General features: G+C 39.9%; 53 protein-coding genes, 1 pseudogene and 3 riboswitches. Of the genes and pseudogenes, 46 read left to right on the forward strand and 8 right to left on the reverse strand.

The window, feature by feature from the left end:
- Positions 1 to 135 precede the first annotated feature (135 nt).
- The 27 genes and pseudogenes from BIV60_RS30955 to thiE all read left to right on the forward strand — a co-directional run bounded on the left by BIV60_RS30955 (position 136) and on the right by thiE (position 24,367).
- On the forward strand, positions 136 to 300 hold the full coding sequence (locus tag BIV60_RS30955; protein ID WP_371261529.1) for a catalase: 165 nt from the start codon (positions 136 to 138) through the stop codon (positions 298 to 300).
- A 4-nt stretch (positions 301 to 304) separates the two neighbouring features.
- Positions 305 to 1,078, forward strand: a pseudogene (locus BIV60_RS12245) (catalase); the annotation flags it as partial.
- Between the two features lie 180 nt (positions 1,079 to 1,258).
- Entirely contained in the window at positions 1,259 to 1,723 is a 465-nt protein-coding gene (locus BIV60_RS12250; RefSeq protein ID WP_071356021.1) for a GyrI-like domain-containing protein, read from the forward strand.
- A 105-nt stretch (positions 1,724 to 1,828) separates the two neighbouring features.
- A riboswitch (FMN riboswitch) is annotated at positions 1,829 to 1,974 on the forward strand.
- A 125-nt stretch (positions 1,975 to 2,099) separates the two neighbouring features.
- A complete protein-coding gene (gene ribD, locus BIV60_RS12255; protein WP_071356022.1) occupies positions 2,100 to 3,182 on the forward strand; it encodes a bifunctional diaminohydroxyphosphoribosylaminopyrimidine deaminase/5-amino-6-(5-phosphoribosylamino)uracil reductase RibD in 1,083 nt (360 codons plus the stop codon).
- Positions 3,183 to 3,193: 11 nt separating this feature from the next.
- Positions 3,194 to 3,853 carry a riboflavin synthase gene (gene ribE, locus BIV60_RS12260; RefSeq protein WP_071356023.1) on the forward strand — a complete coding sequence of 220 codons (660 nt, stop codon included), beginning with the start codon at positions 3,194 to 3,196 and terminating at the stop codon, positions 3,851 to 3,853.
- A gap of 23 nt (positions 3,854 to 3,876) precedes the next feature.
- Positions 3,877 to 5,070, forward strand: coding sequence for a bifunctional 3,4-dihydroxy-2-butanone-4-phosphate synthase/GTP cyclohydrolase II (locus tag BIV60_RS12265; RefSeq protein WP_071356024.1), 1,194 nt, complete (start codon positions 3,877 to 3,879; stop codon positions 5,068 to 5,070).
- A gap of 39 nt (positions 5,071 to 5,109) precedes the next feature.
- Positions 5,110 to 5,577, forward strand: coding sequence for a 6,7-dimethyl-8-ribityllumazine synthase (gene ribH, locus BIV60_RS12270; RefSeq protein WP_071356025.1), 468 nt, complete (start codon positions 5,110 to 5,112; stop codon positions 5,575 to 5,577).
- A 112-nt stretch (positions 5,578 to 5,689) separates the two neighbouring features.
- Positions 5,690 to 5,881: riboswitch (cobalamin riboswitch) on the forward strand.
- Positions 5,882 to 6,054: 173 nt separating this feature from the next.
- Entirely contained in the window at positions 6,055 to 7,017 is a 963-nt protein-coding gene (locus BIV60_RS12275; protein WP_071356026.1) for an ABC transporter substrate-binding protein, read from the forward strand.
- Positions 6,983 to 8,044 (forward strand): FecCD family ABC transporter permease, encoded by a 1,062-nt coding sequence (locus BIV60_RS12280; protein WP_071356027.1) that lies wholly within the window; start codon positions 6,983 to 6,985, stop codon positions 8,042 to 8,044. Before BIV60_RS12275 ends, BIV60_RS12280 begins: the two co-directional genes overlap by 35 nt.
- A gap of 3 nt (positions 8,045 to 8,047) precedes the next feature.
- Positions 8,048 to 9,514 (forward strand): adenosylcobinamide amidohydrolase, encoded by a 1,467-nt coding sequence (locus BIV60_RS12285; RefSeq protein ID WP_071356028.1) that lies wholly within the window; start codon positions 8,048 to 8,050, stop codon positions 9,512 to 9,514.
- Positions 9,511 to 10,476 (forward strand): adenosylcobinamide-phosphate synthase CbiB, encoded by a 966-nt coding sequence (gene cbiB, locus BIV60_RS12290; protein ID WP_071356029.1) that lies wholly within the window; start codon positions 9,511 to 9,513, stop codon positions 10,474 to 10,476. The genes BIV60_RS12285 and cbiB overlap by 4 nt, the downstream gene beginning before the upstream one ends.
- Complete coding sequence (gene cobD, locus BIV60_RS12295) at positions 10,451 to 11,539, forward strand: threonine-phosphate decarboxylase CobD (RefSeq protein WP_071356030.1); 1,089 nt, start codon at positions 10,451 to 10,453, stop codon at positions 11,537 to 11,539. The genes cbiB and cobD overlap by 26 nt, the downstream gene beginning before the upstream one ends.
- A complete protein-coding gene (locus tag BIV60_RS12300; protein ID WP_071356031.1) occupies positions 11,509 to 12,084 on the forward strand; it encodes a bifunctional adenosylcobinamide kinase/adenosylcobinamide-phosphate guanylyltransferase in 576 nt (191 codons plus the stop codon). The genes cobD and BIV60_RS12300 overlap by 31 nt, the downstream gene beginning before the upstream one ends.
- Positions 12,081 to 13,589 carry a cobyric acid synthase gene (locus BIV60_RS12305; protein WP_071356032.1) on the forward strand — a complete coding sequence of 503 codons (1,509 nt, stop codon included), beginning with the start codon at positions 12,081 to 12,083 and terminating at the stop codon, positions 13,587 to 13,589. The genes BIV60_RS12300 and BIV60_RS12305 overlap by 4 nt, the downstream gene beginning before the upstream one ends.
- Positions 13,586 to 14,365, forward strand: a complete 780-nt coding sequence (cobS, locus tag BIV60_RS12310; RefSeq protein ID WP_071356033.1) for an adenosylcobinamide-GDP ribazoletransferase — start codon at positions 13,586 to 13,588, stop codon at positions 14,363 to 14,365. Before BIV60_RS12305 ends, cobS begins: the two co-directional genes overlap by 4 nt.
- Positions 14,323 to 14,934 (forward strand): histidine phosphatase family protein, encoded by a 612-nt coding sequence (locus BIV60_RS12315; RefSeq protein ID WP_071356034.1) that lies wholly within the window; start codon positions 14,323 to 14,325, stop codon positions 14,932 to 14,934. Before cobS ends, BIV60_RS12315 begins: the two co-directional genes overlap by 43 nt.
- Positions 14,886 to 15,338 (forward strand): bifunctional adenosylcobinamide kinase/adenosylcobinamide-phosphate guanylyltransferase, encoded by a 453-nt coding sequence (locus tag BIV60_RS12320; protein ID WP_071356035.1) that lies wholly within the window; start codon positions 14,886 to 14,888, stop codon positions 15,336 to 15,338. The genes BIV60_RS12315 and BIV60_RS12320 overlap by 49 nt, the downstream gene beginning before the upstream one ends.
- Positions 15,335 to 15,919 carry a cob(I)yrinic acid a,c-diamide adenosyltransferase gene (locus tag BIV60_RS12325; RefSeq protein WP_071356036.1) on the forward strand — a complete coding sequence of 195 codons (585 nt, stop codon included), beginning with the start codon at positions 15,335 to 15,337 and terminating at the stop codon, positions 15,917 to 15,919. The genes BIV60_RS12320 and BIV60_RS12325 overlap by 4 nt, the downstream gene beginning before the upstream one ends.
- A complete protein-coding gene (locus BIV60_RS12330) occupies positions 15,909 to 16,412 on the forward strand; it encodes an ECF transporter S component (RefSeq protein WP_083402231.1) in 504 nt (167 codons plus the stop codon). The genes BIV60_RS12325 and BIV60_RS12330 overlap by 11 nt, the downstream gene beginning before the upstream one ends.
- A complete protein-coding gene (locus tag BIV60_RS12335) occupies positions 16,409 to 17,125 on the forward strand; it encodes an ATP-binding protein (protein WP_071356037.1) in 717 nt (238 codons plus the stop codon). Before BIV60_RS12330 ends, BIV60_RS12335 begins: the two co-directional genes overlap by 4 nt.
- A gap of 53 nt (positions 17,126 to 17,178) precedes the next feature.
- A riboswitch (TPP riboswitch) is annotated at positions 17,179 to 17,289 on the forward strand.
- Positions 17,290 to 17,370: 81 nt separating this feature from the next.
- Positions 17,371 to 18,705, forward strand: coding sequence for a solute carrier family 23 protein (locus BIV60_RS12340; RefSeq protein WP_083402232.1), 1,335 nt, complete (start codon positions 17,371 to 17,373; stop codon positions 18,703 to 18,705).
- The gene (locus tag BIV60_RS12345; RefSeq protein WP_071356038.1) at positions 18,674 to 19,792 is read left to right on the forward strand and encodes a LuxE/PaaK family acyltransferase; all 1,119 of its coding nucleotides are present in this window, start codon (positions 18,674 to 18,676) and stop codon (positions 19,790 to 19,792) included. Before BIV60_RS12340 ends, BIV60_RS12345 begins: the two co-directional genes overlap by 32 nt.
- Positions 19,755 to 21,269: an acyl-CoA reductase gene (locus BIV60_RS12350; RefSeq protein WP_256218403.1), complete on the forward strand. Its 1,515-nt coding sequence runs from the start codon at positions 19,755 to 19,757 to the stop codon at positions 21,267 to 21,269. Before BIV60_RS12345 ends, BIV60_RS12350 begins: the two co-directional genes overlap by 38 nt.
- Positions 21,270 to 21,284: 15 nt before the next feature.
- A complete protein-coding gene (locus BIV60_RS12355; RefSeq protein ID WP_071356039.1) occupies positions 21,285 to 22,052 on the forward strand; it encodes a 3-oxoacyl-ACP reductase in 768 nt (255 codons plus the stop codon).
- A 21-nt stretch (positions 22,053 to 22,073) separates the two neighbouring features.
- Positions 22,074 to 22,880, forward strand: coding sequence for a hydroxyethylthiazole kinase (gene thiM, locus BIV60_RS12360; RefSeq protein ID WP_071356040.1), 807 nt, complete (start codon positions 22,074 to 22,076; stop codon positions 22,878 to 22,880).
- Between the two features lie 13 nt (positions 22,881 to 22,893).
- The gene (gene thiD, locus BIV60_RS12365) at positions 22,894 to 23,718 is read left to right on the forward strand and encodes a bifunctional hydroxymethylpyrimidine kinase/phosphomethylpyrimidine kinase (RefSeq protein ID WP_071356041.1); all 825 of its coding nucleotides are present in this window, start codon (positions 22,894 to 22,896) and stop codon (positions 23,716 to 23,718) included.
- Positions 23,702 to 24,367: a thiamine phosphate synthase gene (thiE, locus tag BIV60_RS12370; RefSeq protein ID WP_083402234.1), complete on the forward strand. Its 666-nt coding sequence runs from the start codon at positions 23,702 to 23,704 to the stop codon at positions 24,365 to 24,367. The genes thiD and thiE overlap by 17 nt, the downstream gene beginning before the upstream one ends.
- An 86-nt stretch (positions 24,368 to 24,453) precedes the next feature.
- On the opposite strand, the gene BIV60_RS12375 is transcribed toward thiE, so the two are convergent.
- The gene (locus tag BIV60_RS12375; protein ID WP_071356042.1) at positions 24,454 to 26,556 is read right to left on the reverse strand and encodes a transglycosylase domain-containing protein; all 2,103 of its coding nucleotides are present in this window, start codon (positions 26,554 to 26,556) and stop codon (positions 24,454 to 24,456) included.
- A gap of 176 nt (positions 26,557 to 26,732) precedes the next feature.
- On the opposite strand from BIV60_RS12375, the gene BIV60_RS12380 reads away from it, so the two are divergent.
- The 4 genes from BIV60_RS12380 (at position 26,733) to BIV60_RS29135 (ending at position 29,475) form a co-directional block, all read left to right on the forward strand.
- On the forward strand, positions 26,733 to 27,422 hold the full coding sequence (locus tag BIV60_RS12380) for an ABC transporter ATP-binding protein (RefSeq protein WP_071356043.1): 690 nt from the start codon (positions 26,733 to 26,735) through the stop codon (positions 27,420 to 27,422).
- On the forward strand, positions 27,419 to 28,771 hold the full coding sequence (locus BIV60_RS12385; protein WP_071356044.1) for an ABC transporter permease: 1,353 nt from the start codon (positions 27,419 to 27,421) through the stop codon (positions 28,769 to 28,771). The genes BIV60_RS12380 and BIV60_RS12385 overlap by 4 nt, the downstream gene beginning before the upstream one ends.
- A gap of 109 nt (positions 28,772 to 28,880) precedes the next feature.
- The gene (locus tag BIV60_RS12390; RefSeq protein ID WP_071356045.1) at positions 28,881 to 29,147 is read left to right on the forward strand and encodes a phage holin; all 267 of its coding nucleotides are present in this window, start codon (positions 28,881 to 28,883) and stop codon (positions 29,145 to 29,147) included.
- 139 nt (positions 29,148 to 29,286) lie between these two features.
- On the forward strand, positions 29,287 to 29,475 hold the full coding sequence (locus tag BIV60_RS29135) for a hypothetical protein (RefSeq protein WP_141770458.1): 189 nt from the start codon (positions 29,287 to 29,289) through the stop codon (positions 29,473 to 29,475).
- A gap of 14 nt (positions 29,476 to 29,489) precedes the next feature.
- On the opposite strand, the gene BIV60_RS12395 is transcribed toward BIV60_RS29135, so the two are convergent.
- A complete protein-coding gene (locus BIV60_RS12395) occupies positions 29,490 to 29,726 on the reverse strand; it encodes a YczF family membrane protein (RefSeq protein ID WP_071356046.1) in 237 nt (78 codons plus the stop codon).
- Between the two features lie 190 nt (positions 29,727 to 29,916).
- On the opposite strand from BIV60_RS12395, the gene BIV60_RS12400 reads away from it, so the two are divergent.
- The 3 genes from BIV60_RS12400 to BIV60_RS12410 are packed head-to-tail and all read left to right on the forward strand — an operon-like array spanning position 29,917 to position 33,823.
- Positions 29,917 to 31,479 carry a spore germination protein gene (locus BIV60_RS12400; RefSeq protein ID WP_071356070.1) on the forward strand — a complete coding sequence of 521 codons (1,563 nt, stop codon included), beginning with the start codon at positions 29,917 to 29,919 and terminating at the stop codon, positions 31,477 to 31,479.
- Positions 31,479 to 32,684, forward strand: coding sequence for a Ger(x)C family spore germination protein (locus BIV60_RS12405; RefSeq protein WP_071356047.1), 1,206 nt, complete (start codon positions 31,479 to 31,481; stop codon positions 32,682 to 32,684). Before BIV60_RS12400 ends, BIV60_RS12405 begins: the two co-directional genes overlap by 1 nt.
- 26 nt (positions 32,685 to 32,710) lie before the next feature.
- Entirely contained in the window at positions 32,711 to 33,823 is a 1,113-nt protein-coding gene (locus BIV60_RS12410; protein WP_071356048.1) for a GerAB/ArcD/ProY family transporter, read from the forward strand.
- A 205-nt stretch (positions 33,824 to 34,028) separates the two neighbouring features.
- Here the strand turns inward: BIV60_RS12410 and BIV60_RS12415 are convergent, their stop codons facing one another.
- Positions 34,029 to 35,699, reverse strand: coding sequence for a PAS domain-containing sensor histidine kinase (locus BIV60_RS12415; RefSeq protein WP_071356049.1), 1,671 nt, complete (start codon positions 35,697 to 35,699; stop codon positions 34,029 to 34,031).
- A gap of 319 nt (positions 35,700 to 36,018) precedes the next feature.
- On the opposite strand from BIV60_RS12415, the gene BIV60_RS12420 reads away from it, so the two are divergent.
- From BIV60_RS12420 to BIV60_RS12435, 4 genes are all read left to right on the forward strand, one after another.
- Positions 36,019 to 36,546 (forward strand): RNA polymerase sigma factor SigX, encoded by a 528-nt coding sequence (locus BIV60_RS12420; RefSeq protein WP_071356050.1) that lies wholly within the window; start codon positions 36,019 to 36,021, stop codon positions 36,544 to 36,546.
- Positions 36,547 to 36,691: 145 nt separating this feature from the next.
- On the forward strand, positions 36,692 to 37,396 hold the full coding sequence (locus BIV60_RS12425; protein WP_071356051.1) for a response regulator transcription factor: 705 nt from the start codon (positions 36,692 to 36,694) through the stop codon (positions 37,394 to 37,396).
- On the forward strand, positions 37,393 to 38,772 hold the full coding sequence (locus tag BIV60_RS12430; protein ID WP_071356052.1) for a HAMP domain-containing sensor histidine kinase: 1,380 nt from the start codon (positions 37,393 to 37,395) through the stop codon (positions 38,770 to 38,772). Before BIV60_RS12425 ends, BIV60_RS12430 begins: the two co-directional genes overlap by 4 nt.
- 17 nt (positions 38,773 to 38,789) lie before the next feature.
- A complete protein-coding gene (locus tag BIV60_RS12435) occupies positions 38,790 to 40,496 on the forward strand; it encodes a DL-endopeptidase inhibitor IseA family protein (protein ID WP_071356053.1) in 1,707 nt (568 codons plus the stop codon).
- Positions 40,497 to 40,681: 185 nt separating this feature from the next.
- On the opposite strand, the gene BIV60_RS12440 is transcribed toward BIV60_RS12435, so the two are convergent.
- The 4 genes from BIV60_RS12440 to BIV60_RS12455 form a co-directional block, all read right to left on the reverse strand.
- Positions 40,682 to 41,173: a C40 family peptidase gene (locus BIV60_RS12440; RefSeq protein WP_256218404.1), complete on the reverse strand. Its 492-nt coding sequence runs from the start codon at positions 41,171 to 41,173 to the stop codon at positions 40,682 to 40,684.
- Between the two features lie 385 nt (positions 41,174 to 41,558).
- Complete coding sequence (locus tag BIV60_RS30960) at positions 41,559 to 41,675, reverse strand: DUF2533 family protein (protein WP_177177288.1); 117 nt, start codon at positions 41,673 to 41,675, stop codon at positions 41,559 to 41,561.
- 1 nt (position 41,676) lies between these two features.
- On the reverse strand, positions 41,677 to 43,014 hold the full coding sequence (locus BIV60_RS12450; protein WP_071356055.1) for an APC family permease: 1,338 nt from the start codon (positions 43,012 to 43,014) through the stop codon (positions 41,677 to 41,679).
- Between the two features lie 370 nt (positions 43,015 to 43,384).
- Complete coding sequence (locus BIV60_RS12455; protein WP_071356056.1) at positions 43,385 to 44,737, reverse strand: APC family permease; 1,353 nt, start codon at positions 44,735 to 44,737, stop codon at positions 43,385 to 43,387.
- Positions 44,738 to 45,307: 570 nt separating this feature from the next.
- Here BIV60_RS12455 and BIV60_RS12460 point away from each other — a divergent pair.
- From BIV60_RS12460 to BIV60_RS12500, 8 genes are all read left to right on the forward strand, one after another.
- Positions 45,308 to 46,486, forward strand: coding sequence for an acyl-CoA dehydrogenase family protein (locus BIV60_RS12460; RefSeq protein WP_071356057.1), 1,179 nt, complete (start codon positions 45,308 to 45,310; stop codon positions 46,484 to 46,486).
- Between the two features lie 81 nt (positions 46,487 to 46,567).
- Positions 46,568 to 47,332: a beta-ketoacyl-ACP reductase gene (locus BIV60_RS12465; protein ID WP_071356058.1), complete on the forward strand. Its 765-nt coding sequence runs from the start codon at positions 46,568 to 46,570 to the stop codon at positions 47,330 to 47,332.
- Between the two features lie 20 nt (positions 47,333 to 47,352).
- Positions 47,353 to 47,802, forward strand: coding sequence for a MaoC family dehydratase N-terminal domain-containing protein (locus BIV60_RS12470; protein ID WP_071356059.1), 450 nt, complete (start codon positions 47,353 to 47,355; stop codon positions 47,800 to 47,802).
- Positions 47,799 to 48,197 carry a MaoC/PaaZ C-terminal domain-containing protein gene (locus tag BIV60_RS12475; RefSeq protein WP_071356060.1) on the forward strand — a complete coding sequence of 133 codons (399 nt, stop codon included), beginning with the start codon at positions 47,799 to 47,801 and terminating at the stop codon, positions 48,195 to 48,197. The genes BIV60_RS12470 and BIV60_RS12475 overlap by 4 nt, the downstream gene beginning before the upstream one ends.
- 264 nt (positions 48,198 to 48,461) lie before the next feature.
- Entirely contained in the window at positions 48,462 to 49,982 is a 1,521-nt protein-coding gene (locus BIV60_RS12480) for a class I adenylate-forming enzyme family protein (protein ID WP_071356061.1), read from the forward strand.
- A 14-nt stretch (positions 49,983 to 49,996) separates the two neighbouring features.
- Complete coding sequence (locus BIV60_RS12485) at positions 49,997 to 50,890, forward strand: R2-like ligand-binding oxidase (RefSeq protein WP_071356062.1); 894 nt, start codon at positions 49,997 to 49,999, stop codon at positions 50,888 to 50,890.
- Between the two features lie 30 nt (positions 50,891 to 50,920).
- Complete coding sequence (locus BIV60_RS12490; protein WP_071356063.1) at positions 50,921 to 52,129, forward strand: iron-containing alcohol dehydrogenase; 1,209 nt, start codon at positions 50,921 to 50,923, stop codon at positions 52,127 to 52,129.
- 349 nt (positions 52,130 to 52,478) lie between these two features.
- Complete coding sequence (locus tag BIV60_RS12500) at positions 52,479 to 53,417, forward strand: manganese-dependent inorganic pyrophosphatase (protein WP_071356065.1); 939 nt, start codon at positions 52,479 to 52,481, stop codon at positions 53,415 to 53,417.
- Positions 53,418 to 53,477: 60 nt separating this feature from the next.
- Here the strand turns inward: BIV60_RS12500 and BIV60_RS28430 are convergent.
- A partial coding sequence (locus BIV60_RS28430; RefSeq protein ID WP_141770460.1) for an IS3 family transposase occupies positions 53,478 to 53,645 on the reverse strand: 168 nt, incomplete at its 5' end.

Consider the following 53,645-nt stretch of genomic DNA (forward strand, 5'->3'; position numbering starts at 1 on the left):
TTTAATAATGGGCCAAATTGTTTTAACACTAAAATAAATATTATATTAAAATAATTATAAAAAGCTATTAATTCTAAAAAGATTTATATTATAATTTAAGTAAAGTTGTAAACAAATAGCTTATGAGGTGATGGAATGAATAATGAAAACAAGCCGTTAACTACTGGTTCAGGGGCACCAGTAGGGGATAATCAAAATTCGATGACAGCAGGGAATCGCGGCCCTACATTAATCCAAGATTTTCATTTAATCGAAAAATTGGCCTATTTTAACCGCGAACGCGTGCCAGAGTATGTCTAATGAGCTAGCGGCAAAACTAGCCGGGGAAAATCCGGATTATCATACTGAAGATTTATTTAATGCAATTGAAAAAGGGGATTTCCCGGTTTGGAAATTATATGTGCAAATTATGCCGCTTGAGGATGCAGATAATTATCGCTATGATCCGTTTGATGTTACCAAGGTTTGGTCACATAAAGATTACCCATTGATTGAAGTGGGGCGAATGGTGTTAAATCGTAATCCTGAAAACTACTTTGCTGAAGTCGAGCAGGCTGCTTTCTCTCCAGGTAACATGGTCCCGGGTGTCGAAGCTTCACCTGATAAAATGCTTCATGGAAGAATTTTCGCGTATTCTGATGCCCACCGCTATCTTGTAGATCCAAACCATAATTTACTTCCAATTAATCGTCCAAGGGTAGAAGCATCTAATTATCAGCGTGACGGAGCGATACGCTTTGATGGCAATGGCGGTGGATCCGTGTATTATGAACCAAATAGTTTTGGAGGTCCGAAAGAAGTTCCGGAAGCCCGCCAAACTGTATTCTCGGTATCCGGCAATGCAGAAAGTGTCGCTTATGACCATGATGATCACTACTCACAGGCAGGTGACTTGTTCCGCTTGCTGGATGAAGAAGAACAGACGAGGCTGGTTGAAAATATCGTTGCGGCTATGAAACCAGTTGAAAGAGACGATATCAAACTTCGCGCCATCCAGAATTTTTACAAAGCAGACGCTGAGTATGGTGAAAGGATTGCTAAAGGGCTAAATCTTGCTAATCCACATGGTGTTAAGTAACCTAGTAAATTAGTAATTCATTTGTGGAAAATAAACCTTGTTTATTATTCTTCGGTTACAAAAATATTTTACAAAAGTATCCATTTTTAATTTGGATGCTTTTTTGTTTGTTTTTAGCAGGAATTTTGGTGCTAAATTTAGAAATATAGAAATAGGATGTTTGTAAAAGGGGGAGTTAACTTGGAAGTAAAAGTGGTAGAAAAAGAGGAATTGAAGGTTGTAGGTATTGCATGGAACGGTAATTATTCAGAAATAATGAAAATTCCAAGTCTTTTTAACGTCATGGAAGATCGACTCTGTGAAGTGCAAAATAAAACAAATGAACCAGTTCTAATCGCGCCATTTCATAGCAGAGAAACGGAGTTCACGTATTTTGTCACGGCACCCGTGGAAGAAATAAAAGAGGTGCCTGATGGTATGGTTGGTTTTACGATTCCGCGAAAAAACTATGTGTTTACAACTCATAAAGGTAGGGCAGAAGAGATTGAAAATACATACAAGAAAATTTTTGCATGGATGAAAGACTATGGTTATGAGCAAGATCATCAGGCATTAAGCTTAGAAGTTTATAATGGTGAACATAAAGAGAATAATGCTGCGGGGAATTTGATTTTTGATATCTATCTTCCAGTAAGAAAATATTAGAAAAGTTATGCTAAAAAAGGAATTCGAAAATTTCTCGAAAAATTACGAACAAATTATTTCCCTTTCTCGATTGAATTCGTTATACTGACAATATTATCAAATTTAATATTCCTTCGGGGTCAGGTGAAATTCCTAACCGGCGGTGATGAAGCCAATGCTTCTTAGTCCGTGACCCGGTTAACATTTGTTAAACGGTGGATCTGGTGAAACTCCAGGGCCGACAGTTAAAGTCTGGATGGGAGAAGGAAAAAATAGCAGGATTGGAAATTGGGTGAAAAAAACCTATTTCTAAGCCTTAGTTTGCTATTGTCTTTATTAGGACCCTGAAGAATAATTTCAGGGTCTTTTTATGTTGTATAAAAGGAGAGTCACCAAAATGAACGATAAAGATTATATGGGCTTAGCCATTAAACTTGCTAAAAGCACAATTGGTCAGACTGCACCCAATCCTGTTGTTGGAGCAGTGTTAGTGAAAGATCATCAAATCATCGGGATGGGTGCTCACCTAAAAGCAGGTGAGCCACATGCAGAAGTCCATGCCATTCAAATGGCGGGTGAAAAAGCAAGGGATGCAACCATTTATGTAACCCTTGAGCCTTGCAGCCATTTTGGCAAAACACCTCCTTGTTCGGACTTGATTATCCGTACAGGTCTAAAGAAAGTATTTGTAGCAACCACCGACCCAAATCCACAGGTAGCGGGCAAAGGGATTGAAAGACTAAAGAATGCTGGAATTGAAGTAGAAGTAGGCCTTATGCAGGAAGAAGCACGCGATCTTAATAAAGTTTTCTTTTATAATATCAGCACGGGTCTTCCGTATGTAACTTTAAAATCTGCGATTAGCTTGGACGGGAAGATTGCAACCGCCACCGGCGAAAGTAAATGGATTACAGGTGAAGAGGCTAGGGAAGATGTCCATGTATTCCGCCACCAGCATGATGCGATATTAGTCGGAGTCAATACCGTCATTAAAGATAATCCAACATTAACAACAAGACTGCCATCTGGCGGGAAAAATCCAATCCGGATTATTCTTGATACTCATCTTAGAACACCCATTAATGCAAGCATCGTTACGGATGGACAGGCACCGACATGGATTCTTTCTGGATCGGGTGTTAATCCGATTAGGGAAAAAGAATTCCTGGACCTAGGGGTTAAGCTGATAAAAATGCCGATGGAGCAAATAAACATTCGAGAAATGTTAAAAATAATAGGAGAAATGGGAATTACTTCATTATTCGTAGAAGGCGGTGCCGGTGTGCATGGAAGCTTTTTAAAAGAAAAAGCTTTCCAACAAGTGATTACCTATATTGCGCCTAAACTGATTGGCGGGAAATTGGCTCCGGCCTCTTATGGCGGCGTGGGATTTGAAACAATGGAAGAGGTCGTTTCTTTAAAAATAAAAGAAGTGGACCGCGTCGGCAATGATATCCGCATTATTGCAGAACCTAAGTGAGGGAGTACAGTATGTTTACCGGAATAATTGAAGAAATTGGTTTGGTTTCAAATATACAACGAACAGGAGAATCCTTCGTTCTAACCATCGAAGCGAAAAAAATTCTAGGGGATGTCCACCTTGGTGACAGTATTGCGGTTAATGGAGTATGCCTCACTGTTACATCCTTTACCGGAAAAAAGTTTACGGTAGATGTTATGCCGGAAACCGTAAAAGCCTCCAGTTTAAATGACGTAAAACGTGGTTCTAAAGTAAATCTGGAAAGAGCGATGGCGGCTGGTGGAAGATTTGGCGGACATTTTGTTTCCGGTCATATTGATGGAACCGGGGTAATTAAAAGTAAAAAAGCTTTTGAAAATGCTGTCTACTATGAAATTGAAGCAAACCAAGAAATCTTGCATTACATTATTTTAAAAGGGTCGATTACCATTGATGGGACAAGCCTGACTGTTTTTGGAAAAACAGAAGATACCTTTACGATTTCCCTTATTCCTCACACATTGTCTGAATCGATTTTGGGCCTTAAAGGCTCCGGTGATATTGTGAATTTGGAATGCGACATGTTAGGAAAATATGTTGGTCATTTTTTAACAGGCATGAACAGCAATCAAGTAAAAAAAGGAACCTCAGGCATATCAGCCGATTTCCTGGCTGAAAACGGATTTGCTTAATGATTAGAAAGGAGTGAGGAAAAATGTTTAATACGGTTGAAGAAGCCTTGGAGGAATTAAAACAAGGAAAAGTCGTTATTGTCTGTGATGATGAGGACAGAGAAAATGAAGGGGATTTCATTGCCTTAGCGGAGAAAGCGACACCGGATATAATTAATTTTATGGCTATTCATGGACGTGGATTAATATGTGTGCCAATCGAGGAGGAAATCGCGCAAAAGCTTGATTTAATCCCAATGGTACCCGTAAATACGGATTCCAAAGGGACAGCTTTTACTGTAAGTATCGACCATAGATATTCAACAACAGGGATTTCCGCATTCGAGCGATCCGCAACAGTCTTAAGTATGCTTGATCCGGAAGCCAAGCCAGTAGATTTTACAAGGCCAGGTCATATTTTTCCATTAGTGGCTAAAAAAGGCGGTGTGTTACGCAGAACAGGACATACGGAAGCGGCGGTAGACTTGGCGAAATTATGCGGAGCAAAACCGGCTGGTGTAATTTGCGAAATTATGAATGAGGACGGCACGATGGCACGTGTCCCTCAATTACGAAAAATTGCCGATGAGTTAAATGTAAAAATGATTACGATTAAAGATTTGATTGAATATCGCAATAAAAAGGATAAACTCGTCAAACGGGAAGTGGAAATTAATCTCCCTACAGAATTTGGAAACTTTAAAGCTGTCGGGTATTCCAATCTTGTTGATCATAAAGAGCATGTGGCATTAGTCAAAGGGGAAATTGACCCTGAAAAGCCGATTCTTGTCCGGGTCCATTCCGAATGTTTAACAGGTGATGTGTTCGGTTCCTACCGCTGTGATTGCGGACCACAGCTCCATGCCGCACTAAGTCAAATTGAAAAAGAGGGCAATGGCGTTCTGTTATATATGCGTCAGGAAGGCCGCGGGATTGGTTTATTGAATAAACTTAGAGCCTATAAACTTCAGGAAGAAGGCTATGATACAGTCGAAGCGAATGAAAAACTTGGTTTTGGCGCAGATTTAAGAGAATATGGAATTGGCGCGCAAATTTTAAGGGAATTGGGAATTAGAAAAATGAGGTTATTAACCAATAACCCTAGAAAAATTAAAGGCTTAAAAGGGTATGACCTTGATGTTGTCGAGCGTGTTCCGCTCCAAATGGAAATGAGAAGCGAAAATGAGAACTACCTTAGAACGAAGCACGACAAATTGGGGCATCTTTTACATTTTTAAATCAATTATATAATTTTTTAAACAATCGGAGGATTCAACATGGGACATATTTTTGAAGGTAATTTAGTCGGATCAGGTTTAAAAGTAGGAATCGTAGTTGGGCGTTTTAATGAATTCATTACAGGCAAATTATTAAGCGGGGCACAGGATGCATTGAAAAGACATGGTGTCAGCGAGACAGATGTTGATGTTGCCTGGGTACCAGGTGCATTTGAAATCCCCTTAATTGCGCAAAAAATGGCGGATAGCAAAAAATATGATGCCGTTATCACTCTTGGAACAGTTATCCGTGGTTCTACACCGCATTTTGATTATGTGTGTAACGAGGTAGCGAAGGGCGTTTCTGCCATCAATTTAAAATCAGGTATTCCTGTTATTTTTGGAGTTTTAACAACTGATTCAATTGAACAGGCGATTGAACGTGCCGGCACAAAAGCAGGAAATAAAGGCTGGGATGCTGCATCAGCAGCGATTGAAATGGCCAATCTTTGCAGAACATTTGAATAATTTTCACCGCAAATAGGAAAATTAGATTTTGATGAAGGTTTTTCCTTTGAACGGAAATTTTTCTAAAAATATATACAAATTATTTTCTTTTCCGATATAATAAAAGAATCATAAAAATATTTAAAGAATAGGTGCTAAAATCTTATTCAAGATTTTAAGCTTAAAAGGGAAGTTTGGTGTAAAGCCAACGCGGTCCCGCCACTGTAAATGGGAGCTACCTATAGAATGTCACTGTCGTTTTGATGGGAAGACATAGGAAGCTATGAACATGAGCCAGGAAACCTGCCTATTTATTTGCGCCAAATAACCTACGAGGATAGGGAGGTGTGGAAGGCTAGACTCCTTTTACTTTACATATTAAGTAACTGAATCTAATCGAACCAACATCTCCATGTCCATCTGGAGATGTTTTTTTGTGTGGTGCAAAATATTTTTTGATAAAAGAAATCATATTAATCAAAAACAGGAGGAACCAACGTGAAAAAATGGTATTCACTATTGTTAGCTGCAATGTTAATAATAGGTGTATTAGCAGGTTGTGCCGGAAATCAAGACCAAGGGAAAGAAAACAAAAATGCAGGGGAAAAGAAAACAGAACAAGCTTCTTTCCCGGTAACGATTACAGATGCATTAGGGGATAAAGTTGTCATCGATAAAAAGCCCGAAAGGATTGTGTCATTAATTCCAAGTAATACAGAGATTGCATATGCTTTGGGTCTGGGAAAAGAAGTGGTGGGAGTATCTGATTACGATAACTACCCAGCAGAAGTATCGAAAAAAGAGAAAGTTGGCGGGCAAGAGATAAATGTAGAAAAAATCCTTTCTTTAAAGCCTAATTTAGTGTTGGCGCATGAATCTGCTGCAAACATTGAGAAAGCAGCTCTTCAACAGCTTAGAGATGCTGGAATCAAGGTTTTAGTCGTGAAAAATGCCGATCATATTCAGCAAGTGTATGATACCATTGCTATGATTGGGAAAGCTGCCGGTGAATCAGAAAAAGTTCCTGCAATCATCAAAGGAATGAAAGATAAGCTTGCGGCTATTCAAGCAAAGGCAAAAGAAATTAAAGATAAGAAAAAGGTACTTGTGGAAGTTTCACCCGCACCGGAAATTTATACAACCGGTAAAAATACTTTCATGGATGAAATGTTAACCATAATTAATGCAGAAAATATCGCAAATGATCAAAATGGCTGGGTAAAAATCAATGAAGAAGCCATGATAAAACGGAATCCAGATGTAATTGTGACTACATATGGTTATTATGTAAAAAATCCATCTGAAAAAGTTTTAAAACAAAAAGGCTGGGAAAATGTCAATGCCGTGAAAAACAAAAAGGTTGTGGATGTCAATGCTGATAAAGTAAACCGTCCAGGCCCGAGGATTGTTGAAGGAGTAGAAGATCTTGCAAAGGCCATCTATCCGGAAGTTTTTAAATAATAAATACTTCGCCTTTTGTTTGGCAGGTTTTTCACTTATTTTTGCAGTTTTATTGGGAATTTCGATGGGAACGGTATCCGTTCCCGTTCTTACTATTATTAAAATCATTTGTTCAAATGTTCTTGGAATTCATTTTTCCGAGCAACTGGACCCAATGTATCAAAGTATAGTGATGAACATTCGACTGCCGAGGGTCATTTTGTCCGGACTTGTAGGTGCGGCACTTGCCATCAGCGGCGCTGCTTTTCAGGGACTGCTTCGAAACCCGTTGGCCGATCCTTATACATTAGGGGTGTCTTCCGGGGCATCTGTGGGGGCGGTTTTAACATTATTTTTTCGATTTTCGATTCCAGTTTTAGGCACATTTACATTACCTGTGCTAAGCATTCTTTTTTCGTTTATAACCATTTTTTTAGTTCTTACGTTAGCAAGGAAAATTGACCGTTCAATGAGAGTGGAAACGATTATTTTAACTGGGATTATTTTTAGTTCATTTTTAGGTGCCCTTATCTCACTGATGATTGCTTTAACAGGAGATGAACTTCGAGAAATTATCGGCTGGCTATTAGGAAGTGTCTCGATGAGAGGCTGGGAATACATAAAGCTTATTTTACCATTTTTTATTTTAGGCGCGATCGTCTTGATCTTTAATGCGAAAGAATTAAATGCCATGTCATTTGGCGAAGAGAGAGCGCAGCATTTAGGGGTAAATGTGCATAAAAGGAAATTAATCATCTTAACTGCAGGTTCGATTTTAACAGGAGCGGCAGTGGCAGTTTCAGGAACCATCGGTTTTGTCGGACTGGTCATTCCCCATCTTTCCAGATTATTATGGGGACCAGATCATAAGCATCTTCTTCCGTTAACGATTTTATCCGGAAGTGCTTTCTTAATATTAGCGGACCTTGTTTCTCGAACCATTATTTCACCAACTGAATTGCCCATAGGTGTGATTACGGCATTGATTGGTGCACCTGTATTTACACTAATTCTTATGCAGAGAAAAAGGAAGGAAAGAAGTGGTTAACAAATGCTTACCGTTGAAAATGTTTCCGGTGGTTACACAGGTGATTACATTCTTAAAGATGTTTCATTCAAAGTAGAAAAAGGTGAATTATTTGGTATTTTGGGACCGAATGGAAGTGGGAAAACAACCCTTTTAAAAATGCTAAGTGGAATTCTTCCTGTTCAAAAAGGTGAAATATTAATCAATGGAAAAAGACTCACAGAATATGGTTCAAAACAACTTGCGCAAATGATTGCCGTTCTTTCACAACATTCTTCAGAGTCCTTTTCTTATACCGTTAAAGAAACGGTTTCCCTTGGAAGATATGCACATCAAAAGGGCTGGTTTCAGTCATGGTTAAAAGAAGATGAGACAATCGTCTGGCGTGTGATGGAACAGACGGGGATTTCTCAATTTCAAAATAAAAATATTCAAGAGTTATCCGGCGGAGAAAAACAAAGAGTGTTTTTAGCCCAAGCCTTGGCCCAGGAGCCAAAAATTCTTCTTTTAGATGAACCAACGAACCATTTGGATTTATCCTATCAAAAAGAATTGCTCGATTTGTTAAGGCAGTGGACAAGGGAAACCGGATTGACCGTTATTTCAATTTTTCATGATTTAAACCTTGCCGGCCTCTACTGCGACCGCCTGCTTTTACTCGAAAAAGGGACAATCAATATCAATCATATTCCTAATGAAGTACTGCGGGAAGAAAGAATAAGAGCAGTGTATCATACCGATATCCAAAAACATCCACATCCGAAAGTAGCTGCACCGCAAATGTGCTTATTACCAGAAGGGATTAAAAAAGAATCACCCATTATTGTTGATCAATCACTGGTAACCGTTTCGAACGAGTTTATCACACTTCGTACACCGGCACCACTTCGGACGATGTCATCAGGTGTAATTGGATCGGGGACAGGCTGGCACCAAACCTTTGTTAATCGGCATGTAGACAAAAGTTATAATTGCAGCGACCATCGCAGTGAAATGGCTTCATTTTTAAAAGCAAAGGGGTTTGAACCTGCTGAAACCGTAGGAATGATGACCGCTGTATTTTTAGAGGATTTGGTATATCGAAAATATGAAGAAAATGACTTTTCCCTATTTGTGATGATAACGGCGGGCGTTGGAAATGCCGTTGATGCCTCCAAAAGTGAACTGCATTCCTTTGAAACAGTGCCCGGCACAATTAATACATGGATTTTTGTGAATGGTGAACTGACAGAGGAAGCCTTTATTCAAAGCATCATGACAGCCACAGAGGCGAAAGTGAAGGCCATCCATGATTTAGAGGTCATGGATAACGTTACAGGAACGATAGCGACAGGAACCTCGACCGATAGCATATTAATTGGTGCGACCCAAACAGGATGCGTTCTGGAATATGCTGGCACCATTACTCCTTTAGGAAAGCTGATTAGTAAAGCGGTTTATCATTGCACAACAGAAGCGATTCAAAAATCACAAAAGAGGAAAAAATCGTGATCATCCATCATTTAATTTCAATTACCATTGCAATCATGATTGATTTACTTATCGGGGACCCGCCCAATTGGCCCCATCCGGTTCGCTGGATTGGTTCGCTAATTTCATATTTAGAAAAGCGTTGGAACCATGGTCAAGCGAAAAAAGCACAAGGGGTTTTGATGCTAATCTCTGTTTTACTCATTGTTTTGATTCCAGTATTAATTATTATTTTCATAGGTTATCTACTTCACCCGTTTGTTGGGATTTTTCTTGAGGCGATCATTATTTCGACAACCATAGCCCAAAAAAGTTTGAAGGAAGCAGCCCTCGAAGTCTATCAACCATTAAGGGCTGGAACATTAGACGATGCGAGAAAAAAATTATCTTATATTGTTGGCAGGGATACCGATTTCTTGGGAGAAGGAGAAATTGCCCGCGGTACAATTGAAACGATTGCCGAGAATACAAGTGATGGGGTTACGGCCCCCTTGTTTTGGGCGCTGATTGGCGGAGCACCCCTCGCCATAGTATACCGGGCAACGAATACATGTGATTCGATGGTTGGATATAAAAATGACCGCTATATACAGTTTGGCTGGGCATCCGCAAAATGGGATGATGTGATGAATTGGATTCCAAGCCGGCTCACAGGATTCATCATGCTTTTGGGAAATCGTCCAGAAAAAATCAGATATCGTGATGCTTGGAAAATCTTGTTCCGTGATGCCAAAAAACATCCAAGTCCTAACAGCGGCTGGGGAGAAGCGGCAGCTGCCGCGATTTTAGGGATTCAACTTGGCGGAATTAACTATTATAAAGGAATGAAATCAGACCGGGCAAAAATGGGAGACCCCTTATCTCCAATAAAGGCGGAGCATATCCCAAAGACGAATACGATTCTAGGGAAAACCGTATTTTTATTTTTATTATTCTTATGGGCAGGAGGGATAATCATTGATTTGGCCGTCACATGGATCTAACCCCCGCTATTTATATGAAGCATTGGGGCTTACACTTCCAGAGAAATATATTGATTTTAGTGCAAATATAAATCCATTGGGGACACCTGCTTCAATCAAGGAAAAGTGGATGGACTTTTTGGCTGAAATTTATGTCTATCCAGACCCCAATGCCAGCAGTCTAAAGGAAAAAATTGCAAAAAAAGAACAAATCCCGCTGGAGTCAATCTTAATTGGGAATGGTGGGGCAGAATTAATTTCTTTAGTAGCCCGAATATTCGCAGGTAAAAAGGTAGTTATCATAGAGCCTGCTTTTTCAGAATATGAAAAAAACTGCCGGATTAACCAATGTGAAATCATCTATCATCAATTGCACGGACCAGGTTTTGAATTAAATTTGGCAGATTTACAGTCGAATCTGACTGGAGCAGATGCCTTGTTTATCTGTAATCCCAATAATCCAACCGGGATTCAATTTCCTTCTTCAACCATCCTTTCGATAATCGAGGAATGTGATAAGCAAAATTGTTCCGTAATCTTGGATGAAGCATTTTATGATTTTCTCGTAGGTTATGAATCTTTTTTTCCTTACATAAAGAAATATTCGAATTTAATTATCATTCGTTCGATGACAAAAATGTTTGCGATACCAGGAATTCGCCTCGGGTACATAGTTGCTGCACCTGTAGTTATTCAAAACTTAAGCGAACTGCAGCCACATTGGAGTACAAATACTATTGCCTTATTAGCTGGAGAATTATGTTTAGAAGATGAAGCGTTTATTAAAAAAACCCAGGATTATATTTTTCAAGAGCGAAAGAGACTATTCGATTTTTTCCAAAATCATCAATTCGTTGTAACAGCTTCCGATGTTAACTTTTATTTATTACAAGATCCTTATTTAAAAGATCAATTTGATCTCTTTCAATTTCTTCTTCACAACGGGGTTGTTCCCCGGCACACCTTTAATTTTCCCGGCCTGGAGGGAAGGTGGCTCCGTTTGGCCATAAAAAGCAGTGAGGAAAATGATCGTCTTTTGGAGGTGTTAGCGGAATGGCGAATGTACCATCCCTTATTTTCATAACCGGCGGTGTCAGGAGTGGAAAAAGCAGCTTCGCCGAGAGAAAGGGGCTGGAATTAGCAGCTGAAACAGGAGGTAATCTCATTTATTTTGCAACTGGGGTTCCTTCGGACGTGGAAATGGAAGAGCGTATTAGCAAACATCAACAGGATCGAGCAGCAGGTAAATACCAGTGGAAAACCGTAGAACAATCCAGTGATATCGGCTTGAGGGCGGTGGAATTTACGAAGCGGGATACGATTCTGCTTGATTGCGTGACGACATTGTTGAATAATGAGCTGTTTGCCACCGAAACATCATGGGATAACTCTTTTTTAGAATCGGTGAAGGAACGAATATTTAACGGCATTACAAAAATTAAAGAGCAATCTAAAACAATGATCGTCGTCAGTAACGAGGTAGTTTACGAGCCAATCCACGAAAAAGAACTTGTGATTATATATGGAAGATTGTTAGGACATATTCACAGACAATTGGTAAAGGATGCGGATGAAGCTTACTTGGTAGAAGCAGGCATCCCGATTATGATGAAAGGAATGAAAGCATGAAAGGGATTATGTTACAGGGAACAGCTTCTGATGTGGGGAAAAGTCTGGTTGTTACCGCCTTATGCCGAATATTATCGGATGAAGGTAGAAAGGTGGCACCTTTTAAATCGCAAAACATGTCTAATAATTCCTATGTAACGGCTGATGGAAAAGAAATCGGCAGAGCCCAGGGGATCCAGGCAGAAGCAGCCAGAACTGAGGCATGTGTTTGGATGAATCCAATCTTGTTAAAACCTCGCTCCCAGCAGGATTCAGAAGTAGTTTACTTGGGCAAGGCGATTGAGACCTTTTCCGGACGAGAATATCGGGAAAAGTTTTATGAAAAAGGGCTGGAAGTGATTCAGGAATCCTTAAAACAGCTATCGAACCAATTTGATGTCGTTGTCATTGAAGGAGCAGGCAGTCCGGTTGAAATTAATTTAAAGGATCGTGAGCTGGTCAATATGAAGGTGGCAAAAATGGCGGCTGTGCCGGTCGTACTTGTTGCCGATATTGACCGTGGAGGAGTGTTTGCCAGTATCATCGGTACGCTTGAACTATTGGAACCGGAGGAAAGGAAACGTGTTGCTGGGGTCATCATCAATAAATTCCGCGGCGACATTACTTTATTCGAAGATGGAGTACACTGGCTGGAAGAAAAAACAGGGATTCCCGTTTTAGGAGTATTGCCCTATATTGACCATCACATGATCGATGGCGAAGATTCATTATCCATCACGAATCAATTTTCAAATCAAAAACAAGGAAATCTTGATGTGGTTGTCATTCATCTTCCATTTATTTCAAACTACAGTGATTTGGAGCCTTTTTTATATGAAGAAGATGTTTCGATACGCTGGGTAAAACATGGGGAAGAATTTGGTGTGCCAGATGCGGTGATCATTCCCGGCACGAAAAGTACCATTCAAGATATGAAATATATCAGAGAACAAGGTCTGGATGTGAAAATCAAAAGCCATTATGAAAATGGCGGGTTTACAGTCGGTATTTGCGGCGGGTATCAAATTCTCGGTGAAGAAATGGTTGATGAGGCAGGATCGGATACAGGAATCCCGAACAATAGTGTGCAGGGTTTAGGCATAATACCGGGGAAAACTTGTTTTTTTCAAGAGAAAAAAACGGTAAGAACAGAGGCTGCCTATCATAAAAATACTGGATTTCCTGTAAATATTGGATTGGAAGGGTATGAAATCCATCTAGGAAATACCTTTATCAGCCAAAAAGGCTGCTCCTTTTTAACGTTGGCAAATGGAAAAGAGGAAGGCTATTTTAATAATAGTGGACAACTGATTGGAACATATCTTCACCATCTTTTTCATAATGACGAATGGAGAAATCGCTGGCTAAACCTAATTAGGGTAAGAAAAGGGCTTGCGCAAAAAGAGATAAGGAACTTACGTGAATTTAAGGATCAAAGATTCACTGCGCTTGCCACCCAAATGAAAGCGCATCTAAAATGGGAACTTCTAAAAGGGATCATCGAGAATTGGGGTTCAGAGGAATGAAGTTTTTTAAAGGGTTTTTGATTGGCCTGCAGTTTTTTACAGCGGTTCCGGTTCGTTGGGAGCTGCCAATGGATTCGGAGCATCTTGGTAAGACGGTGCAAGCTTTTCCTCTTATCGGGTTATTTCAAGGCATCATCTATGCGGGTTTATTTTTTCTGATACAAGAATATACTCCATTATCCCATTTGGCCGCGGCTTTTATACTATGGCTGGCGACAATCCTTATTACCGGTGGGATTCATCTTGACGGCTGGATAGATGCGAGCGATGCATACTTTTCCTATGGAAATCTGGAAAAAAGGCTGGAAATTATGAAGGACCCGAGAACCGGAGCATTTGGTGTACTTTCCGTTATTGTTTTACTAAGCTGCCGCTTTCTATTTATTTATGAAATAACCGAAACTGCTCCTTATCTTTTGATTGCAGCCATTCCTTTCTTCAGCAAGACTGTGATGGGAGTTTTACTTGTTACGGTTCCATCTGGCAAAAAAGAAGGGCTGGCAGCGTTGTTTCAACGTGCGGTTTCGCCCAAATCGTTAACAATTTATCCTGTTTTTATCATCCTTTTATTGATCATATTGATCATGTTTAATGAAAATTTACTCCTTGTCACCATCTTATTGTTAGTAGCCGCCGGTTGTTATCTCGTTTGCCGCCGAAATTCGGTCAAGTGGTTTGGCGGAATTACCGGGGATGTGCTTGGAGCTTCTGTAGAAGGGACGGAGTTAATTTTATGGATGACTGTGTGGTTATTGCATTATTTCGCCATGGCCTGACAGAAGCAAATAAACGAAAAGCCTATTTGGGATGGAAGGACTCTACTTTAAGTCCGGAGGCAATGAAAATCTTGCCGATGAGAGCTTATGATGCTTGTTTTTCCAGTGATTTACAAAGATGTGTGAAAACGGCGAAATTATTATTTCCTAATAGTAATCCACAGCGATTTGAAGAGTTTAGGGAAATTAATTTCGGAAAATGGGATGGGAAGACATACGAGGACTTGAAGGAAGATTCACTTTACCGGCAGTGGTTATCAGATCCGCTTCGGTATTGCCCGCCAGACGGGGAATCCTTTCGGCAGTTTCAAGAAAGGCTTCAAGTGGGCTGGGGAAAAATTGTTGCTGAAATTTTTCGGCAAAACCTAAAAAGCTCCTCGGTCATTACCCATGGTGGTGTCATTCGTTACCTTCTAAGCAGGTATGCACCTATAAAGAAAGAATTTTGGGAATGGCACTCTTCTCATACTCAGGGGTACGAATTAATCTTTAGCCGGGAAGCGTTAAGGAGGGGAGAACGGTGCACTTTATTACAGGCGGTGCCTTTAACGGAAAAAGAAAATGGGTAAGAAAAACCTATCCGATTCGAATTAATGAACAATGGAAATCAGCCTATCAAAATGCCCCATTTCCAATTAAGCTCAGAGAACATCAAGGGGAAGTACTTGTCCTTGAGGGAATGGAAATGTGGGTAAAAGCTTTAATGAAAGAATATGAACCCGACCATTTCCGCAGGATATGGAAGGACTGCTTAAACCATTGGGTTTTATGGGAGAGAGCGGAGAAAAACCGGCAATTGGTTGTAATCGGAACGGATATCACAAAAGGAATTGTTCCGATGGAAAAGGAAAACAGACTTTGGCGCGATTTGACAGGATGGGCTTTTCAGGACATCGCTGCGATAGCGGACAGGGTGGATGTCATTTGGTATGGGTTGAATCAAACAATAAAAGGTGGAGGAATGGAAAAATGAGAATTTATACAAGAACAGGTGACAAAGGAAAAACAAGTATTATTGGCGGCAGAGTTGATAAAGATGACACGAGAGTAGAAGCATATGGCACCGTCGATGAGGTGAATTGTTTTGTAGGTCAGGCGATTCAAGAACTTAATCCAGAAATTTTCGCGGATGTCCTAGAGGATCTTGAAACAATTCAACACGAATTATTCGATTGTGGTGGAGATTTGGCCAATGTTTCCGAAAAACGGGAAATGAAGCTGCAAAAAGAATCCATCGATTATTTGGAAAAGAAAATAGATGAGTATATTGAAGAAGCTCCAGAATTAGAAAGGTTTATTTTGCCTGGAGGTACAAAACCGGCAGCTTCGATTCATATTGCAAGAACGGTGACAAGGAGAGCAGAACGTTTGGTGGTAAAACTAGTAAAAGCTGATGAAAAAGCACCTGAACTGGCACTTCAATACTTAAACCGTCTATCAGATTATTTCTTTGCCTTGGCAAGGGTGATTAACTATCGCTTGAATGTAAGAGATGTGGAGTATGAAAGAAGTGCAAAAGTGTTCAGAGGCGGGAAACGAGCAGATGAAAAATAAATTCGATGGAAAAATGCTTAGCTGGCTCGCCCTATTCACCGCCTTATCTGTGGTTGGAGCTTCGATTAAGATCCCAGCCTTTGTTGACAGTGTTGCTTTGGATGTTTTTCCGGCACTAATGGCAGCTGCGTTGCTTGGAGGACGGTTTGGAGCCATTGCTGCTGCCTTTGGACACTTACTCTCTGCAATGTTTGGCGGCTTTCCGCTTGGACCCATGCATATTTTGATTGCCGGTGAAATGGCCGTACTTGTTTGGTTATTCGGAGCCCTATATAAAAATAAGCGAATCCTGGCCAGTATTGTTTTTGTTCTCGGAAACACATTTGCCGCACCGCTGCCATTTATTTTTTTAATGAGTATGGGTTTTTATGTGGCAATCGTCCCTTCATTATTAGTTGGTTCCATCATTAATGTTGTGATTGGATTCTTGTTGATTCCAAGGATTTCTGGTCTATTTAAGATCACTCATCAGAAGGAAGAGCTTAAACGATGAGAGATATAGTCACCATACCGATAACAACAAGGGAAGCTCTCATTATTGCAAGTGATAATAGCGGTGCCATTGGAATGAAGCATGAAGATTCTGTAAAAGTTCCTTATGAAACGGTTGCTTATTATTCTTTTCGCGTCGCGGCTATGGAATGTATCGCTGCGGGGGGAGAACCGATTTCTGTGGTGCTTCACAATTTTTGCGGCAATGAACCATGGGAAGAACTCGTTAAAGGTATTCAAACCGGTTTAGGTGAACTTGGTTTGAACGGAGTTTCTATCACTGGAAGTACAGAGAGCAATTTTTCCTTGAATCAATCGGCTGTTGGTTTGATTGTAATAGGAAAAAAAGTAAAAAATTCGGCTTCTCAAGTATTACTATCAGAAAATGTGAATGTTGCTATTATTGGAATGCCTCTAGTGGGTAATGAAGTAGTTGAGCAACAATATAATGTGGCACCATTATCAATTTTTCAGGAAATAAGCAGGCTGAATGAAGTTGTAATTTTGCCAGTAGGATCTAAAGGGATTTTATATGAGATGAATCAACTGTTCTCAAATGTGGTTTTAGGAAAAGAAAATTTGAGAACGGATGTAGAGGTTTTAAAATCATCCGGTCCGTCAACATGCTTTATTGTCGTTTTTCAAGAAGGTCATACAGAAAAAATTAGGAAAGCTGCAGGGGATTATTTTCATCCATTAAAGATTGAATTTTAAAAATTATGGTTGCTATTCCCATTAAATAGGTATAGGATAAAATTATTAAATTCATAAACTACTAGGGGTGCCCGGTTTAGGGCTGAGAGAAAAACAAATTCGTTTTTTAACCCTTTGGACCTGATCTGGATCATACCAGCGTAGGAAAGTAGTGGAAAAAAATTAATTTTTTTCTCCTAACCTATTAAGTCAGGTCCAATTTATGGATCTGGCTTTTTTAGTTTTTATAAAAGGGGAGTTTCATTATGAATGAAAAGGAAAGTATAACAATCGGGGTGGAGGAGAATTTACCACCGGTAAAGAGCTTCTTATATGGATTGCAGCATGTCTTTGTATCAAACGTATGGTTAGATCCTATCTTTGTGGCAACAATGATTGGACTGCCACTTACCTTATCAGCAAATATCGTCAATGCTATCTTTATTGCTGCTGGCCTCGTGACATTGGTTCAAGCAACCAAGCTGGTCCGACTGCCAATCGTTCAGGGACCATCTGCTGCATTTGATTCCATCATGATTTCGGCAGGAAAGGCGGGGGCACTTGCTTCTGCCAGCGGGAGTATTTTTATAAGTGCTATCATTGTATTTCTATTGTCGATTACCGGTGTAATTGGAAAACTACGCGCGTTATTTACCCCGGTTATTTCCGGGACAGTCATTTTTATTGTCGGTATTTCCTTATCCAGCTTTACCCTATACGAATTTTTGGGCGGCACACCGGGAATGGACAGCTTTGCAAGCAGTACCACACTTTTAATGTCCATCCCAACTGCAGCGGTTGTAATTATTTTGTCTCTTTTTGGCAGAGGGGTTTGGAAATCATTTTCTTTCCTTATTGCGTTAGTAATAGGAGATATTATTGCCATTTGCCTTGGAAAAACGAACTTTGCATTAATTGCGGAAAAAGGTTGGTTTGGAATGCCTCATTTTCTTCCTTATGGTGATATGACTTTTCATTGGAGCTGGTTTTTAACCTTTTTTGTCGCTTATATTGTTGCAATTATTGAAGCGATGGGTGTTTATCAGGCATCAGCGGAAATGCTCGATATCGATTTGGATGCTAAAAGGATCCGTAATGGTTTTGCCGGTGAATCTGCAGGCTCATTCGTCTCCTCATTAATCGGGGGATTTCCGACAACTGCTTTTGCACAAAACGTTGGATTGTTAAGGTTAACAGGGGTGGGCTCACGGAAACCGGTTATTGTTGCAGGAGTGATCTTTTTAATTTTAGGTTTTGTTCCTAAGGCCGGTGCGATTCTCGCACTCACACCAGATGCCGTTGTCGGCGGAATCTTCCTGCCTGCTGCAGCCAGCTTAGTGTTTACCGGTATTTCGATTTTGGCAAAAGTAGAAAAAAACGAAACCAACTATATGATTATCGGGCTATCTATTCTTTTAGCGATTAGTTTGCCTACATATTTTAAAGATGTAAAAGGATCAATCGGTACATTCCTCTCCAATAGTATTTTTATCGGAGCATCTTTCTCTATTATTCTTCAAGTATTATTAGTCAATTTTCCGAAATGGTTTAGAAAAGAGGCGGTAAAAAATGAAACTGGAATCACAACAAATTACGAATGAAATCATAGGGTTTATTGATAAATTTCCGGAAGGGTTTCCACCAGAAGCTGAAATCCATTTTAATGAACTGGCATTAAAGTTATTTACCATTCAATTCCAGTTCAATTTGCCATACAAAAAGTATTGCCAAACAAAGCGCAAAACACCGTTAACGGTCAAACATTGGCTGGACATTCCGGCCATTCCGATTCAAGGATTTAAAGAACTGGTGTTATCCGCGGAACCTGTGGAGAGAGCAGAGGCCGTTTTTATGACAAGTGGCACGACAAACCCGAATGCAAAAGGTAAAAATTATCATCCCACACTGTCGGTTTGGGATGCCTCGATGAAAGGGCCATTCAAACGATTTGTGATGCCGGATTGCGAACAAATCACGATGTTTGTTTTGTCGCCGGCAGCGGATTTGAATCAGAACTCATCGCTTTCCAGGTATTTATCAAATGCGGTTACCTATTTTGGTACCGAAAACAGCCGTTTCTTTTTCAATGAAAATGGACTTGATAAGGAAGGATTGGCGGAGGCTTTAAGGGAAATTGAAGTTCGTCAGGAGCCAGTTCTGCTAATAGGAGCAACATTCGCCTATGTCCATCTTCTTGATTATTTAAAAGAAAAGAACATTCGATTTAAGCTTGTGAATGGGAGCCGGATTTTTGATACCGGAGGGTTTAAGGGGCAATCCCGCGAAGTAGAAATGGATCATTTATATTTCATGTTCAATGAGTATTTCGATGTAGATCGCACGATGTGTATTAATATGTATGGAATGACAGAATTAAGCTCACAAATCTATGACCAAACAATCTTATCAAATTATTTAACTGGAAGAAGCGTTTTAGATAAAACCGGTCCTGCCTGGGTGAAAACCGTTGTGCTTGATCCAAACACATTAGAGCCTGTAACCAATGGAGAAACCGGAGTGATTGCCCATTATGACCTTGCCAATTGGAATTCCTGTTTGGCGATTTTGACAGAGGACATTGGGTATAAAACGGAGGAAGGCTTTGTCTTACTGGGAAGAGTAAAGGGATCCGAGGCAAGAGGGTGTTCGATTGCCATTGACCAATTATTGCAGGCAAATGGTAAATGAGGGGATTTCGATGATGGACGATAAAATAGTAGAGATTCAAGCCTATAAGGTTCCAAGCTCAATACAGGTGACTGATATTCGCGAGGAATTGCATGAAACGGAAAAAGGAGTTTTTTTACTAAAGTACCCGATTTTATCCGCCAGAAAAATTGCAGAGATTTCTCAGACTGTTCAGGAAAACAGGGCTAATTATTTAGCGAAGCTTTCCATAAATGATATTGTAGCAAAAATCGATCAGGCTGTTTTGAAATGGTTAAATCCAGATTATCAGTTACGACATTATGCAGAAATTCTGATCCCAAGAATTACAGGCTACGATTCAGAAATGGTCAGGCTTGAATTAAAGCGGTACCTCAGAATGTTTCGTAAAAAAGAACTTATGCGTTTCTTGGATGAGGAGTTTGACCAGCCGGCAATGCTCGATGAATTTCGTCCAAGAAAAACTGGAGGGATGAGCAGAGCATATGGTCCTAACTCGATTTTCCATGTGTTTTCTGGAAACGTTCCCGGCGTTCAAATATGGAGTTTAATCATGGGGCTGCTGCTGAAATCGGCGAATATCGGCAAAACCTCCACAGCGGAGCCGCTGTTTCCAGTTTTATTTGTGGAATCATTAGCAGAAGTAGATCCGCAATTAGCAGATTCCATAACCATCCTTCCTTGGAAAGGTGGGACTAAGGAACTGGAAGAACAGGCCATTTCTGCTGCAGAAGCAATTATTGTGTATGGCTCCAATACAACTGTGGAAAAAGTGCGTCAGCTTGTTCCGTTCGGAAAGAAATTTTTAACCTATGGCCACAAAATTAGCCTTGCTTTGATTGGTAAGGAAGCACTTACAGCTGACCATTACTTTGACACCATTCATAAATTGGCGGAGGATGTTTCAGTATATGATCAGCAAAGCTGTTTGTCTCCTCAATCCGTATTGGTGGAAGAGGGGGGGGCAGTCAATCCAAATCAATTTGCGCAAATGCTCGCAGCAGAATTGGAACGGTACCATAAAAAACGGCCGCGGGCCAAGCTTTCAGCAGAGGAAGCGATGTCGATTCAAAAGGTAAGAAATCGCTATGAGTTGGAGTCATTGTCCGGAGAAAAGGTCAGTGTCTTTGCCAGTCAAAATGATTCGGCATGGACGGTGATTTACCATGATGAAGCGGGAATGGATGCGTCGCCGCTGAATCGAACGATTCATGTTTTTAAATCTTGCAGGCTAGAAGAGGATATTCCAAAAATTGTTGTGTATAAGGACTATTTGCAGTCTTGTGGCCTTGCGGCATCACCATTTAGACTTTTTCAAATTGCTGAAATACTGGGTTCATTGGGAGTCAACCGGATCTCTCCAATTGGTGAAATGAATCGGACGAAGCCGGGCTGGCACCATGATGGCGGCTTTAACTTGCTGGATTTGGTGAGGTTTACCGATATTGAACGTAACCTGGAACAAGATTTGGAACGTTTTGACCCAGATGTTGAGTAAAAGGATGGTTTAACGATGATTTTAAAAGATAAAATTATGCTGGTAACAGGAGCGAGCCGCGGAATTGGCGCGGCCATTGCCAAGAAAGCCGCTTCCGAGGGCGCTTTTGTGATGGTGAATTATTTGAAAAATAACCAACTTGCTGATCAAGTAGTTTCGGAGATTGAAGCAAATGGTGGCCAGGCTGCCGCAATTCAGGCAGATGTCAGGGATGTAGAGCAGGTTGGCAATATGATGAATCAAATCGTCGATTCGTTCGGCGGAATTGATGTAGTGGTCAATAATGCCCTCCATCATTTTACGTTTAATCCGAAAACCCGAAAAACGGCATGGGAACTGGAGTGGAAGGATTACGACCAGCAAATCGCCGGAAGTCTCCAAGGTGCTTTTCAAATTTGTAAAGCGGCAATGCCGATTATGAAACATCATATGTCAGGACGGATTATTAATATTGCCAGTAATTTAATTGATTTCCCTGTGGTGCCGTACCATGATTATTCGACAGCAAAAATGGCGCTGCTCGGGTATACAAGGAATCTCGCAAAAGAGCTTGGTTCCTTTGGAATCACGGTTAATGCGGTTTCACCAGGGCTCACCAATCTAACTGACTCCAGTTCGGAGACAAAAGAGGATGTGAGAGAAATGATTATTGGCTTAACCCCCATGCATCGCCTTGCAATGCCTGAAGATATTGCGGGAGCCGTATTATTTTTAGCTTCTGACTGGGCTTCATTTATTACTGGGCAATGCATCAATGTTGATGGCGGATTAGTAATGAATTAGTTTAATAGGAGGTTTTTTATTATGAATAATGATTTTATTAGCAAAACATTAGAAAAGGTGAGAGAAAAAAATCCGTTGGTACATAACATCACAAATGTTGTGGTAACCAATTTTACCGCAAACGGTTTACTGGCATTAGGGGCATCACCAGTTATGGCCTATGCTCCTGAAGAAGTAGCCGATATGGCGAAAATAGCTGGGGCACTTGTAATAAATATAGGGACCTTAAATTCGGGAGAAATTGAGTCCATGATCATTGCCGGAAAATCAGCGAATGCAAACGGGGTACCGGTGGTCCTTGATCCTGTTGGGGCTGGGGCAACCGCATTCAGGACCGAAACTGCCAAAAGACTGATCAAGGAGATTCACATTTCTGTCATTCGTGGGAATGCTGCAGAAATCGCAAATGTTGCCGGTCTTGATTGGGAGATTAAAGGTGTTGACGCAGGAGAAACAAATGGGGACACAGTGGAATTGGCGATACGAACGGCTCAAAAATTAAATACTGTTGTGGTTATTACAGGGAAGACTGATGCTATTTCAGATGGTCGGAATACCTATGCTGTTCATAATGGTCATGCAATGCTGACAAAAGTGACCGGTACTGGCTGCCTGCTAACCTCTGTGATTGGGGCATTTGCTTCAGTAGAAAAAGACTTCATAAAAGCAGCAACAGCGGCTCTAGTTTATTATGGTACAGCAGCAGAAATTGCTGCTGAGAAAGCAGTAGATCTTGGTCCTGGCAGTTTCCACATTGAATTTTTAAATCAGCTTTACCAAGTTTCCGGAGCTGAAATTGAAAAATACGGTCATTTTCATCAAAAGTAAGGAGAGAAATACCATGGATGTAAGAAAAGCATTAACAATTGCCGGTTCTGATTCTGGCGGCGGTGCTGGAATTCAAGCTGATTTAAAAACATTTCAAGAATTAGGGGTATTTGGGATGTCCGCGGTTACGGCGGTTACGGCACAAAATACATTAGGAGTTCAAGCGGTGTATCCGATGACAACGGAAGCGGTATCGACCCAAATAGATTCGATTGGGGAGGATATGGGAACAGATGCTGTGAAAACAGGAATGTTGTTCAGTTCAGAAATTATTCGAGCTGTTTCTGAAAGAATTAGTTATTACCAGTGGGGAAAAGTGGTTGTTGATCCAGTGATGATTGCAAAAGGTGGAGCGCCCCTGCTGCAAATGGAAGCCATTGAAGCCTTGAAAAAATATCTTTTGCCTTTCGCATGGGTGGTGACGCCGAACATTCCTGAAGCAGAAGTGTTATCTGGAATGTCGATTAAGACTCTCGATGATAGAAGGGAAGCCGCGAAACATATTGTCGATTTTGGGGCAAGGAACGTGGTTATTAAAGGTGGCCATGATGAAGAAATAAAAGAAGCTGTCGACCTTTTATATGATGGGAATGAATTTTACTATTTTAATAGTAAGAGAATTTTAACGAATAATACGCATGGAACCGGGTGCACTTTTTCTGCGGCGATTACAGCAGAAATAGCAAAAGGTGCCACTGTTTATGAGGCTGTTTCGACTGCCAAGGAGTATATCCAGGCGGCAATTGAAGCTGATTTGTTCATGGGAGCGGGCCATGGACCAACAAATCATTGGGCATATAATCGAAAGCGGGGCATTTTAAGTGGAAAGAGTGAATAGAGAGAGGATTAAGAAGGTTTTAAAGGTATATTTTATTATGGGGAGCAATAATTGCTATAAAGATCCCGAAACGGTATTGAAAGAAGCAATCGCTGGAGGAATTACCTTATTTCAGTTTCGAGAAAAAGGAAACGGGGCATTTGAAGGAGCAGCAAAATATAAACTAGCAAGTAGGCTGCAACAAATTTGCCGGATCAACGGAATTCCTTTCATCGTAAACGATGATGTTGAGTTGGCTTTGGAATTGGATGCAGATGGTGTTCATATTGGGCAAGAGGATGATTCGGTTGAGAAGGTTCGTGAAAAGATTGGTAATAAAATTCTCGGGGTATCGGTCCATTCACTTGAGGAGGCTCAGAAGGCAATAGAGTGCGGTGCTGACTACCTTGGAATCGGTCCGATTTTTCCAACAAGTACAAAAGAGGATGTGAAAGCCGTACAGGGTACATTGTTAATTGAAAACCTGCGGGCAAACAGTTTTACGATCCCGTTAGTTGGGATTGGCGGGATTAATGCAGGAAATGCTCTTTCAGTCGTGGAGGCTGGGACAGATGGAGTTTCTGTTATTACTGCTATTAGTAAGGCGGGAGATATAACAGAAGCAGCTAGACAGTTATGGTTTTCGGTTGTTGGGGACAAAAAATCGTAAATAAAGCTTAGCAAGTGTCTCCAAGCAAGCTCCCCAAAAAACAAAACAAAACAAAGCGCCCCTAACCATGGGGGCGCTTTACAACTTTACTGTGTAGCTCCACGAATCTTCTGAATCACCGAATCCACCGTTTTTCCGACCTTGTAAAGAACCTTATCTAAATTTTCTTTCCAAACAGGGGCATTTTCTTTAATGGTTTTACCGATTTTTTCAGCGTTGGCATTTAATTCCTTCTTGATTTGATCCGCTTTTTGCTGCATATTCAGATTCGCTTGTGTCTTTCCAGCAAGCTGATCATTGACAGAGACTACATCAAAGTTCGCACGTGGAACATATGGAAGCGATGCCCTCATCATTTCTTTGAAAATTGGTACAACATTGACAGAACTTGAACCAGTTAAATAATGCTGCCTGTCTGTTTGGTCAAATCCAATCCAGATCGCTCCAACGAGATTTGGAGTGTATCCGACCATCCACTGATCCTTTGTTCCCGAAACACCACTAAAAGGAAGCTGCGTAGACCCTGTTTTTCCGGCAATTTGCACACCTGGAATATGGGCAAGTCGACCTGTTCCTGATTCTACAACGTTTAACAGCATCGATGTCATCTCATCGGTAACCTTTTTGGAAGTCACTTTTGTTTCTTCTGACTTATGTTCAACAATCACATTTCCAGTGGGTCCGACAATTTTTGTAATCAGATGGCTGTCATACCGAGTCCCGCCGTTAGAAAAAGTTGAAAAGGCATCAGCCATTTGCTGAGGGGATACCCCTTTACTCATTCCGCCCAGAGCAATCGCAAGGTTTTTATCTGCCTTGGTGACCGGAATGCCGTATCGTTTTAACGAATCAAGACCTTTATTAAGTCCGATTTTATCCAATAACCAAACAGCTGGAATATTCAAGGACTCTTCAATCGCTTTATACATCGGTACCTTTCCGCTGTAGGTTCTTGAAAAATTCTCCGGTTTATAATTTCCAAAAGAAATGGGCTTGTCTACCAACTCGGAGGAATAATTATATCCTTCTTCAAGTGCAGGCGTATAAACTGCGAGAGGCTTCATCGATGAACCCGGCTGTGCTTTTAATTGCGTCGCCCGATTAAAGCCGCGAAATACATGCTCACCGCGTCCACCTACAAGTGCCCGAACCCCTCCAGTTGAGGGATCTAGCAAAACTGATCCGCTTTGAGCAAGCTTCCCGCCCATACTTCTTGGAAACAAATAATCTTTGCTATAAATATTCTCTAGACCTGTCTGCATATTTTGATCTAACTCGGTATAAATACGGTAGCCGCGAGTTAGGATTTCATCCTGAGTTAAGCCGTAGCGGTTAATCGCTTCATTTAAAACTGCATCAACATAATATGGATATTTTCGGTCAACAAAGCTGCCGCCGCCATTTTGAAGAACAATTTTTTCATTGATTGCCTGCTTGTACTGCTCAGCAGTAATGAAATTAAGGTCCTTCATTTTTGCCAAAACTACATTGCGACGTTTGACGGCCTCATCATAGTTTTTATATGGGTCAAGGTAGTCCGGAGCATGCAGAAGTCCGGCTAAGAGGGCTGCTTCACTAATCGAAACATCCTTAATATCCTTATTAAAATATTTTTTTGAGGCATTTCCAATCCCCCAGGCACCACTGCCGAAGTATACCTGATTCAAATACATTTGCAAAATTTCATTTTTGGTATATACTTTTTCAATTTTCACGGCTAAAAATAATTCTTCCGCCTTCCGCTTATAAGTCCTTTCCGGCGAAAGCAAGGCGTTTTTAGCGAGCTGCTGTGTTAAGGTGCTACCGCCGGCAGTCACATGTCCGGATAATAAATTGCCGAATAGTGCCCGGGCGATCCCTCTGACATCAAAGCCGCCATGCTGATAAAAACGCTCGTCCTCAATCGCCACAACGGCATTCGGAATATATTTTGGAACCTTTTCGATATTTATACCTTGTGTCCGATTGGTTAATACATTCGTTGCCACCTTGCCGTTTTTATCATAAATAACGGTTGGCTGGCTTAACCCTTGTTTTAACGATTCTACATTTGCTCTGAGGGCAATCCAGCCAAAATAAAGAATGGTAAATAAAACAAAAACTAATAAAACTAATAAAATTATTTGTGTAAAATGTCGCTTTTTCCAAAATTGTTTGATTTTTTCCCAATAAGGTTGCAATTTTTCCATTTTATCTCCTAACTTTCAAAGGAATTTTGCTTTTTTTATTATAAGTTTTCTTACAAAAAAAGACCAATTATACGATAATTTTTCCTCTGTGAAAAAATATATTTAAAAAATTTGAAGGCGAAAGGGGATTGCTGTCGTCTATTAAAGTGGAGTAACTGGAAAACAGGAGGAAAATCATGATTACCATTAAAAATTTAAGTCACGAATTTGTGATTGGAAAAAAGGGGAGACAGACAATAATCCCTGTTCTTAAAGATATAAGCTTTAGCGTGGAGCAAGGTGAAATTGTAACGATTGTCGGCCGGAGCGGTTCCGGAAAATCGACATTACTTAATTTGATCAGCGGATTTATTCATCCAAAAGAGGGAGAAATCTGGATATCTGATGAAAAAGTATCGGACTACAATGAAAGCAAGTTTGCTGATTTCCGTATTCAGCATCTTGGGTTCATTTTTCAAAGCTTTCAATTGATTCCGAGTATGACTGCCTTCCAAAATATTGAGCTTCCCTTAATATTAAAAGGTGTCAGTGAACACGAGCGGAAAAAGAAAACAGAGGAAATGCTCATTAAAGTGGGTTTACTGGACTATAAAGACCATTATCCAGGCGAATTGTCAGGCGGCCAGCAGCAGCGTGTCAGCATTGCCCGTGCATTAATCGTAAACCCGCCCATTATCCTGGCAGATGAGCCAACAGGAAGCCTTGATAGTGAAACCGAAGAGGATTTGTTGAGTTTTATTCAAGAATTAAACAGAGACCTTGGAATTACGTTCTTAATTATTACCCATGATGAGAAAGTCGCTGAAATCGGACATCGCATCATTGAATTAAAAGATGGAAGAATGGTGGAGGCGGTGCAGCAATGAGACTAAAAGATCAATTTCGCTTTGTCCGGCAAAATATGAAAAAAAATAAAACAAGGGTGTTTATGACAATTCTTGCAACGGCAATGGGATGTGCTTTTTTAATTGTCCTTGCATCGGTTGGTTTTGGACTGCAAAAATCAGTTGTCGACGAAGTGACGAGCCGAAGAGTGGTAACGCAAATTGATGTACACGGAAAAGAAACTGGTAATAATGGCGGGTTTCGTCAACTAACGATAAAGGATGTTCAAGGTTTTGAAAAAATTAAAAATGTAAAAGCCGTGACACGCAGGCAAATGTTGAGCCAGGAAAGTACCTTTTCAATAGGAAATTATCAGGAAGGAACAGAAACATTTGTTACCCATTTCCCATCTGAAGTCAAAGCGGGTTTTGAATTGTCGAAAGGTCGGCTTCCAAAAAATAAAGATGAAATTATTGTCGGTTATGATTTTCCGCTTAATCTTGTTTCAAAGGATGCTGGGGATGATATTTATGATAAACACGGACAAATCAAAAAAGGGAATCGCTATAATGGAAATTTAATTGGAAAAAATCTTAAGCTGCCTGTAAAGCAATTTTTCGATGGAAAAGAACAAACGAAAACCATTTCACTTACAGTTGTTGGAATTTCTAAAAAGCCAACTAAGGAATGGAATCAGGATCGAAGTGTTTTTATTTCAGAAGACATGTTGAAAGAAATTGAAGTTTTTACGAAAACACCGAAAGGGATTGTTCTGGAACCGGGCAGCAAGGTCAACCAAAAAGATTTGGAACAGCAAAGGGATACATTTGATGAAGTAAAAATTTATGCAAAGAACATGGAAGCGGTCCAAGGTATTGTTGATACATTAAAAAAGCAAAACTATGCTACCTATTCGGTTGTCAATGAACTAAAAGAAGTCAATATGATGTTCACAATTGTAAAAGCAGGTTTGATTTTTATTGGGACTATTGCGATTTTAATTGCTTCAATTGGGATTTATAATACGATGACAATGGCGGTTACGGAGCGGGCACCCGATATTGGAATTATGAAGGCAATTGGGGCAAACCCAAAAGTGATCAAGAGGATCTTCCTGTTGGAAAGCAGTTATATTGGCTTAATCGGGGCGGTGATTGGGACCGTTGTGTCTTATCTTATTAGTTACACCGTCAATTTTGCAATCCCGCTAATTATTAAGCAGGCATTTGGTCAAAAACCACCGGAAAATTTAATTTTTAGCGATATCCCGCTGATTTTGCCGATAATCTGCGTAATCATCTGTTATGTAGTTACGATCATTTCCGGATACCGTCCTGCACTAAGAGCAACGAAAGTAGATGTGCTAAAGGCAATGAGAAGAGAAATATAGAGTCTAGCGTCGTGATTTGCGAAAATCATGTTTTCATGGACAACCATTTCGTTTTCCCCGCATATGTTTATAGAAAAGACAATCGACAACATATGAAGGGAGTGGAAGCATGATTAACTGGAAGGTCCGTTTAAAAAATAAACATTGGGTTCTTGCTTTTGTATCGCAGGTTATGATTGTTTTACAAATGATTTTGTCCGGATTAAATATGTTAGGTTTAATTCATTTTGAACTGACACAAGCGATTCAAAGCTCAGTACTAACCTTTATTAATGCCATCTTTGTTATTTTATCTCTGCTGGGACTCGTTCAAGATCCAACCACAAAGGGATATGGGGATAGTGATCGTGCCATGAGTTATAAAGATCCAAATTAAATATTTACGATTAAAGGGCAGCATTTGGCCGGCAATATCGGTGCTTCCGTTTTTACATTGATTTAAAAATCCATCCATAGTGATGCACTCCCTTTATTTTGAATAGGATAAATTATCCTGTCAAAAAGGGGATTACGAGATGTGGCTTTGGATTAGTCTGGGTCTGCTAGTATTTTTAATCGTTCTTGAGGAAATGATTAATTGGGGATGGAATCGTTATTTATACGGTCCGAATTTGGAACGAAAACAAAAATGGAAAAAAAGAATGCATTCTATTACAGAAAAATGGAAAAAAATAAGAACAAAATCGCAGAGCTCATTACATTGAGCTCTGCTTTTGGGTTAGTTTGAAGTCGGATTGTTTCCCTTATTTTTGTTTAGGTAATCACGAAGGACATTAATGAGGAAAAAGAAAATAAAAAAGATTAAAATGATGTATTCTGCAGGCTCCATAACTCGAAATGGATTTAACGCTTTTTTAATCACACCATTATTGTCGAGTCCCATCAAAATATCGATTCCAATAATTAATGAAAATGAAAATGCAGCTAACAATATGATAACAAAAAATAACTTCAAGGTCTTCACCTACATAATCGTTATATACATATTGTTTGTACCGTTTAATTGTATATACTATTACAGCTTTGGATAATTTGGTGATTTTTGGACAATCTACCCAATATTAGAGAAATTATTGATAAGATAATTTCTAAGTGAGGCGGAGATTGTGTCAATTTTAACCAATATTTTAAAAAAGAAACAGAAAATGCGGCAAAACGATAATTATCGCCAAATGTTGGATCCAGGTAAACCAAAAAATTTACCAATCAATAGTGATTATCAAGAAAATATTTCAAGAATTAAGGGCGAATTTGGGGATAGTACCGATATTGTTTTTCGTGAAATTAGCTTTTCAAAAGTAAAAGGGTCTGTCGTTTATGTGGATGGCTTAGCAGATAACCATACAATTAACGATTTTTTTATTGAAGCATTAACGGAAGAATCGAAAATAGTGGAAATTAATTCCTTTGAATGGATGCTCAATTTTGCAACAGGATTGGGAAGTGTCCAAGCAATCGATAATTGGGACAAGGTTTATGAATTTCTGTTATCCGGCAACACGATTATTTTTCTAGATGGATACAATCAGGCAATCAGTGTTGAGACAAAGGGGTGGGAAAAAAGAGCGATTTCTGAACCTACAACGGAATTATCCATCCGGGGACCAAAGGATTCCTTTACAGAAACATTACGAACAAATACAGCACAAATCCGGAGAAGGATAAAAAGTCCGAATTTATGGCTTGAAACGATTAAAATAGGTACTGTTAGCCAAACAGATGTCGGCATTATGTACATTAAAGGGATTGCGAATGAAAAAATTGTCACCGAAGTGAAAGAAAGGTTAAATCGAATCAATATGGATTCGATTGTTGGTTCAGGCTATATTGAGCAATTGATCGAAGATCAGTCTTGGACTTCATTTCCTACTACCTTTCATGTAGAAAGACCGGATGTGGTGACCTCTCATTTACTAGAAGGGAGAATTGCGCTAATTGTTGATGGTTCACCATTTGTTTTGACGGTCCCGGCGATATTTATTCAATTTTTTCAGGCACCGGATGATTATTATTCTCGTTTTGACCTATCTACTGCGATTCGGTTGTTAAGGATATTAGCTTTTTTCATCGCGATTATGGGACCGGCACTCTATATCTCGGCAACAACCTTTCATCAGGAAATGATACCGACCACCATGGCAATTGCGATTGCAGCACAACGGGAAAACGTACCATTTCCTGCTTTTGTTGAAGCCCTGATTATGGAGGTTACCTTTGAAATACTTAGGGAAGCGGGCCTGAGACTTCCGAGAGCAGTAGGGCAGGCCGTTTCTATCGTTGGTGCTTTGGTTATTGGGCAGGCGGCAGTTCAAGCAGGTTTTGTTTCTCCAGTAATGGTGATTGTGGTTTCCATTACAGCGATTGCCAACTTTTCGACCCCGAGCTTTGCAATGGCAATTGCTGCTCGGTTAATCCGCTTCATACTGATGTTCCTGGCCACCATTTTAGGCTTTTATGGAATTATGTTAGGGATCATGTTTATGAGTATCCATTTATGTTCACTCAGGTCATTTGGGATTCCATATATGATGCCATTAGCCCCATTTAATATTCGAAATCAGCAGGATGTATTTTTGCGCTTCCCAATATGGGCAATGAAAAATCGACCGATGTTTATTAGTAAAGGAAATATGGCAAGAACAGGTGAAAATCAAAAGCCAAGTCCGCCTGATAAAAATAACCAAACCGGAACAAATGGTGAACAATGATGAAAAAATGTTTGCTGTTTTTTTTTCTATTGCTCATGTTTCTTCCAATTGTCTCTGGTTGCTGGAATCAGAAAGAGCTGACGGATTTAGCATTTGTCATGGCGATGGGTGTTGATCGGGGAGAGGATAAAAAATTTCATTTATCCGTTCAAATTGTGAACCCGGGAAATGTTTCATTAGGACAGGGCGGCGGTGGTCAGGGATTGCCGATTGTCGTATATAAAACTGCTGGTAATACAGTAACAGAAGGTGCAAGAAATTTAACAAAGCAAATATCACGGCGTCTATATTATGCTCACACGAATTTGGTTGTTGTAAGTGAGGAAATTGCAAAAACGGATTTCCTCGATATAATGGATGCCTTGGACCGCGATCCGGAATTTCGTACCACAACGGAGCTGGTGGTTGCAAGGCATTCTTCGGCAGAGGATGTGATTTCAACCCTGTCACTTCTAGATAAACTCCCCGTAAATAAGATTACGAAAGAAATCAAAGGAACTGAAAAAACGCTGGGAGAAAATATGCACATCACAATCGATGATATCTTGGCCTCATTAGTATCGAGTGGAAAACAAGCAGTTGCAAACGGAATAAAACTAATTGGTAATAAAGATGAGGTGGGGAAAGCGGATATTCTTCAAAAAACAAAGGCTGACGCTATACCTTCGGCCGATGGACTTGCCATTTTTAAAAGCGGAAAATTACGTGGCTGGGTTGATCAGAAATACGCCCGCGGAGTGGTATGGTTGCTAAACAAGGCAGAAAGTACAGCGATAAATTTGAATTGGAATGGCAAAAAAGCTGCATTAACCATCGCACCGATTCGTTCGAAAACGAATGTCTCAGCAATCATGAAAAATGGAAAACCTGTGATCAATGTATTGGTTGAAAACGAGGGATGGATAAGTGAAGCGAATACTACGATCGATTTGACAAATCCAGAAGTGATTAAAACAATTGATCAAAAAGTTGAAAAAGAAATTAAGAAGGAAATACAAGCAGCAATAAAAGCAGTCCAGAAGAAAAAAAGTGATGTGATTGGCTTCGGTGAAGTCATCCATCGAACCTACCCGACTTATTGGAAGAAAGTAAAAAACGATTGGATAAATCATTTTCCTGAGCTTGAAGTAAAAGTCAAGGTCGACTCTTATGTAAGACGTGAAGGAATACGGGTGAACCCATTCTGGGATAATTTAACAAAATAACCCTTTGAAAAGGGGAAATGGAGTAAATGGAAAAGATCAAAATAAATGCAACCCAGCTTTTCGCCCTTGTTGTTCTATTTGAAATGGGTAGTTCGATTCTCTTTGGGCTTGGAGGAGGGGCAAAACAGGACGCATGGATTGCCATTTTATTCGGATTAACAGGCGGTTTACTCGTCTTTTTCGTTTACTATCGTCTGTTTCTATTTTATCCAGATTTAGTTTTAACAAGCTATTTGCAAAAAATTATCGGAAAATGGCCTGGCAAAATTATTGGTTTATTATATATCAGTTATTTCATCTACCTAGCGGCAAGAGTATTACGAGATTTCGGTGAACTTTTGGTAACAACTGTTTATACAAATACACCGTTATTTGTCATCAACACATTATTGGTTCTGACCATTATATATGGAATTCATAAAGGGCTGGAAGTAATCGCAAGGGTAGCCCAGCTTTATTTTGCGATTGTCTACTTTATGGCTATCGGGGGATTTTTGTTAATTATTTTTTCGGGTTTGATTGATTTTGAATTTCTCAAGCCCATTCTTGAAAATGGCTGGAAACCTGTTATTAAAGCGTTTCTTGGTGAAACTATTACCTTTCCTTTTGGGGAAATGATTGTTTTCACCATGATCCTTCCGTTTGTTAATGAACCAAAAAAGGTGAAATTTGTTTGCGTTGGGGGGATGATTTTAAGCGGGATTAATATTTCCATTACCGCGATTATTACGATTTCGACCATTGGGGCGGATCTTTATACCCGCTCTAATTTTCCATTGTTATCAACTGTCTCGAGAATTCAACTGGCAAATTTTATTGAGCGGCTGGATGTTCTTTTTATGCTTTACTTGATCATTGGCGGCTTTTTTAAAGTCTCACTGTTTTTTTATGCAGCGGTTACGGGTGCAGCAGATATCTTTCAATTTAAACAGAAGGAGAAGCTCTCGTTTCCAATCGGCCTAATTGTTTTGTTTGCTTCTGTAACCATCGCCTCCACATATGCTGAGCACATTAAGGAAGGACTGGTTGTAGTACCAATCTATTTACAGTGGCCATTTCAAATAATCATTCCTGTTAGCTTGCTCATTATTGCATATTTTCGAAACAGCAAGAAAACACCTGAGCTGAATGTAAATTAAAAAAACAACCATTTAGGTTACGAATGGCTGTTTTTGTATGTAATATAAGAATTTATAAATTGCTTTGAGAATGGTCCAACTCCGGCGCCTAGCCCCTCGAGGTCACAAGCCAATCCGCCCAAAAGGTTAAAGAACAACCTTTCGGCCGACTTGTCTTGTGCTTTTCGGGGCTAATCAAGGCGCCTGCGCTTTTCTTAAAAAACAATTATAGGTTTGGAGTTTGCAAACTTTTGAATAATTTTGCCTTTTTGGGATTTGACGGCAATACAATGGTGACTAGCGTTCCTTCGTTCTTTTGACTTTCAAATGTAATGGTTCCTTTATGTGACTGAACAATCTTGAAACTGACCGTTAATCCTAATCCAGTCCCTTTTTCTTTCGAGGAGTAAAACGGCTCGCCAATCTTCGCCAGTCTCTCCTTGGTAATGCCGCAGCCATTATCTCTCACTTTAATGGTTACCTGATCCTGCTTGGTTTTTTCAATGCTAACCCAAACCGTGCCTCCGTTTTGTGAGGCCTCGATGGCATTTTTAACTATATTAATAAATAACTGCTTAAGCTGGTTTGGTTCACATTCCATAAGCGTTTCCTCTTCGGTAAATGCTGATTCGATTTGCACATTGTAAAGACTAGCTTCAGTGTTTAACAGCGAAATACAATCGAACATGATTTTTTGGATATCCGCTTTCGTAAATTTTAGAACCTGTGGTTTTGCTAATAGTAATAGTTCACCAACAATATGGTTGATTCGGTCAAGTTCGTCCAACATGATTTGGTGATATAATTGATGCTTTTGGTCCTCCATTTGCAATAGTTGGACAAATCCTTTCAAAGAAGTAAGCGGATTGCGAATTTCATGGGCGACACTTGCGGATAATTCTCCAACGACTGATAGTTTCTCTGTCCTTCTTAACCGTTCCTCAGTTTGTCTCAGCTTTGATACATCTCTACCATAACCAATAATCCCTGTAATTTCTCCATTGATGACAATGGGAAGGGAGGTCGTTTGCAATGTAATCCTATTCCCCTCGGCATGAGGGATATATATTTCATAAATTACAGGGGTACTATCATCAACAACCGTTGAGATAAATTCCTTTAGGTGGTGGCGGAACCGTTTTGGCAATATGCATTTCACATTTTTACCAATCATTTCTTCTCTTTTAAAGCCGGTAATAATTTCAAACTGCGGATTCAAATTGGAAATGACTCCGTTTAAGTCCATCATATAAACAATATCGGGGCTATATTCAAACAATGATTTGTATTGCTGCTGACTCTCTGCAAGCTTCTTAGCCATGTCTTTTTTTTCTGTTATATCACGGCCAATAATCACCAGGCCCTGTCTAGAACCATCCGAATTAAATAAAGGGACTTTAATGGTATCAAATGTTTTAATAGAGCCATCGGGGATTGAAACGATCTCTTCACAACGGGTCACGGTTCCATTTTTCCATGTTTCTTCATCAGATACTTCGCAATAGCGAAGGGCATCTGCATAATAATCCGAAAAGGCCGCTAATTCAGAGTCTTTTTTCCCACGGTAATCAACATTTTCAAGCTGAAATAACTTTAACCCGAAATCATTTGCTTCAATCCATTTTCCTTCTCCATCCTTAAAGTTTACAAAATCAACCATTGAATTGATTAAGGTGGAGAGACGTTTTTCATCTTCCTTGGAAGCGTGTAATTCTTCTTTTTTACTTATAAAGAAATAAATCCCACTCCCTGTTACAATCACATAAAAGATTTCTTTTAGCCGTTCAATAATCCAAATTAAATGAACGGGGAGAAATTGTTCAATTAAATAATTCGTCCCATATATCCAAATAAAACTAAAAATGAAATATAAAATCACAAGTTTATGTTTCTTCATGTACTTCTCCAGTTCTATCAGAAAGTGATTTTTCTTTGGTTGTTTAAAAAACATTTTCTTACTTTTTTATAGTACTAGATTTTGGCTCCTTTTGGAATAATGCAATTCTGGAAATCTGGATAACTCTATTATTTTAAACTTTTTTAGTGAAAATGAGATATTTTAAAAAAAGGTTACAAATTGGTTACATTGAAGAATAAAAGATTTTACCGGATTTTAACCCTTTTTTCTGGAAAAAACAGTATGATTTGTAGGGAGTATGAAATGAAACGGAAGAGTTTTCCTTTGCCGTATGTGATGGTGATAGGAGTGAGCATGATTGGAAGAAATCTTTAATCATTTATATAAAAAATATCATCAAGATGTTTTTAATTTTTTATATTACATGGTTCATAATCGTGAACAAGCGGAAGACCTTGTTCAGGAAGTCTATATTCGGGTAATAAAAGCGCATAAACAATTTAAGGGGGATAGCAGTGAAAAAACCTGGCTTTTTGCGATTGCAAGAAATGTTGCCATTGATTCCTTTCGAAAACATAAAGGTTGGAAACAGAGGATGATTGACAAATTTGACTATTGGGAACAACAAATTAAAGACGAGTCGATGTCACCTGAAGAGTCTGCATTTCAAAAAGTAGATACTGAAAATATGTTCAGATGCCTTGAAAAGTGCACTTTAGACCAAAAGAGTGTGATTATTCTCCGTTTTCTTCAGGAGCTTTCGATTTGTGAAACGGCACAAGTTTTAGGATGGAAGGAAAGTAAAGTAAAAACCACACAGCATCGGGCTATAAAACAATTAAAAGTTTTAATGGAGGAGATAAGTAACAAAGAAAAAGCAGGATAAAAAATAAATTTTTATTGTGTAATTGGAACCTTCGTTGTCGCGGGGGTTGTTATTTTGTCAATAAATAAAATAATCATTGCTTTGTTTTACCTCATATGTAAAATTATAGAAGAAGGATAAATTTGTAAATTGTGAGGTTTATGCGATGCCAGAAGGAAAGATTTTAGTAGTAGAGGATGAAATCCCGATTCGGAAACTCATTGCATTTAATTTACAGCGGTCAAATTTTGAGGTGATGGAAACAGGGGAAGGAAATAAGGCATTGGTCCTGATCGAAGAACAAACTCCTTCTTTAGTCCTTTTAGATATCATGCTGCCGGATATAGATGGGTTCGAAATTTGCTCAAAAATAAGGGAAAGTCATCCGGAACTTCCCATTGTGATTGTATCCGCCCGCGGGCAGGACATGGAAAAAATCATGGGCTTGGAGCTCGGTGCTGATGATTATATCGTGAAACCATTTAACCCATTAGAATTAGTAGCAAGAATTCGTTCTGTTTTAAGAAGAACAAACCGTACCATAAAACAGCCGGACCCGTTCATTCAAACCGGTCCCTTTCTTCTCGAAATGAAAACACAGCGCTTGTACAAAAACGGCCAATTAGTCAAATTAACGGCGCGAGAATTTCAATTGATTAAACTCTTTTTTGATCGATTTAATGAGCCGCTATCAAGAAATCAGTTATTAGATGCAATTTGGGGACAGAATTATTTCGGAGACCCCAAAACAGTAGATGTACATATTCGTAGATTGAGAGAAAAAATTGAGGACGATCCGTCCCAGCCTGTATTTTTAAAAACCATCTGGGGCATTGGATACTGCTTTCAAAATAATGAGATAACCGAATGAAAAAGGGGATTAAACGAAGGGTTGTTTGGAGTTATTTAGTCCTGATCATCTTTAGTGTTGCCTTATTTGAAGCCATTATCCTGTTCGCATTAAGGGTGTATTATGTGGATGGAATTAAACAAACATTACGTGACCAAGGCAGATTATTTTCATCCTATTATGAAAAGGAATTAATTAACAACGAGCTGCTTAACGCCCCTGGTAAATTATTGAATCAGTATCGATTAAGTGTGTCCGCAGAGGTTCAATTAATTGATTTAAAGGGGAATATTATTGCCGATACCCATCAAAATAACCAAAAAAGTATCGGTGACTATGAAGACGTAAAAAGTGCGTTATCAGGTGGAACCGGCTACCTTGATACAAATGCAGCAGATGGTGAACGAATTTTATATGTTACACAGCCGCTAAAGCGTGGAAGCACCGTGATCGGAGCGATTCGTTTTACCACATCAATGGAACGGTTGAACCATGTGTTTACCAAAAACATGCTTATCCTACTATCATTTGGAGGAATTGTTATCTTAACGGCTGCAATCATTAGCTTTTTCCTGGCAAATACGATTACAAAGCCCATTAGTGCCATTACAAAAGCTGCGGAACAAATGGCGTCCGGGAAGTTTGCAACCAGGATTAAAAAGGAGAATGAAGATGAAATTGGCAAGCTCGCGGACACATTGAATTATATGGCCATACAGATTGAGAAGCATGAGCAATTAAAAAATGAATTTATTGCATCTGTCTCACACGAGCTTCGAACGCCCTTAACTTCTATCAAAGGATGGGCGGTAACATTAAATTCTATGTCAGAAGAGGACTTTTTCCGTGATGGACTGGAAATTATCTCCACAGAAAGTGACCGGCTTAATCAATTACTCAATGATTTGCTTGATTTCTCCAGTCTAACTTCAGGAAAACTGCCATTGGTGTTTGAAAATGTTACATTGGCGCCTCTTCTACAGCAAGTGATTCATCAACTGACTCCAAGAGCACAAAGACAAGGAATCAAGCTTACAGGGCAGATCGACGAAGAACTAGAGCCCGTTCTTGCTGATCAAAATCGCTTGAAGCAGGTTTTAATGAATCTATTGGATAATGCTTTTAAATTCACACCGTATGGAGGAACAATCATTGTAATGCTTAAAAGTAAAGGGAAAGAAGCAATCATTAAAGTCATTGATTCAGGAAGAGGAATTTCTGAAGAGGACCTGCAACTGGTGAAGAAAAAATTTTATAAAGGGAAATCAAAAGGTGCCGGAAGCGGTTTAGGTTTAGCGATTGTCGATGAAATTATTCAGGCTCATCACGGAAAATTTTCGTTATCAAGTAGGAATGGAGACGGGACAACAGCAGAAATTCGTTTACCAATTCAATAGTATAAGAGGAGAATGTTATGTTCGGAAGCCAAATGAAAAAATGGGTTGTTCCGGCTATCAGTATGTTCTTGCTAAGCAGCTGCAATCTTTTTCCGGAGCCTGAAAGTCTCATTCAGGTTCCGAAACATGTGAAAGCGATTGAAACGGAGCAGGGTGATAATTTTATTACAATTGCCTCAAAGTTTTTGCCTAAAGGTACAACCTTTTTGGTACCGAATGGTCCTGTTGGGGCTGATTCGGTACACCCTGTTGATTTAGATGGAGATGGAAAAAACGAATTGGTTGTTTTCTATAGTTCGACCAGCAGAAAAGACCAAGTTGGATTTTTTGTGCTAAAAAAAGATAAAAATGATTGGGGAAAAATCTTTATTAAAAAGGGAACGGGATACGCAGTGAACTGGGCCAATACTGCTGATGTAACAGGAGACAAGCGAATGGATCTTTTAATCGGCTGGCAGGACGTTGTTTCTACAGGGAATACTTTAGAAATCTATTCCTGGAAAAAGAACAAACTGGTGAAGTTACAGAAGTTAAACTATCACGAACTAGAGGCCCTCCAGTTTAAAAATGATTCATTGACAGTTCTTGCGATTTGGCAGCGTGATCTTGCAGATGTTTATAAGGTTCAGCTATTAAAATGGACGGGGACTTTATTTGATGTGGATAAAGTGCATGAATCAACCTATTTCCATACGGTGATCGATTATTATCAACATCGAACTGAAGAGGTTCCTGATGCAGCTTATTATTGGTATTACTTAGCGGATGCACATTTAAAGGCAAATCATCCGGAACTGGCGTTAGCTGCACTTGGAAAAGGAATGAAGCTTCATACTGTGGTTCCGTCCTATAGTACCTTTTTAAAGTTAAAGGAAGAAATCGATAAAAAATTGACAAAAAATAAAGATTCCACCGTTTTAATTGAATATCATGACCCAAATCTTTCCTTCCGTGTTCCTACTAATCTCGCCCCATTTATTACAACGAAAGGCGGCCATGGCGAAAATAACAGTGATATCGTTTCAGTTTTATTTTCTCCTGATCAAAAAAGGCAAAAATGCTTATTTTCCTTCGAAATTTTTACAAATGACCTTTCAGCAGTTAGTAAAGATTCTGACTTGGTAAAAGTTGGTGAGACTAAAAATCATCTTTATTATATAAGAAGAGGAAAAGACGTGAGTGATGATGGAACCAGGCTTGTTAAAGAGGCCATTTCCAGCAGGGAACAAATGATTGCCAGTGTTAAAATTGGTGCCGAATTTCAGGAGTATTACAGCCTCCAAAATGAAAATGTCATTCAAATGGCAAAAGATGCATCCTTAAGATATTGGTATGTATTGAGCGGGGGAAAAATGAAGGATGGAAAAATCGATACCTTCCATCTCAATGATATGGAGTACCGCTATCTTGGCTCTGATTTGGAAACGAAAACAAAACTGTTCAATTATTTATCTAAATCCTATACATTTGATGCTATTGAAACCTTTATTAAAAAGGAAAATATTCTTGAACATAATGGCAGACTCGTCCAGCCGAATGCTGACGGGGGTTCAATGTTAAACTATGATTTGGCAAAAGTCGTGCAGAAAAAGGATAATGGGGAAGAAAAAGAGTTTGATATAAAAGTTCCGCTAGGTGACAGTTATTCTTATGAAGTGATCCATATTGGGTTCCAAAAAACGAACAGCGGTTGGAGAATATTCTCAAATCCCGGTGCATTTTAATAATGATAAAAAGCTTGGGGGTAAATCCCCAAGCTTTTTATAAATACCGAATAAATAGGCAGACGATGAAATAAAATAGGAAATTTACAACGAGAATGCTAAGAATCACGAATACAACATAGTAGAAAAAATCCCTAACCTTTTTTTGCTTTAAAAATTTTTTCATCATCTTAACAAAGAAGCAGTTATTTTATCACTCTTTTAGCGCCAACATATTTTTCTTTCCAGTATGAAAGGTTCATGGACTGAATTTTTACACCATCGGAGGTAGCGCCGATAAACTTTTGACCGCCAATATAAATGGCCACAAATGAAACCGATTTTCCGTTGGTTTTATAGAATACGAGGTCACCAGGCTGTAATTCGTTTAATTTGACACTTTTACCTACTTTATATTGATCGGCACTTGTTCTAGGAATCTTAATATTTACTGCATTTCTATAAACATATTGTGTGTAACCGGAAGCGTCAAATTGCTTTGGATTGGTACCGCCATATTTGAATGGACTTCCTACATACTTTTGCGCATAAGATACAACTTTTTGCCCTTTCGTTTGGGCTGCCTCAGCATTTACACTAATCATAGAAGAGAACAAGAGTAGCACCGCCGTCACAAAAGCTGTTAAAAATGAACCTTTCTTGATTGAAGCATTTAACATGAATATCCCTACTTTCATTTCAATTTTTTCCACATGGTAATCATAATAAATTTTAAAAAATCATTGGTATCTAATCAGTTAAAAATGATTACAAAAAGGTAAAGGTTTTTCCTTTGGCTGTTTTCGTAAAGTTTGATGCTAATGAATAGAGTGGTTGATTTCCACTCCAGGATGCTCGCTTTCCGCGGGGCGGGCGGTGAGCCTCCTCGTCGCTTTGCTCCTGTGGGGTCTCACCTGTCCCGCTACTCCCGCAGGAGTCTCGCACCTTCCGTTCCAATCAACCTTCTTTATCAACAGTTTTCCTATCAAAACCTATTATTAAAACAACATTCTTTTAAAAAAGAGCCTTTCCTTTAAATAAAAAGCCGCATGGATGCATTTCAATTTCCAAGCGGCTTTTCGATTAATATTTAGTTTTATTGGCATACTCAAGGATCATTTTTTTTGTAACCAGTTTGCGAGAAGGGATCATTCCTATTTTCTTAGGTTCATTTAATTGATTTGTAACTTCACTTACCACATTAACCCGCTTCTTCAAGATCCAAAACTGTAATATTCTTTTTAAGAACTTTTGTTTGAAAGAATAAATAGGCAATTCCAATTAATGACCAAACAATACCGCCAATAATGGCATCTGCGTGCAGATTTGACCATAAAATTCCCGTTAATCCTGCTCCTATTAACGGCATAATGATATAAGAGAAAATGTCCTTTGCCGTTTTATATCTTTTTTGGCGGAACACGAAATGAGCAATAACCGATAAGTTAACGAATGTAAAAGCAATTAAAGCTCCAAAGTTGATAACCGACGAAACTAACTCCAGGCTTGGAGAAATAGCCAACATAGAAATGAACCCTACAAGAATAACATTAAAAGCTGGTGTCTGAAATTTAGGATGGACATAGCCAAATAGCTTTATCGGAAGGACACCGTTGCGGCCCATTACATATAAAAGTCTCGATACACTAGCATGGGAAGCAAGTCCGGAGGCAGCCGTTGCTGCAAATGCCCCTGCAACAAGGAAAAGTTTGAAAAGTGTGCCGCCTACATATAAGGCAATTTCAGGCAGTGTATCATCTGTATTTTTGAAATTAGAAACATCCGGAAACAATGCTTGAGCAAAATAACCGGTGACGAAAAAGATGGCACCGCCGATGAAAACCGTCAGCATAATTGCTTTCGGCATAATTTTTTGATTGACTGCTTCCTCCGCGTACATCGTAACGGCATCAAATCCAATAAACGAGAAGCATACGACAGTAGCACCGGTCAAAACAGCACCAAGGTGGACATTGGCATGGAAAAGCGGTTCCGTTGTTAAGATAGTACCTTGACCCATTCCTTGAGAAAATTTGATAAAAGCGAGTACAATAAAGACCACCATTAAAATAATGGAAAAAACAACTAAAATTGAATTCAAGCTTGAGGTTTTTCCCATACTCCATACATTTAATCCTGTGCAGATTGCCACCCAAATGAGGACCCAAACCCATGCAGGCACATTTGGAAAAATCGATACCATATAAATTCGAATAATCAATGCATTTACCATTGGAAGTAGAATATAATCCAACAATGCGGCCCACCCGACAAGAAATCCCAAGAAAGGGCTCATCGTTTCCTTTGTATACGTATACGCCGATCCAGCGCTTGGGAATACTTGGACCATTTTTCCGTAGCTAATGGCAGTAAATAGCATCACGACTAAAGCTGTAAGGTAGGCAAGCGGAACAACCCCATTTGTTCCTTTAGATACAATGCCAAATGTATCAAATGCAATCGTAGGCGTCATATAACCCAAGCCAAGCCCGACAATTGCCCATAGTCCAAGTGAACGCTTAAGTGTAACATTCTCCATATTAACAACCCCCAATGCTCGTCTACCATCTGTAATTGTCATTACAAATGAAAGCCGTTTCATTTTGCGAAATTATAGTTCGAAAGCTTTTTAGAGATAGAAGCCCTCGCTATTCAACAATTCATATATGCCCCCTTCTATATTAAAATAAAATGTAACTGTTAAAAATATTTGCAATTTTCGTGCCAAAATAAATAATTTATCGTTTCGATAAATATAGCCGTGAAATTTCTACAAAAAACGACTATTTGATTAGCAGTAGGATTTCAATTTTTATGAAATTTTGCATAATCTACTCTTTTTTGCATACAAAATTAGTTCTTAAAGATAAAAACAGAGGAACAGCGAAAAACTGTTCCTCTGTTTCTCCTTATATTGTTGTGGTTCGTTCCGCCTCGTCAAAATCTAAGTTTGCAATTTTTACTTTAAAGAACTTCGTTTGGAATAATAAATAGACAAACCCGATGCTTACCCAGACGATTCCCCCAATGAGAGCATCTTTCTGAAGGTTATACCATAAAATTCCTGTTAAACCTGCCCCAAGAATTGGCATGATGAGGTAGGCAAAGATATCTTTTCCGGTTTTGTATCTCTTTTGTCGGAACACAAAATGAGCAATGACAGATAAGTTGACAAATGTAAAGGCAATTAAGGCCCCAAAATTAATAAAAGAAGAAATGAGCTCTAGGCTTGGAGCGATCGCAAGAAGTGAAACAACGCCAACAAGGATGACATTAAAGGCTGGGGTCCTAAATTTTGGGTGTACATAACCAAAAAGTTTTTTCGGCAGGACACCGTTTCGTCCCATAACATATAAAAGACGGGATACACTGGCATGAGAGGCAAGTCCTGATGCAACAGTAGCGGCAAATGCTCCTGCAAGAAAAATCAATTTAAATAAGGTTCCTCCAACATATAAGCCAATCTCAGGCAATGTATCGTCGGTAACTTTGAAGTTCGAAACATTCGGGAATAAGGCTTGCGCAAAATAACCACAGACAAAAAAGATGGCTCCGCCGATAAAAACAGTCAGCATAATCGCACGCGGCAGTGTTTTTTGATCCTTGGCTTCCTCCGCATACATGGTGACGGCATCAAAACCAATGAAAGAAAAACATACCACTGTTGCCCCTGTTAAAATATGCCCGAGGTGGATATTGGAATGGAAAAGTGGTTCTGTTGTAAAGATGGTTCCTTGACCCATTCCTTGAGAAAGCTTAATAAAAGCAAGAACAATAAAGGCTCCAATTAATACGACTTCAAAAACGACCAGAAATGAATTCAAGCTTGAGGTTTTTCCCATACTCCACACGTTAATACCTGTTACGATGGCAACATAGGTGACTACCCAAATCCATGCAGGAACATGAGGGAAAACAGATACCATATAAATACGGATGATGAGTGCATTGACCATTGGAAGAAGGATATAATCAAGAAGCGCAGCCCAGCCGACTAAAAATCCCAGGTGGGGGCTCATGGTTTCCTTCGTATACGTATAAGCAGAACCAGCACTAGGAAACACCTTTACCATCTTTCCGTAACTAATCGCTGTAAACAGCATAACTAGCAGTGCTGTTAAATAGGCAAGAGGGACAACGCCATTTGTTTCTTCCGACACAATCCCAAAGGTATCAAAAACAATCGTGGGTGTCATATAACCTAAACCAAGGCCAACAATGGCCCAGAGTCCAAGTGATCGTTTAAGGCTAATATTCTCCAATACTATCAACTCTCCTTTGAAGCACTTTATTTTTTACTTTTCTGAAAGCGATTTCATTTCAGCTAATTTAAAGATCTATAAAAACCTAAGAAACCGTGGAAAGCCAGTAATTCCGATACCTCCTAACTGTATTGATAAATATTTAACTATTATAAATAGTTGCAATTTTCATACCAAACTTACAAACAATAATTTTTTATGGAAAAAGTTTGTTTCATCACGTTTTTTAATAGCTTTTATAAAAATTAACCAAAAAATTTTATTTAACCATGCATAAATTATCTAGATATGCATAAAAAGTTCCTCGAAAAAAAATAGCCAAGGGACTTTTTTATTAGGCTGTGTTAAGGGTCATTATTGATTTTTTAACCATGTTGATTGGAGCGGAAATCAACAGTCAAATTTAACACAGCCTTTTATTAAAATCTTGCAAATTAAAACTTGTGTTATCTGAAGGTTCAGAATAAAATTAAGCTAGCATACTAACCGGTGGGTATGTTTTAGGGGCAATTTGCATATTATTTTTTTGGTAATAGGAAAGATTCTATGAATTAGAATGGAGTGAATGGTATGCATTTACGACTTACCGATGAACAAAAAATGGTGCAAAAAACAATTAGAAGATTTGTAGAAAAAGAATTAATGCCGCTTGAAAACGATGTGCTCAGAAATGAAAGAGAGGGCAGGCCCAGCCTTCCGCCGGGCAAGCTGAAAGAACTGCAATTAAAGGCGAAAGAAGCGGGTTTTTGGGGAATCAATACACCGGAGGAATATGGAGGCGCCAATCTTGGCCAAATGATGATGGCAATTGTATTAATGGAAGTTTCCAAAACCTTTGTGCCTTTTCAGTTTGGCGGTTCTGCCGATAATATCCTTTATTATGGTAACGAAGAACAAAAGAAGAAATATTTAATTCCAACCATAAATGGTGAAAAGAAATCCTGTTTTGCAATGACCGAGCCTGGTGCCGGATCTGATACAAGAAATATAAAAATGTCTGCCGTAAAAGATGGCAATGAATGGGCGCTGAATGGGGAAAAGACGTTTATCACCGGTGGAAATGAAGCTGATTTTGTAATGGTAATTGCGATTACTGATACGGAGCTCCATCAAAAGACATTGGGGCGTGAAGGGGTTACTTGTTTTATTGTCGACAGAGAAATGGGCTGGAAATCCGAATATATACATACAATGGGAGAATGGGGACCAGCCGGCTTAGTCTTTGAAAATGTCCGTGTGCCGCAGGAAAATATCCTTGGCGAGCTTCATAAAGGTTACAATATCGGGCTTGAATGGATCGGGTTTGCCAGATGGATTGTCGGTGCAAGAGCAGTCGGTGCAGCGGAGCGCTTACTTCAGATGGCAATTGATTACTCTAAAGAGCGGATTACCTTTGGCAAGCCGATTGCTGAAAGGCAGGCAATCCAGTGGCAGATTGCGGATTCAGCGGTTGAAATTGAAGCAGCGAGATGGCTGGTATTAAATGCAGCGTTCACACTGGACCAAGGGGAAGACAATCGCCATTTAGCGTCGATGGCCAAATTATATGGTTCAAATATGGGCAACTGCGTTGTCGACCGCGTATTGCAAATCCATGGAGGCATGGGATATACAAAGGAACTTCCAATCGAACGCTGGTACCGAGAAGCAAGACTTTGGAGAATCTATGATGGCACAGATGAAATTCAGAAGATGATTATTGCTAGAAACTTGATTAAGGGGCATGTAAAAATAGGACAATATGTTTAATAGGAAAGAATTGTAAGAATTCTTTTTATCATAGTAAAATAAAAAGAGTAATAGATTTGAATGGTGGAAGGGGTTTTTAATATGGCAGGAAGGTTTGAAGGGAAGGTCGCATTTGTAACAGGAGGAAGCCGCGGGATTGGAAAAGGAATTGTTGAACTTTTTGCAGAAGAGGGTGCCAAGGTTGCCATAATTGATTTAAATGAAGATGCGTTAAATGAAACAACAAGTGAATTTAGAGAAAAGGGATATGAGGTTTATTCGAAAGTAGCAAATGTGGTTGATTCCGAGCAGGTGGAAACAGCAGTTAAAGAGATTTATGAAACATTCGGTTCCGTTGATATTCTTGTCAACAATGCGGGCGTGATTCGTGATAACATGTTGTTTAAAATGACGGATTCCGATTGGCAGATGGTGATGGATGTTCATTTAAAAGGTTCTTTTAATGCCACCCGGGCTGTGCAAAAATACATGGTAGAAAAGAAATACGGCCGGATTATTAATATTTCCTCTACCTCTGCGCTTGGCAATCGCGGTCAAGCCAATTATGCAGCAGCCAAAGCGGGGTTACAGGGTTTTACCAAGACTTTGGCGATTGAACTTGGTAAATACGGAATCACGGCAAATTCAGTAGCACCAGGTTTTATTGAAACAGAAATGACCAGGGCAACTGCAGAAAGAATCGGGATTCCATTTGAGACTTTGGTCGAGGCCAGTGTGTCTCAAATTCCTGTTGGCAGGAGCGGAAAGCCAGCTGATATTGCCAATGCGGTTGCTTTCTTTGCCGATGAAAAAACATCTTTTGTCAGTGGGCAGGTTATTTATGTTGCCGGTGGTCCTAAATGCTAAACAAGTGAGGTGGGATGGAATTGTTTAAACAACATATTGGCAAGCGATCAACCAAAGTTAAAAATGCCGTTGAAAGAGGGGCTGTCAAAAAATTTGCTGAAGCTATTGGCGATATGCAGCCAATTTATTTTGATGAAGAGGTTGGAAAACAATCAAGGTATAAAGCCAATATTGCCCCCCCTACTTTTCCAAGAACATTTAATTATGGGGAAATTGAAGGATTCCATCTTCCTGTTAAAGGCTTGATTCATGGGGAACAAACCTTTCATTATGCTCGGCCGCTGTTGGTAGGAGAAGACATTTTCTGTTATTCTGTCGTGAAAAGCTATATGGAGAAAAAAGGCGGCTTTGGTAATATGGGTCTTCTTGTCCTTGAAAGCTTTGGGGAGGATGCAGCCGGAAATACCATTTTTAGCTCTACCATGACGATTGTAATATCTGAAGCGGTGAGGAAGGTGTTAACGCAATGACTCTTGCACAGTTACAGGTCGGAGAATCGATAAAAGAGGTTCAGCTTGAACCTGTTTCAAGGCTCGACTTAATTAAATACGCAGGTGCATCCGGCGATTATAATCCGATTCACACGATTGATGAAGAAGCTAAAAAAGCCGGACTGCCGGCTATTATTGCCCATGGGATGTGGACGATGGGAAACCTCGCCAAGCTGTTTACTGCCAATTATGAGGAAGGGTTCATTCAGGATTATTCCATCCGATTTAAAGGAATGGTCTTTTTAAACGATGTCGTAACGCTTAAAGCGATTTTAATAGAGAAGAAGGACCCGAACCTCCACTTTAAAGTTGAAGCAATTAATCAGGATGAAAGAGTGGTGTTAAAAGGGGAGGTTGTGTATCACCTGTATTAATAAAAAGAATAAGGAGACAGTAAAAAATCTTGTCTCCTTTATATTTTAAAGCCTGTGTAAATTGACAATGTTGATTTTTTTAACCCTGTTGATTGGAGCGGAAGGCTCGAAGACTCCTGCGGGAGTACGGGGAGGGGAGACCCCGCAGAAGCGCAAGCGTCAAGGAGCCTCTCCGGACCGCCCTAAGGTGCGCGAAGTGCTTGGAGCGGAAATCAACAAACAAGTTTAACACAGCCATTTTAAAAAAGTGAAAGGATTGATTTTGTGGAGCTCAAAGAGCTGCTCGAAACAAATACCGCTCAGTTTGGGGAATATCCTTTTCTGTATTTTAAAGAAAAGCACTACACCAATGTTGAGACAAAGAATTATGCGGATTGCTTAGCAGCAGGTTTAAGAAAATTAGGGATTGCGAAAGGGGACCGGGTCATGGTCGTGATGCCCAACTGCCCTGAAGTCCTATTTGCCTACCAAGGAATCTCACGTGCAGGCGCAATCATCGTTCCCATCATGTTTACCCTTCATACAAAAGAAATTCAATATATTGCCCACAATTCCGGTGCCAAAGCGGTAATTACCTCATCACAAGTTTTGGAAAAGATAGAAAAAGCATTAGAAGAACTGCCAGTAAAACCTCTCATCATCGCAGCAGACCAGCCTTCAAACACGAATCTATTAAATTTCTACGATGTAATGGAAGATTTAATTCAAGATCAAATGGATAGAAACACAAATGAGGAAGACACAGCCGTTATTCTCTATACATCTGGAACAACCGGAAATCCAAAAGGTGTTATGTTAACCCATAAAAACTTATACTCCAATGCCTTAAATTCAGCAAAACATAGCGGAACTGAACGCGGGACAACGCTGGGGGTTCTTCCCCTTGCCCATGTCTATGGACTGACTGTTTCTAATATCAGTTATTTAACAGGAAGTTCAATTGTTGTTTTTTCTCAATTTGATATAAAAGAAGTTTTTAGAGCGATTGAGCAATTTAAGGTAAAAACGTTTTCTGCTGTTCCGGCGATGATTCATGCCATGGTGTCCTATCCCGATGCAAAGAGATTTGATACCTCTAGTCTGGAATCGGTTGGATCGGGTTCTGCTCCGTTTCCTGTTGCATTACTTCATGCTTTTGAGGAAAAGTTTGGAGCAGTAGTGTACGAGGGATATGGGTTATCGGAGGCAGCACCAGTGGTAACGGCCCATCGGAAAGGCCTGGTCATTAAACCCGGTTCGGTTGGAGTCCCAATCCCTGGGGTGAAAGTGAAAGTTGTCGACGACCTCGGAGTAGAACTTCCAATCGGTGAGGTTGGCGAGTTGATTGTCCGCGGCAATAATGTCACGCCCGGCTATTACCAAATTCCAGAAGAATCAATGCGGGTATTAAAAGAAAAATGGTTGCATACGGGTGATATGGCCCGGATCGATGATGAAGGCTATGTCTATATCGTTGATCGGAAAAAGGATTTAATTATCCGCGGCGGTTTCAATGTGTACCCGAGAGATGTCGAAGAAATTCTTAATGCTCATGAAGAGGTGTTTGAGGCGGCTGTTGTTGGGGTGCCGGACGAACGAATGGGAGAGGAAATGGTTGCCTGTGTCGTGAAAAAGTCGGGTTCAAGAGTATCTGAGTATGAATTAATCCGCCATTGCCAATTTCATTTGGCCAAAAACAAAACTCCGAGAAAAGTTATTTTTCTTGAGTCGCTTCCACGTAATGGTGTAGGGAAAATTTTAAAAACGCAACTGAGGGAAACAGCGATAGAAAATTTTATTCGTTGAAGGGAGAAGGATCGATGGAAGGAAGAAAAATGTTAACGACGAGCAACAGGGGATTACTGGAGGATTCATTTCCGTATCGATTATACCAAAAGGCTAAGAGGCAGGGAACATGGAATCCGGCGGATATTGATTTTAGTCAGGATCAAAAAGACTGGAAAACAATGAATAGTGAACAGCAAGAAGATATTTTACGGCTTATCTCTCAATTTCAGGCAGGCGAGGAAGCAGTAACGCTTGACCTTTTACCGCTGATTATGGCGATTGCCAAGGAAGGACGTCTTGAGGAGGAAATGTTTTTAACCACCTTTTTATTTGAGGAAGCAAAGCATACAGAGTTTTTCCGCCTTGTGCTAAATGCGATTGGCGAAAAAGGAGACCTCTCGCATTTCCACACCGGCACTTTTAAAACCATTTTCTACGAAATTCTGCCAACGACCATGGAGCGGCTGGTTACGGATCAATCTCCTGAGGCAATTGCTGAAGCGTCAGTAGTTTATAACATGTTTGTCGTAGGGGTATTAGCCGAGACAGGTTATTTTTCTTTTTATAACGCACTTGAAGCAGCTAGAATCATGCCCGGGCTTTTAGAAGGAGTAGGAAACCTGAAAAAGGATGAATCGCGACATATCGGATATGGCACTTTCCTGCTGCAGCGATTAATTTGTGAACATCCACATCTCTTTGATTTTGTTGCAAATAAGATGGCTGAACTAACACCACTTGCGGTCAGGTTAAACCAAGAAGGGATTGACGGAAGGGAGGTAAGTTCATTTGGTGGTAATCCCGAGGATATCATGAATTTTACGATGAAACAGCTGTCGGTCCGAATGGAAATTTTAGCAAGGGCGAAGGGCAAGAAAATAGAAGAGATTTATAGATTTACGGAAAGTGATCTTGGAGTTTTATAGATTTTACTAAATGGAGGAGTGGATATTTGAATGAAAACGACGATTTCACAGTTTATGCTCCGTTCAGGAATTTACAGCGGCTCCAACTCCCGGGCACTGGTACCAAGCTTGTTTGCCGGTCTTGGTGCGAAAAGGGTAGTACTTTTTAGTGACAGAGGGTTGGAAAAAGCGGGTGTGGTGGAAAAAGTAGCCGATCTATTTAAGTCGTCCGTCGTGGGCAGCGGTCCGGAGCTAGTTGGTACATATCTGGATATTTCTCAGGATGCGGAGAGCCGCTGCATTAATGAAGCAGCAAGGTATGCACGAGAATTTGGGGCTGATGCGTTATTAGCTGTTGGCGGCGGCAGTGTTTTAGATACGGTAAAAGGGGTAAAGTATGCACTTCATAAGGGGCTAGCGGATATTAAGGAGGCGATTTCGGGAGGTCTTTTATATGAATCGTTTCCGAAGGCCGGATTCATCCCGATTCCACATATTGCGATTCCAACAACAGCGGGTACGGGGTCGGAGGTTTCGCCGATTGCAGTCATCTTTAATGAAGATATTCAAATGAAGACCAATATTATCCATCCGTTTATTAATGCGGATATGGCAATTTTGGATCCGGATTTAACGGTCGGGCTGCCTCCGATGATTACGGCATTTACTGGTTTTGATGCGTTAACACATGCAATTGAAGCGCTTGCTTCGCCTACGGCAACGGCCTTAACGGATGCACAGGCACTCCATGCTATCCGCCTAATTGAAAAAAATCTTCCTGTGGCTATTGCTGATGGCGGGAATCTTGAGGCGCGTATGGATTTGCTGCAGGCAAGCTTGATGGGGATTACGGCGTTTAGTTTTGCCCTGAATGCGATTCCTGTTCACAATCTGGCCCATGCTTACGGGGCAATGTTCCGCATTCCGCATGGTTTAGCCAACGCAGTCTTTTTACCAGTAGTGATGGAGTATATTCCGCAGTTGTATTTGCCGAAAGTGTCTGAGCTTGCGGAAGCATTGCGAGTGGATGTGAAGGGGGATACTTCGGAGACTGCTTTGGAAAAGGTCGTGGAGAAAATTCGCCTGCTTCAGCATAAGGTGGGGTTGCCGGCTGATTTCAAAGAGTACAATATTTCGGAAGAAGCCCTTCAGAGAACGATTCCGGCTGTAATGAAGGATCCAGCCGCTGTAAGCTTCCCTCTTCCGATAGAATTGATTGAGGCGATTGGGCAAAGCGTGGCTCCATTAGGTGTGAAGTAGATCGAGGTTGTTTGAATGCACATGCTTTTGTTGGGCTGTGTTCATTTGTTATTGCTGGAAGAGCAAAAATTACGGGGGAAGACGAGGTGGCATCCTTCCAAGGGTGCTGGAAAGACAAAAATTGCTGGAAAGTAGAAAAAGTGTCATCCAGAGTGGCTGGAAAGACAAAAATCGTTAGAAAAACAAAAAAGCGACCTTCCAGAGCTTAATCGAGGCAAAATCTCCATAAAACTAAGTAAAACAGTCAGATTTATTTTGTAACCTCCTTCAGAATATTATATAATTTTCGTTAGGGTCATTCCCCAAAGGGGTTTGTCCGTATATTTTATTCGATTAAGGAGTAATTCAGATGGAAAAAGTATTGATTTTCGGGCACAAAAATCCCGACACAGACACAATTTGCTCTGCACTAGCCTACGCAGATTTGAAAAAACAATTAGGAATGGATGTTGAACCAGTTCGCCTGGGTGAAGTCAATGGCGAAACGCAATATGCCTTAAACTATTTCAAAGCCGAGGCTCCACGCTTGGTTGAAACTGTTGCTAATGAAGTCAACTCTGTTATCCTCGTTGACCACAACGAACGCCAGCAAAGTGCAAGCGACATTTCAGATGTTCGTGTAATTGAAGTGATCGACCATCACCGTATCGCTAACTTTGAAACAAGCGATCCATTATACTATCGCTGCGAACCAGTTGGCTGTACAGCTACCATTTTAAATAAAATGTACAAAGAAAACGGTAAACAAATCAGCAAAGAAGTTGCCGGTCTTATGCTTTCTGCAATCATTTCTGACTCTTTATTATTCAAATCACCAACCTGCACAGAACAAGACGTTGCTGCAGCACGTGAATTGGCTGAAATCGCGGGTGTGGACGCCGATACCTATGGCTTAGAAATGCTAAAAGCCGGTGCCGATTTGAGCGACAAAACAACAGAACAGCTTCTTTCCCTTGATGCAAAAGAATTCGAAATGGGTTCAAGCAAAGTAGAAATTGCTCAAGTCAATGCCGTGGATACAGACGACGTCCTTTCACGCAAAGAAGAATTAGAAGCAGCAATTTCAAAAATTGTTGCTGAGAAAAACTTGGATTTATTCCTATTCGTTGTTACGGACATCTTAACAAACGATTCCGTTGGACTAGCGATTGGCAGCAAAGCAAACGCGGTTGAAAAAGCATACAATGTAACACTTTCAAATAACACTGCCGTGTTAAAAGGCGTAGTTTCCCGTAAAAAACAAATTGTCCCTGTCCTAACTGATATCTTTACAAAAGGTGAATTGTAAGAAGAAAAACCCATCATGTATCACTGAAGTGACCCCTAAAAGTTAGACACGGTTATTTCATTAGGCAGCGTGTGTAAAATGAGTTCGGTATTGTACCGGACTCATTTTTAATTTTGCCTTGATCCGTTTCGTATTATAGTAATTAATATATTTTTGTAATTCTACTTTAAAATGTTCGACACTCTCAAATTCTTTTATGTAGAGGAACTCAGATTTCATAATTCCAAA

The sequence above is a fragment of the Bacillus sp. MUM 116 genome, from assembly GCF_001866655.1.
Taxonomy (GTDB): domain Bacteria; phylum Bacillota; class Bacilli; order Bacillales; family Cytobacillaceae; genus Neobacillus.

Coding starts and splice junctions, on each gene's coding strand:
- BIV60_RS12285 (WP_071356028.1), top strand. CDS start 8,048: ATGCTTACCGTTGAAAATGTTTCCGGTGGTTACACAGGTGATTACATT.
- BIV60_RS12400 (WP_071356070.1), top strand. CDS start 29,917: ATGCGGCAAAACGATAATTATCGCCAAATGTTGGATCCAGGTAAACCA.
- thiM (WP_071356040.1), top strand. CDS start 22,074: ATGAATAATGATTTTATTAGCAAAACATTAGAAAAGGTGAGAGAAAAA.
- BIV60_RS29135 (WP_141770458.1), top strand. CDS start 29,287: ATGTGGCTTTGGATTAGTCTGGGTCTGCTAGTATTTTTAATCGTTCTT.
- BIV60_RS12300 (WP_071356031.1), top strand. CDS start 11,509: ATGGCGAATGTACCATCCCTTATTTTCATAACCGGCGGTGTCAGGAGT.
- ribE (WP_071356023.1), top strand. CDS start 3,194: ATGTTTACCGGAATAATTGAAGAAATTGGTTTGGTTTCAAATATACAA.
- thiD (WP_071356041.1), top strand. CDS start 22,894: ATGGATGTAAGAAAAGCATTAACAATTGCCGGTTCTGATTCTGGCGGC.
- BIV60_RS12340 (WP_083402232.1), top strand. CDS start 17,371: ATGAATGAAAAGGAAAGTATAACAATCGGGGTGGAGGAGAATTTACCA.
- BIV60_RS12500 (WP_071356065.1), top strand. CDS start 52,479: ATGGAAAAAGTATTGATTTTCGGGCACAAAAATCCCGACACAGACACA.
- BIV60_RS12450 (WP_071356055.1), bottom strand. CDS start 43,014: ATGGAGAATGTTACACTTAAGCGTTCACTTGGACTATGGGCAATTGTC.
- ribH (WP_071356025.1), top strand. CDS start 5,110: ATGGGACATATTTTTGAAGGTAATTTAGTCGGATCAGGTTTAAAAGTA.
- BIV60_RS12325 (WP_071356036.1), top strand. CDS start 15,335: ATGAGAATTTATACAAGAACAGGTGACAAAGGAAAAACAAGTATTATT.
- BIV60_RS12375 (WP_071356042.1), bottom strand. CDS start 26,556: ATGGAAAAATTGCAACCTTATTGGGAAAAAATCAAACAATTTTGGAAA.
- BIV60_RS12435 (WP_071356053.1), top strand. CDS start 38,790: ATGTTCGGAAGCCAAATGAAAAAATGGGTTGTTCCGGCTATCAGTATG.
- BIV60_RS12485 (WP_071356062.1), top strand. CDS start 49,997: ATGGAAGGAAGAAAAATGTTAACGACGAGCAACAGGGGATTACTGGAG.
- BIV60_RS12335 (WP_071356037.1), top strand. CDS start 16,409: ATGAGAGATATAGTCACCATACCGATAACAACAAGGGAAGCTCTCATT.
- BIV60_RS12490 (WP_071356063.1), top strand. CDS start 50,921: ATGAAAACGACGATTTCACAGTTTATGCTCCGTTCAGGAATTTACAGC.
- BIV60_RS12385 (WP_071356044.1), top strand. CDS start 27,419: ATGAGACTAAAAGATCAATTTCGCTTTGTCCGGCAAAATATGAAAAAA.
- BIV60_RS12265 (WP_071356024.1), top strand. CDS start 3,877: ATGTTTAATACGGTTGAAGAAGCCTTGGAGGAATTAAAACAAGGAAAA.
- BIV60_RS12415 (WP_071356049.1), bottom strand. CDS start 35,699: ATGAAGAAACATAAACTTGTGATTTTATATTTCATTTTTAGTTTTATT.
- BIV60_RS12410 (WP_071356048.1), top strand. CDS start 32,711: ATGGAAAAGATCAAAATAAATGCAACCCAGCTTTTCGCCCTTGTTGTT.
- BIV60_RS12390 (WP_071356045.1), top strand. CDS start 28,881: ATGATTAACTGGAAGGTCCGTTTAAAAAATAAACATTGGGTTCTTGCT.
- BIV60_RS12425 (WP_071356051.1), top strand. CDS start 36,692: ATGCCAGAAGGAAAGATTTTAGTAGTAGAGGATGAAATCCCGATTCGG.
- BIV60_RS12475 (WP_071356060.1), top strand. CDS start 47,799: ATGACTCTTGCACAGTTACAGGTCGGAGAATCGATAAAAGAGGTTCAG.
- BIV60_RS30955 (WP_371261529.1), top strand. CDS start 136: ATGAATAATGAAAACAAGCCGTTAACTACTGGTTCAGGGGCACCAGTA.
- cobS (WP_071356033.1), top strand. CDS start 13,586: ATGAAGTTTTTTAAAGGGTTTTTGATTGGCCTGCAGTTTTTTACAGCG.
- BIV60_RS12330 (WP_083402231.1), top strand. CDS start 15,909: ATGAAAAATAAATTCGATGGAAAAATGCTTAGCTGGCTCGCCCTATTC.
- BIV60_RS12355 (WP_071356039.1), top strand. CDS start 21,285: ATGATTTTAAAAGATAAAATTATGCTGGTAACAGGAGCGAGCCGCGGA.
- BIV60_RS12465 (WP_071356058.1), top strand. CDS start 46,568: ATGGCAGGAAGGTTTGAAGGGAAGGTCGCATTTGTAACAGGAGGAAGC.
- BIV60_RS12440 (WP_256218404.1), bottom strand. CDS start 41,173: ATGAAAGTAGGGATATTCATGTTAAATGCTTCAATCAAGAAAGGTTCA.
- BIV60_RS12305 (WP_071356032.1), top strand. CDS start 12,081: ATGAAAGGGATTATGTTACAGGGAACAGCTTCTGATGTGGGGAAAAGT.
- BIV60_RS12315 (WP_071356034.1), top strand. CDS start 14,323: ATGGATGACTGTGTGGTTATTGCATTATTTCGCCATGGCCTGACAGAA.
- BIV60_RS12405 (WP_071356047.1), top strand. CDS start 31,479: ATGAAAAAATGTTTGCTGTTTTTTTTTCTATTGCTCATGTTTCTTCCA.
- BIV60_RS12345 (WP_071356038.1), top strand. CDS start 18,674: ATGAAACTGGAATCACAACAAATTACGAATGAAATCATAGGGTTTATT.
- BIV60_RS12430 (WP_071356052.1), top strand. CDS start 37,393: ATGAAAAAGGGGATTAAACGAAGGGTTGTTTGGAGTTATTTAGTCCTG.
- BIV60_RS12460 (WP_071356057.1), top strand. CDS start 45,308: ATGCATTTACGACTTACCGATGAACAAAAAATGGTGCAAAAAACAATT.
- ribD (WP_071356022.1), top strand. CDS start 2,100: ATGAACGATAAAGATTATATGGGCTTAGCCATTAAACTTGCTAAAAGC.
- BIV60_RS12380 (WP_071356043.1), top strand. CDS start 26,733: ATGATTACCATTAAAAATTTAAGTCACGAATTTGTGATTGGAAAAAAG.